Annotated in this window: 51 protein-coding genes (1 of these 51 running past the window's edge); 31 read left to right on the top strand and 20 right to left on the bottom strand. The window is 34.3% G+C overall.

Annotated elements, in window-relative coordinates:
- The 5 genes from A9Q93_RS04590 to A9Q93_RS04570 form a co-directional block, all read left to right on the top strand.
- Window positions 1-97: the end of a restriction endonuclease subunit M gene (locus A9Q93_RS04590; protein WP_303686198.1), read on the top strand. 914 nt of this gene lie to the left of the window's left edge; the window shows 97 of its 1,011 coding nt (coding positions 915-1,011); its start codon lies beyond the left edge, outside the window; its stop codon occupies window positions 95-97.
- Entirely contained in the window at window positions 87-4,034 is a 3,948-nt protein-coding gene (locus A9Q93_RS04585) for an Eco57I restriction-modification methylase domain-containing protein (protein ID WP_303686197.1), read from the top strand. The genes A9Q93_RS04590 and A9Q93_RS04585 overlap by 11 nt, the downstream gene beginning before the upstream one ends.
- A gap of 1,096 nt (window positions 4,035-5,130) precedes the next feature.
- Window positions 5,131-6,039 (top strand): hypothetical protein, encoded by a 909-nt coding sequence (locus A9Q93_RS04580; protein WP_303686196.1) that lies wholly within the window; start codon window positions 5,131-5,133, stop codon window positions 6,037-6,039.
- 151 nt (window positions 6,040-6,190) lie between these two features.
- Window positions 6,191-6,964, top strand: a complete 774-nt coding sequence (locus A9Q93_RS04575; RefSeq protein WP_303686195.1) for a hypothetical protein — start codon at window positions 6,191-6,193, stop codon at window positions 6,962-6,964.
- Window positions 6,965-7,697: 733 nt separating this feature from the next.
- Entirely contained in the window at window positions 7,698-8,939 is a 1,242-nt protein-coding gene (locus tag A9Q93_RS04570; protein ID WP_303686194.1) for a serine hydrolase, read from the top strand.
- An 836-nt stretch (window positions 8,940-9,775) separates the two neighbouring features.
- Here the strand turns inward: A9Q93_RS04570 and A9Q93_RS04565 are convergent.
- Window positions 9,776-10,744 carry an IS110 family transposase gene (locus A9Q93_RS04565; RefSeq protein ID WP_303686193.1) on the bottom strand — a complete coding sequence of 323 codons (969 nt, stop codon included), beginning with the start codon at window positions 10,742-10,744 and terminating at the stop codon, window positions 9,776-9,778.
- Between the two features lie 257 nt (window positions 10,745-11,001).
- Between A9Q93_RS04565 and A9Q93_RS04560 the strand changes: the two genes are divergently transcribed.
- Entirely contained in the window at window positions 11,002-11,916 is a 915-nt protein-coding gene (locus A9Q93_RS04560; RefSeq protein ID WP_303686192.1) for a serine hydrolase, read from the top strand.
- A 339-nt stretch (window positions 11,917-12,255) separates the two neighbouring features.
- On the opposite strand, the gene A9Q93_RS04555 is transcribed toward A9Q93_RS04560, so the two are convergent.
- Window positions 12,256-13,089 (bottom strand): DUF4349 domain-containing protein, encoded by an 834-nt coding sequence (locus A9Q93_RS04555; protein ID WP_303686191.1) that lies wholly within the window; start codon window positions 13,087-13,089, stop codon window positions 12,256-12,258.
- A gap of 117 nt (window positions 13,090-13,206) precedes the next feature.
- Here A9Q93_RS04555 and A9Q93_RS04550 point away from each other — a divergent pair, with 117 nt between their 5' ends.
- The 8 genes from A9Q93_RS04550 (at window position 13,207) to A9Q93_RS04515 (ending at window position 18,307) form a co-directional block, all read left to right on the top strand.
- A complete protein-coding gene (locus A9Q93_RS04550; protein ID WP_303686190.1) occupies window positions 13,207-14,181 on the top strand; it encodes a hypothetical protein in 975 nt (324 codons plus the stop codon).
- Window positions 14,178-14,642 carry a hypothetical protein gene (locus tag A9Q93_RS04545; RefSeq protein WP_303686189.1) on the top strand — a complete coding sequence of 155 codons (465 nt, stop codon included), beginning with the start codon at window positions 14,178-14,180 and terminating at the stop codon, window positions 14,640-14,642. Before A9Q93_RS04550 ends, A9Q93_RS04545 begins: the two co-directional genes overlap by 4 nt.
- A 157-nt stretch (window positions 14,643-14,799) precedes the next feature.
- Complete coding sequence (locus A9Q93_RS04540; RefSeq protein WP_303686188.1) at window positions 14,800-15,435, top strand: peroxiredoxin; 636 nt, start codon at window positions 14,800-14,802, stop codon at window positions 15,433-15,435.
- Between the two features lie 83 nt (window positions 15,436-15,518).
- Entirely contained in the window at window positions 15,519-15,830 is a 312-nt protein-coding gene (locus A9Q93_RS04535) for a thioredoxin family protein (RefSeq protein WP_303686187.1), read from the top strand.
- Window positions 15,811-16,059 carry a hypothetical protein gene (locus A9Q93_RS04530; RefSeq protein ID WP_303686186.1) on the top strand — a complete coding sequence of 83 codons (249 nt, stop codon included), beginning with the start codon at window positions 15,811-15,813 and terminating at the stop codon, window positions 16,057-16,059. The genes A9Q93_RS04535 and A9Q93_RS04530 overlap by 20 nt, the downstream gene beginning before the upstream one ends.
- A gap of 149 nt (window positions 16,060-16,208) precedes the next feature.
- Window positions 16,209-17,099: a DUF6268 family outer membrane beta-barrel protein gene (locus A9Q93_RS04525; RefSeq protein WP_303686185.1), complete on the top strand. Its 891-nt coding sequence runs from the start codon at window positions 16,209-16,211 to the stop codon at window positions 17,097-17,099.
- Window positions 17,100-17,223: 124 nt separating this feature from the next.
- A complete protein-coding gene (locus A9Q93_RS04520) occupies window positions 17,224-17,937 on the top strand; it encodes a DUF4197 domain-containing protein (protein ID WP_303686184.1) in 714 nt (237 codons plus the stop codon).
- 175 nt (window positions 17,938-18,112) lie between these two features.
- Window positions 18,113-18,307, top strand: coding sequence for a Lacal_2735 family protein (locus A9Q93_RS04515; RefSeq protein ID WP_303686183.1), 195 nt, complete (start codon window positions 18,113-18,115; stop codon window positions 18,305-18,307).
- A gap of 8 nt (window positions 18,308-18,315) precedes the next feature.
- Here A9Q93_RS04515 and A9Q93_RS04510 read toward each other — a convergent pair whose 3' ends face one another.
- Genes A9Q93_RS04510 through A9Q93_RS04480 form a run of 7 tightly spaced genes read right to left on the bottom strand, consistent with a single transcriptional unit; the run spans window position 18,316 to window position 25,157 of the window.
- Window positions 18,316-18,744 carry a hypothetical protein gene (locus A9Q93_RS04510; RefSeq protein WP_303686182.1) on the bottom strand — a complete coding sequence of 143 codons (429 nt, stop codon included), beginning with the start codon at window positions 18,742-18,744 and terminating at the stop codon, window positions 18,316-18,318.
- Entirely contained in the window at window positions 18,744-20,078 is a 1,335-nt protein-coding gene (locus tag A9Q93_RS04505) for a DUF58 domain-containing protein (RefSeq protein WP_303686181.1), read from the bottom strand. The genes A9Q93_RS04510 and A9Q93_RS04505 overlap by 1 nt, the downstream gene beginning before the upstream one ends.
- On the bottom strand, window positions 20,078-21,235 hold the full coding sequence (locus A9Q93_RS04500; RefSeq protein ID WP_303686180.1) for a MoxR family ATPase: 1,158 nt from the start codon (window positions 21,233-21,235) through the stop codon (window positions 20,078-20,080). The genes A9Q93_RS04505 and A9Q93_RS04500 overlap by 1 nt, the downstream gene beginning before the upstream one ends.
- 3 nt (window positions 21,236-21,238) lie before the next feature.
- On the bottom strand, window positions 21,239-22,519 hold the full coding sequence (locus tag A9Q93_RS04495; RefSeq protein ID WP_303686179.1) for a DUF4350 domain-containing protein: 1,281 nt from the start codon (window positions 22,517-22,519) through the stop codon (window positions 21,239-21,241).
- Window positions 22,519-23,289: a hypothetical protein gene (locus tag A9Q93_RS04490; RefSeq protein WP_303686178.1), complete on the bottom strand. Its 771-nt coding sequence runs from the start codon at window positions 23,287-23,289 to the stop codon at window positions 22,519-22,521. Before A9Q93_RS04490 ends, A9Q93_RS04495 begins: the two co-directional genes overlap by 1 nt.
- Complete coding sequence (locus tag A9Q93_RS04485) at window positions 23,279-24,208, bottom strand: hypothetical protein (RefSeq protein WP_303686177.1); 930 nt, start codon at window positions 24,206-24,208, stop codon at window positions 23,279-23,281. Before A9Q93_RS04485 ends, A9Q93_RS04490 begins: the two co-directional genes overlap by 11 nt.
- The gene (locus A9Q93_RS04480; RefSeq protein ID WP_303686176.1) at window positions 24,177-25,157 is read right to left on the bottom strand and encodes a stage II sporulation protein M; all 981 of its coding nucleotides are present in this window, start codon (window positions 25,155-25,157) and stop codon (window positions 24,177-24,179) included. Before A9Q93_RS04480 ends, A9Q93_RS04485 begins: the two co-directional genes overlap by 32 nt.
- 35 nt (window positions 25,158-25,192) lie before the next feature.
- On the opposite strand from A9Q93_RS04480, the gene A9Q93_RS04475 reads away from it, so the two are divergent.
- Both A9Q93_RS04475 and A9Q93_RS04470 read left to right on the top strand, forming a co-directional pair.
- On the top strand, window positions 25,193-25,915 hold the full coding sequence (locus tag A9Q93_RS04475; RefSeq protein WP_303686175.1) for an RDD family protein: 723 nt from the start codon (window positions 25,193-25,195) through the stop codon (window positions 25,913-25,915).
- Window positions 25,912-26,550 (top strand): trimeric intracellular cation channel family protein, encoded by a 639-nt coding sequence (locus A9Q93_RS04470; protein WP_303686174.1) that lies wholly within the window; start codon window positions 25,912-25,914, stop codon window positions 26,548-26,550. Before A9Q93_RS04475 ends, A9Q93_RS04470 begins: the two co-directional genes overlap by 4 nt.
- Before the next feature lie 68 nt (window positions 26,551-26,618).
- Here the strand turns inward: A9Q93_RS04470 and A9Q93_RS04465 are convergent, their stop codons facing one another.
- The 5 genes from A9Q93_RS04465 to A9Q93_RS04445 form a co-directional block, all read right to left on the bottom strand.
- Entirely contained in the window at window positions 26,619-27,491 is an 873-nt protein-coding gene (locus tag A9Q93_RS04465; protein WP_303686173.1) for a rhomboid family intramembrane serine protease, read from the bottom strand.
- A 2-nt stretch (window positions 27,492-27,493) separates the two neighbouring features.
- A complete protein-coding gene (locus A9Q93_RS04460) occupies window positions 27,494-28,132 on the bottom strand; it encodes a rhomboid family intramembrane serine protease (RefSeq protein WP_303686172.1) in 639 nt (212 codons plus the stop codon).
- A gap of 24 nt (window positions 28,133-28,156) precedes the next feature.
- Entirely contained in the window at window positions 28,157-29,989 is a 1,833-nt protein-coding gene (gene mutL, locus A9Q93_RS04455) for a DNA mismatch repair endonuclease MutL (protein ID WP_303686171.1), read from the bottom strand.
- 8 nt (window positions 29,990-29,997) lie between these two features.
- Window positions 29,998-30,279, bottom strand: a complete 282-nt coding sequence (locus tag A9Q93_RS04450; RefSeq protein ID WP_303686170.1) for a riboflavin synthase subunit beta — start codon at window positions 30,277-30,279, stop codon at window positions 29,998-30,000.
- Window positions 30,280-30,519: 240 nt separating this feature from the next.
- A complete protein-coding gene (locus A9Q93_RS04445) occupies window positions 30,520-32,139 on the bottom strand; it encodes an ABC-F family ATP-binding cassette domain-containing protein (RefSeq protein WP_303686169.1) in 1,620 nt (539 codons plus the stop codon).
- Between the two features lie 141 nt (window positions 32,140-32,280).
- Between A9Q93_RS04445 and A9Q93_RS04440 the strand changes: the two genes are divergently transcribed.
- Window positions 32,281-33,744: a redoxin domain-containing protein gene (locus tag A9Q93_RS04440; protein ID WP_303686168.1), complete on the top strand. Its 1,464-nt coding sequence runs from the start codon at window positions 32,281-32,283 to the stop codon at window positions 33,742-33,744.
- A gap of 83 nt (window positions 33,745-33,827) precedes the next feature.
- Here the strand turns inward: A9Q93_RS04440 and fsa are convergent, their stop codons facing one another.
- Complete coding sequence (fsa, locus tag A9Q93_RS04435; protein ID WP_303686167.1) at window positions 33,828-34,484, bottom strand: fructose-6-phosphate aldolase; 657 nt, start codon at window positions 34,482-34,484, stop codon at window positions 33,828-33,830.
- Window positions 34,485-34,592: 108 nt separating this feature from the next.
- Here fsa and A9Q93_RS04430 point away from each other — a divergent pair, with 108 nt between their 5' ends.
- The 7 genes from A9Q93_RS04430 (at window position 34,593) to A9Q93_RS04400 (ending at window position 42,995) form a co-directional block, all read left to right on the top strand.
- Window positions 34,593-35,429, top strand: a complete 837-nt coding sequence (locus tag A9Q93_RS04430; RefSeq protein WP_303686166.1) for an SUMF1/EgtB/PvdO family nonheme iron enzyme — start codon at window positions 34,593-34,595, stop codon at window positions 35,427-35,429.
- 524 nt (window positions 35,430-35,953) lie between these two features.
- Entirely contained in the window at window positions 35,954-36,640 is a 687-nt protein-coding gene (locus A9Q93_RS04425) for a DUF2490 domain-containing protein (RefSeq protein WP_303686165.1), read from the top strand.
- A 22-nt stretch (window positions 36,641-36,662) separates the two neighbouring features.
- Complete coding sequence (locus A9Q93_RS04420) at window positions 36,663-37,463, top strand: carbonic anhydrase family protein (protein WP_303686164.1); 801 nt, start codon at window positions 36,663-36,665, stop codon at window positions 37,461-37,463.
- A 148-nt stretch (window positions 37,464-37,611) separates the two neighbouring features.
- Window positions 37,612-38,562 carry a calcium/sodium antiporter gene (locus A9Q93_RS04415; protein ID WP_303686163.1) on the top strand — a complete coding sequence of 317 codons (951 nt, stop codon included), beginning with the start codon at window positions 37,612-37,614 and terminating at the stop codon, window positions 38,560-38,562.
- A gap of 120 nt (window positions 38,563-38,682) precedes the next feature.
- Window positions 38,683-40,869: a glutamine synthetase III gene (locus tag A9Q93_RS04410; RefSeq protein ID WP_303686162.1), complete on the top strand. Its 2,187-nt coding sequence runs from the start codon at window positions 38,683-38,685 to the stop codon at window positions 40,867-40,869.
- 115 nt (window positions 40,870-40,984) lie between these two features.
- Window positions 40,985-41,698 (top strand): hypothetical protein, encoded by a 714-nt coding sequence (locus A9Q93_RS04405; protein ID WP_303686161.1) that lies wholly within the window; start codon window positions 40,985-40,987, stop codon window positions 41,696-41,698.
- 118 nt (window positions 41,699-41,816) lie between these two features.
- Window positions 41,817-42,995: an AIR synthase related protein gene (locus tag A9Q93_RS04400; RefSeq protein ID WP_303686160.1), complete on the top strand. Its 1,179-nt coding sequence runs from the start codon at window positions 41,817-41,819 to the stop codon at window positions 42,993-42,995.
- A gap of 78 nt (window positions 42,996-43,073) precedes the next feature.
- Here the strand turns inward: A9Q93_RS04400 and A9Q93_RS04395 are convergent, their stop codons facing one another.
- The gene (locus tag A9Q93_RS04395) at window positions 43,074-43,553 is read right to left on the bottom strand and encodes a peptide-methionine (S)-S-oxide reductase (RefSeq protein ID WP_303686159.1); all 480 of its coding nucleotides are present in this window, start codon (window positions 43,551-43,553) and stop codon (window positions 43,074-43,076) included.
- 63 nt (window positions 43,554-43,616) lie between these two features.
- On the opposite strand from A9Q93_RS04395, the gene prfA reads away from it, so the two are divergent.
- Complete coding sequence (gene prfA / locus A9Q93_RS04390; RefSeq protein WP_303686158.1) at window positions 43,617-44,693, top strand: peptide chain release factor 1; 1,077 nt, start codon at window positions 43,617-43,619, stop codon at window positions 44,691-44,693.
- A 108-nt stretch (window positions 44,694-44,801) separates the two neighbouring features.
- A complete protein-coding gene (pyrF, locus tag A9Q93_RS04385) occupies window positions 44,802-45,611 on the top strand; it encodes an orotidine-5'-phosphate decarboxylase (protein WP_303686157.1) in 810 nt (269 codons plus the stop codon).
- Window positions 45,612-45,960: 349 nt separating this feature from the next.
- Here pyrF and A9Q93_RS04380 read toward each other — a convergent pair whose 3' ends face one another.
- Window positions 45,961-46,761, bottom strand: a complete 801-nt coding sequence (locus A9Q93_RS04380) for a class I SAM-dependent methyltransferase (RefSeq protein WP_303686156.1) — start codon at window positions 46,759-46,761, stop codon at window positions 45,961-45,963.
- 62 nt (window positions 46,762-46,823) lie between these two features.
- Here A9Q93_RS04380 and A9Q93_RS04375 point away from each other — a divergent pair, with 62 nt between their 5' ends.
- On the top strand, window positions 46,824-47,975 hold the full coding sequence (locus tag A9Q93_RS04375) for a class I SAM-dependent RNA methyltransferase (protein WP_303686155.1): 1,152 nt from the start codon (window positions 46,824-46,826) through the stop codon (window positions 47,973-47,975).
- A gap of 164 nt (window positions 47,976-48,139) precedes the next feature.
- Window positions 48,140-48,832, top strand: a complete 693-nt coding sequence (locus A9Q93_RS04370) for a ZIP family metal transporter (RefSeq protein ID WP_303686154.1) — start codon at window positions 48,140-48,142, stop codon at window positions 48,830-48,832.
- A gap of 11 nt (window positions 48,833-48,843) precedes the next feature.
- Here the strand turns inward: A9Q93_RS04370 and A9Q93_RS04365 are convergent, their stop codons facing one another.
- Together A9Q93_RS04365 and A9Q93_RS04360 are read right to left on the bottom strand one after the other, a co-directional pair.
- On the bottom strand, window positions 48,844-49,815 hold the full coding sequence (locus tag A9Q93_RS04365; RefSeq protein WP_303686153.1) for a type I phosphomannose isomerase catalytic subunit: 972 nt from the start codon (window positions 49,813-49,815) through the stop codon (window positions 48,844-48,846).
- 29 nt (window positions 49,816-49,844) lie between these two features.
- Window positions 49,845-50,660 carry a dolichyl-phosphate beta-glucosyltransferase gene (locus A9Q93_RS04360; protein WP_303686152.1) on the bottom strand — a complete coding sequence of 272 codons (816 nt, stop codon included), beginning with the start codon at window positions 50,658-50,660 and terminating at the stop codon, window positions 49,845-49,847.
- A gap of 182 nt (window positions 50,661-50,842) precedes the next feature.
- Between A9Q93_RS04360 and A9Q93_RS04355 the strand changes: the two genes are divergently transcribed.
- From A9Q93_RS04355 to A9Q93_RS04345, 3 genes are read left to right on the top strand one after another with little or no spacing between them, the layout of a single operon-like run.
- Complete coding sequence (locus A9Q93_RS04355; protein WP_303686151.1) at window positions 50,843-53,884, top strand: hypothetical protein; 3,042 nt, start codon at window positions 50,843-50,845, stop codon at window positions 53,882-53,884.
- A complete protein-coding gene (locus tag A9Q93_RS04350; RefSeq protein WP_303686150.1) occupies window positions 53,881-55,116 on the top strand; it encodes a hypothetical protein in 1,236 nt (411 codons plus the stop codon). The genes A9Q93_RS04355 and A9Q93_RS04350 overlap by 4 nt, the downstream gene beginning before the upstream one ends.
- A complete protein-coding gene (locus tag A9Q93_RS04345) occupies window positions 55,113-56,621 on the top strand; it encodes a glycoside hydrolase family 2 TIM barrel-domain containing protein (RefSeq protein WP_303686149.1) in 1,509 nt (502 codons plus the stop codon). Before A9Q93_RS04350 ends, A9Q93_RS04345 begins: the two co-directional genes overlap by 4 nt.
- Before the next feature lie 482 nt (window positions 56,622-57,103).
- On the opposite strand, the gene A9Q93_RS04340 is transcribed toward A9Q93_RS04345, so the two are convergent.
- The coding region (locus A9Q93_RS04340; protein ID WP_303686148.1) for a glycosyltransferase at window positions 57,104-57,671 on the bottom strand (568 nt) is incomplete at its 5' end.

Raw genomic sequence — 57,671 nt, 5'->3', positions numbered from 1 at the left:
TTTGATAATGGATTGGCCAAACACAGGATTAAAAGGAAAAAAAATAAGATATATAGACCTACTTCAAAATAAACATCAATCAATAAATGGCAAATAATAATCAGCTTGACATACAACTTTTAGAAAATTTAATTATTGGAAGAGTTGAGCCTCATATCTATGCTTTTACAACAGAAACAGTTCCTAATTATTTAAAAATTGGTGACACATATAGACCTATTGAGCAAAGACTTAATGAATGGAGAAAGCACTTTCCTGAACTTGAAAAGAAGTTTCAAAAGGTTGCAAAAGTTGATGAGGAGACATTTTTTAGAGATTTTGCAGTACACAAATTTTTAGAAACAGAAATCCATAAAACTAGGTTGCTACCAGATTCATTAGAATCAATCCCATATTACTCTAACGAATTCTTTAAAGACACTGAAGTAGATGAACTAGATGATGCAATTGCAGATATTCAAGAAACTTATGAGAATAATGACACAAAATATCAATTTTACAAGTTTGAAGATAGTCACATACCAATAGTTCACACATACAAAAGAACCGAAAGTTACGACCCAAGACCAAATCAAGATGAAACCATTGAGAGATTTAAAGAAGCAATAAAAAAAGGTAGAACAAACCTATTGATGTATGCAGTAATGCGATTTGGTAAATCGTTTACTTCAATGTGTTGTGCTGTTGCAATGGATGCAAAAATAGTTTTAATCGTTTCCGCTAAAGCTGATGTAAGAGAAGAATGGAAGAAAACGGTTGAAAGTCATATCAAATTTGATGGTTTTAGTTTTTTAGATAGTAACTCACTTTTAGAAAGCGAAACAATCATAAAAGATAAACTAGAAGCTAACGAAAAAATTACCCTATTCCTTACACTTCAAGACTTACAAGGCGATGACATAAAAACCAAACATAAAGAAGTATTTGAAAATCAAATAGACCTTTTACTTATAGACGAAACACATTTTGGTGCAAGAGCTTTAGAATATGGAAAGGTTTTAAAAGAGTTAAAGAGTAAAAAAGAACTAAAAAGCGAAACCAAACTTAATGATGAATCTTTAGACAACTTAGACGAAACAACTAAGACAATTAACTCGAAAATTCGAATCCATTTATCGGGCACACCATATCGTATCTTGATGAATAGTGAATTTACAACTGATGATATTATTGCCTTTTATCAATTCACTAATATAGCTGATGACCAACAAGAATGGGATAATGAATACTTAACAAAAGACGATACAAAAGAATGGGAAAACCCTTACTATGGTTTTCCTCAAATGATTCGATTTGCTTTCAACCCAAACGAGTCGTCAAGACAAAAAATGGAAGAACTGAAAAAATTGGGTGTTACTTATGCTTTTTCAGAGTTATTCAGACCAAAATCCATTCTAAAAGACACAGAAACCGAATTACATAAAAAGTTCGTTCACGAGCAAGAAATTGTTGACTTGCTCAATGTTATAGATGGCAAAAAAAATGACGACAATTTATTGAGCTTTCTAGATTATGACAAACTGAAAGAAGGTAAAATGTGTCGTCACATTGTTTGTGTACTTCCCTATCGTGCTTCTTGTGACGCATTTGAAAGCTTAATTAAATCTAATGAGTTTAAAAATCTTAGTTCGTATGAGGTAATTAATATTTCTGGAGTTGAAAATGAAAAGATTTTCAAAGACACTCAATCCGTAAAATCTAAAATTGAAAAATGCGAAAGTGAAAACAAGAAAACAATCACTTTGACGGTAAACAGAATGCTTACAGGTAGCACAGTTCCACAATGGGATACTATGCTATATTTAAAAGATACTGCCTCACCACAAGAATACGACCAAGCTATTTTTAGACTTCAAAGCCAATTTATAAAGACTTACAAAGAACCTGATGGAGATTCTGTTAAATACAATATGAAGCCTCAAACCTTGTTGGTTGACTTTAATCCAAACAGAATGTTCCAAATGCAGGAGCATAAATCACAGATTTACAATGTAAATGTAGAGTCAAATGGAAACTCAAGATTAGGCGAACGAATAGCAAAAGAACTACAAGTTTCACCAATTATAGTAATCAATAACAAAAAAATAGTTCAAGTTGAACCAACAGATATTTTAAATGCAGTTCGTCAATATTCAAGCGATAGAAGTGTATTGGATGAAGCCAATGCAATTGCAATAGATTTATCATTATTGGAGATTGAAGCAATTAAAGATGTAATTGAAAGACAAGAAAAATTAGGTTCAAAAGGAGGTTTGGTAATGAAACCTTCAAAAGACGAAGGAGATGACCTAGATACAGGCGAAAAGCCTGATGGTGATGATACACCTGGAAAAGAAGACAAAGAAACAGAAACTTCAAAAGATGATAATATAGACTACAAAGGGAAATTTGCAATGTACTATGCAAGGCTACTTTTCTTTTCATTCTTAACAGATTCAAAAGTTAAATCACTTGAAGAAATTATAAAAGCTATTAATGATAACAAAAATAACCTTAGAATAGCTACGCACTTAAATTTAGAGATAGAAGTGCTTGCCTTGTTTCAAGAACATATAAACCCTTTTGTTTTAAGTGAGTTAGATTACAAAATTCAAAACATCAATTCATTAGCAAACGACACCTTTATACCAGCAATAGAAAGAGCAAGCAATGCAATGAAAAAATTTAGTCGCTTGTCAGATTCAGAGGTTGTTACACCTGAAAAAGTTACTGATATGATGATTAGCTCATTGCCAGAAAATACTATCCAAGAGAACACTAAAATATTAGATATAGCATCCAAACAAGGAGAATTTGTGTATGCTATTTATAAAAAGTTTGGAAAAGAAGTAGCTAATAATTTTTATTCCATACCTACCTCAAAAATTGCTTATGAGTTTACTAGGAAAGTATACACTCTACTTGAATTAGACATTGAACACATAGAATCAGAATTCACCACTTATGATTTAATCTTAGAGAATGATTTAATCGAGAATGAAAAACTAAAATTTAACAACAACGATATGAAATTTGATGTAATTGTTGGAAATCCACCCTATCAAGATAGAAGAACAGGAACAAGCGATAACCCTATCTATCATCTATTTATGGATTTATCTTATAAATTAAGTGATAAAGTAGTACTTATTACACCTGGAAGATTTCTTTTTAATGCAGGTAAAACACCAAGTCAATGGAATAAAAAAATGCTGGCTGATGAACACTTAAAAGTTCAATACTATTACAATAAAAGTAGTGATGCATTTCCTGAAGTTCAACTTCCTGGAGGTATAGCAATAACATTAAGAGACAAACAACAAACATTTGATGCGATTGGAGTATTTACAAAATTTGATGAATTAAATTCTATACTTAAAAAGGTTATTGAATTATCAAGTTTTTCACCTATTGATGAGCATATTTACACTCAAAACAAATTTGATTTAAATAAACTTTATGAAGATTATCCAGATTATAAGGATATAATCGGTAGTAGTGGTAGAGAGAAAAGATTAACAACTTCAATTTTCACACAACTATCAATCTTTAGTGAAGAGAAAAATTCAGAAAACGATTGTTTAATTCTAGGTTTAGTTAATAACAGCAGAACATTTAAATATATTAATTCGAAATATCTGGAAAATCATAAAAACATAGGACTATATAAAGTGGTTCTTCCAAAAAGTAACGGTTCAGGTGCATTAGGTGAGGTTGTTCCAACACAACTAATAGGACAACCAGTAGTTTGTGAACCGAATACTGGGTATACACAATCATTTATAAGTATTGGAACTTACAGCACAGAATTAGAAGCTAAATCTTGCTACAACTACTTAAACACAAAATTTGCTAGAACTATGCTCGGTGTTTTAAAAGTCACTCAAGATAATAACAAAGCTGTATGGAACTTTGTTCCAAATCAGAATTTCACTTCTGACTCTGATATTGATTGGACTAAATCTATTGCAGAAATTGACCAACAGCTTTACAAAAAGTATAAATTGAGTAATAAGGAAATTGAATTTATTGAAAAAATGATAAAACCAATGTAAGCCAACGCTAAAAGCCATACACATTTGCAATTCGCTACAGCCAACACACAAGCCAAAAATTGCAAAAGAGTATGTCTTTGCCAACGCTAGCAAGTTTGCGGAAAGAAAAGCCAGTGTACAACAATGTATAAAAATAATAGCGGTTTAATCGCTAAAATGAAAGTAAGTAATTATAAAAAAGGTCTGTGTTTAACCGAAAAGTAAGTGTGTATAAATCAGCTACTATTCTTATACTAGACCGTTGGCATTCATTGAGGAAAATCGTGTAAGTCGAGATATTTGAGAAAAAAAAATAAATGAAAGTATTTATTTTAATATTATTGGAAATTTTAATTATTGTTGTTTGATTTGTTTGGCTACTATTTTTAAGTAGTTCCCATAATTTTCCGTCTAAAACTCATTTAACTTACGGCTTATTATTACTCGGACTTATAATTTGTTTTGTATTGCTATTAAAAAATAAACGAAATACTCAATCTAATGCTGAATAAAATTCATAACGGACTTTTTAAGCTCGTTAATGGAATCGGAAACTGAATTAAAAACCAAAAACCGAATTGTAAGCGGAATTTAGCAAGTTGCGGAATTACTCACTCAATCGGAATTAAATAATTAAGAAAAAATTTGAAAATAAAACTGATTTTAATAATTGTTGGAATTTTAATTATGGTTTTAGGACTTTTTTTATCATTATCAATTATATTGTATTCTGGAAAAGAACAAGATACTTCTGGTTATTATTATTTAGTAATTAGTTTACCAATTCTAATTTTTGGTATTTCTATTTTACGAAATGGAATTATTAGAAAACGAAAATTGACAGAATAATTAAAAATGAAAAAAACAACGAAATGCCAACACCGTGTATAATTAATGGCTAGTTTTAGCTTACTTACGAAAATCCTCGCGGATTTTCTATTCAGTTTTTATTTACTAAATTAGGTGCTTAAACACGCCACTAATCATACACAAAACCGTTGCCAGTAATTTAACAAATCTGCAATTTTACGTTTTCACTCAATCAAATAGAGTATTTACTCATTTCAACTTTTAATCATAAAACTGTTGAATTAAATTTGATAAAGACTTCTAAAAGATGAAAAAAATACTCTTTATCTACTTTTTGATTTTTAGTTCATTTTCATTTGGACAAAACCTAAAGAAAAAAATTGGAGACATTGAAATCCAATTAATCGGACATTATTATAAGCGAAATTCTGATTATGAAATAACTAAAAGAAAAACAAATAAGGCAAATCGACCATCAATAAAATTATTCTTTGATTCAAATGGAAATCTACTTAAGAAAATTAAATTTGGGACTAATCACAATTCAAGTTTAAAACTAATTGGAAGTATTGAAGTATTGAATTACTTAAAAGATAGTTTAATATCAAGTTTGGAGTACTATTCAGATTGCTACTGTGAAAAACAAATTGAACCTTATTACAATACGAATTATACATATAATAAAAAAGGTCAATTAATTGATGAATCAACATTTTACTTTAATACTGACTCACTCTTTTTCAAAACAACTTTTGAATATGATGAAAATTTAAATAATACAAAATCGATTTTTAATCCAACTTATTATTACCAAAGAGAATTTGATTCGCTGAACAGAATAACGTCACTAAAGCAGATTTACGACAATGATTTGAGATGGGAATGGAAATACAATTATTCGGACAATAAACGAATTGGAATATTCCAAACGTATTACAATGACGGAAAAGATTACTCAAAAAAAGAAATAAATACTTTTAATAAAAAAGGGCAATTAATTGAATCAGAGAAAAAATACATATCAAAGTTAGAAACTGGAGATAAAATCAAAATCTATTATTCGGAAAATGGTCTTCTAGAGAAAATAGAATATTATGAATTTAGTAGTTACAATAAGGAATATGAATTGAATTCATTCACATTTATTAAAGTAAAGTCAAATATAGATTTAGATTTTAAACTTTCAGAAATGATAAATGAACAAATTGAATTCTAAAATAAAAACTACTGGCAACAATGTGTATAATTCATTGCTAGTTATAGCCTACTTACGGATGTCCTCGCGGACTTTCTATCTGTGATTTATTTGCTAACTTTAGTGCTTAAACCACGCAACGAAATCATACACTAGACCGTTGCCCACAATTATGAAAAAAATTGACAAGAAGGAAATTATAGTAAGTACAGCAAAATCAATTTTTGGAGCAATCCCATTTGGTGGAACAGCATTAAATGAATTATTTTTTGAATATAATGGACAAATAAAACAAAAAAGATTAAACAAGTTTGTTGAAATATTGGCAGATAATTTTACTCAAGACTCTGAAATCAATCTTGAAAATATTAAAACAGAAAACTTCAATGATTTATTCGAATCTGTTTTAAGGCGTGTTGTGCAAACAAAATCTGAATTAAAATTATTGCGATTTAAAGATATCTTAATAAAAGAGTTATCACAACCTTCTGAACATTATGAACTTATTGACCATTATTTAGACCTAATAAGTAATTTAACCGAAGAAGAAATTACTATTCTATATAATCATAGACACTTCACAATTGAATTTGAAGAAGAAATTGATAAATTGAATTCTTTAAAAGACAAAATGAACTCATTGGAACAACAAATGAAAAAGGAAACGATTATTATAAATGAATCTAAATTCCGAAAACCATTTGACATCACTAAAGTTGAATTTCAAAAACAAAAAGAATATATTGATTCATTTTTAAAATATAAAAAAGCGGAATTTTACGGATTGACTGAAAATAATTTTATGTTCTACAAACAGAGATTATTCTCGAAAGGACTTTTAATCGACAACAGAATGAATCGAATAGGAAATTTACCTTTTGGTCATATGGGAATAACCGAATTTGGAATTGAATTTATTGAGTTTATAAAAAATAATGCGGAATAAAAACTGTGGGCAACACCGTATATAATTTATTGCTAGGTTCTAGCCTACTTACGAAAATCCTCGCGGATTTTCTATTCGGTTTTTATTTGCTAAATTAGGTGCTTAAACCACGCAACAAACCATATACAAACACGTTACCTCTCATAATGCTATTGCCAAAGCTGCGCCCCACGCTTTTTACTATTACGCGAATTTTTATAACTAACCATCATTTTAAATTGGTTAATAAAATCTGTCGCTTCCAAAAATTATGTTGACTAAACTGAGCTGCCGAAAAAACGTCATTGCGCCATTATCGATCCTGCCAATCTGGGTTCGGAAAAAAAAAGAAGATTGAGAAAGCCTAATAATTTTGCGACAGCGAAAAATACCTAGGAACTCGAAAAAAGTAGATCGAATAAGAAAATAAGTATCGAGAGTGCGAAATTTTTTAATGTTGTTAAAAGACATCGAGATCCTTTTAAAGCTCGGCCAATTTGACCACTCATGCGGAAATGGCGCAGCACCCATAAGATCTATTTAAAATCTGTGTGGGCGTTACGAGAGGTAACAATGGCTATAATTCATTGCGGGCGGAATTTTCTAGCGAAAATTCCTATCTTTCCGCAACGGTATGGTTACTACGCCGAAAATCCTAGCGGATTTTCACCGCAACGAAATCATAGCCGAGACCGTTGTACGCAAGCTTGAAAAAATCCGTAACACAAATAAAAATCCAACTTCAAATAAAATAATGAATAAGACATTACTATCACTTTTAGGAATTTTACTAATCATATCCTGCAAACAAAAACAAAATTCGGTAAAGGAAATTGCAGATAATCAACCGATAAAGGACAGCCTAACTTTAGAAATCAAAACGTTAAACAAAAACTATTTTAATGGATTGGGAGTCGCAATAGTTGATTCCACAGGTGTGTTATACGAAAATGGAATTGGATTTGCTGACGCAAAATCAAGTAAACCTTATACCGTAAATACAATTCAACCCATAGCTTCAGTCTCTAAAATATTTATAGGAATTGCGCTATTGAAGGCACAAGAAATGGGTCTTTTAAATTTGGATGACCCAATAAATAAACATCTTCCATTTAAAGTTTTGAACCCTAACTTCAAGAATGAACCAATAACTATCAGACAGCTATCCAATCATACTTCAACAATAATTGACACAGAAAATTATATGGGTAGAGCTTATGTATTAAAAGATAAATTAGATAGTACATCGATAAAAATTAAAAATATCCCTCAAAGTTTTAACCCAAATGACAATAAAATTCCATTATCAGAATTTTTAGAAAATTATTTATCTGAAAATGGAAAATGGTATGAAAAAGATGCTTTTACCAAAAACAAACCGGGAGAATTATTTGAATACACAAATGTAGGTGCATCTTTAGCCGCATTTATTATTGAAATTGTTTCCCATCAATCATATGCTGAATTTACAAATGAGTATATTCTTAAACCTTTAAAAATGGATAATTCAGGTTGGAGTTATGATGCTGTAAATTTTGATAAAGTTTCTATGCTTTATTCAAATCCAAAAATGGAAGTTCCCTACTATTCACTAATTACATATCCTGATGGTGGGTTTTTAACCAGCGTCAATGATTTAGCAAAATATTTAAACGAAATAATGAAAGGTTATTTAGGAAATGGAACGCTACTATCAAAAGAAGGCTATGAAGAACTTTTTACAAAACAACTAAACGCAGAAAATTTTACTGAAAGAGATGTAAACCATCCATATAAAGACGAATATAATATTGGAATATTCATCGGCTTTTCAGGAACAGGCAATATTGGACACACAGGTGGCGACCCAGGTGCATCATCTTTAATGTTTTTTAATCCAAAAGATAAAACAGGCGGAATTCTACTAGTAAATACGAATATTGAAAATCAAGAAGGAATTAACGCTTACTATGGTTTTTTCAATAAATTAGAAGAATTTGGAACAAAATTAAGATAAAGCCAGCGTACAACAATGTATAAAAATAATAGCGGCTTATCGCTAAAACGAAAGTAAGTAAATATAAAAAAGGTCTATGCTTAACCGAAAAGTTAGTGCGTGAAAATCCGCTACTATTCTTATACAAGACCGTTGTACTACATTATGAAAAAAACTTCAGTCATATTTATAATGCTTTTAATTTCTATAAAAGTCAATGCTTGTAGTTGTGAATATGGAGCGGGAATTTTTTACGAATCGCTAATAATTCGGAGCTGGTCATTAAAGGAAAGATTGTAGAACATATTTATCATACCGAAAACGGAAAACGATTTACGAATTATGATGAATATATCGCAGAAACCCTAAAGAATGAATTTGACCCATATTATGGAACTGGAGAGTCAATAAAAGTTGAAATTCTGGAAATAATAAGAGGAAAAGAAGAAAGAAAAATCATTGAAATTTTTGATACTGACGGAGCCGACTGTAGAGCAAGTATTCGTGATTTTGAAGCTGGAAGAATATATATATTTGCGACTTATAAGCCTGAACGAACTGGAACAAAACTGCCGAATGAAACTAAAAATGACTATGCAATCGGAGGTTGTTATGAAAGTACTTTAGAATACTTTCCCGAAAAAAATCAAGTTTCTGGAATGATTAAAGGAAAATCTTATAAACGCAAAAGCCGAAAATATAGTTACGAAAAATTAAAACGGAAAATAACGTAGTACAACAAAGAACTGAGGTAAAAAACAACACTTTTCTTCATTAATTTGAGACATTATTATTCTGGGCTCGTAGATTCATTGATTGAATTCTAGAGCCTTTTTTTTATTCTATTTTAATGTTAATTATCTAGGCAATATAGAAACGTAGGTTTCATCATAAGGCCTACCTGATTTTGCGATAGCAAAACATTGTTTTAGGAGCTTGTTTGCTACGGCGATTAATGCCAGTTTTTTACTCTTTCCTTTATTGACAATGCGCTCATAGAGTTCTCTGCATGCTTTATTGTATTTACAAGCATTAAATGAGCATAGAAATAAAAGGTTACGCAGCTTTCGGTTGCCTACTTTACTGATCCTCGCTCGTCCTCTTACGCTGCTGCCAGACTCTCGTATGGTAGGTGTGATGCCTACATAACTACATAATTGGGCTGCATTCTCAAACTTTGAAAAACCATCGGTTACCACTATTAAAAATAAGGCAGTCTTCTGTCCTATTCCTGGTATAGAGGTCAATAAGGTTAACTGGTGCTGTTGATCTTCTTTTACTAATGATAACAACTTTTCTTCAATACTTTTAATTTCTTTATCTAACTGCTTTTTATTCCTTCTAAGCGATCGATAAACAAATTTTGAAGGCAATCCTAATGCTTCTTCTCCATGCATCTTATTCTTGGTGGCTGTACGTTGTTTAAGATAAGTGTCTAATAATCTGAAGAGCTGTAAACACTCACTTTGAACATCTGTCAACGCATCATAAATAGGAACATCGTTTATTAAAGCATACTCACAAATTGCTTTTGAATCGCTCTTGTCCGTTTTAATTTTAGCTAATTTCATTTGTATAAAACGCTTAATAGACAATGGGTTTATTACCGATACTAGTACTCCATTTTTGTAAAGAAACTGTGCTAGTCGATAATGATAATATCCTGTGGCTTCCATGGCTACTATACAACTTTCAGGTAATGATTTTAATAACTGTTTGAATCCAGACTCATCATTTTTAAATTGATCATGACCAGATTTACTACCGTATACATCAAATACATCTTTACTGATGTCAACTCCAAAAGTTTCTTTATATTTATTCATAAGAAATGATTTAGGAAAGAACTAGCTACTTTGCTCACAACAACTTAAAAACGAGATCTAAAGTCTCACAGAACTGATCGTGATACAGTAGTTAAAGAGAGAGGATTATCAATGTTGTCGAAGTCTGAAGCTTCACCGTGTATACTAACCTTAATTCTCTCTTTTGTTCTTTCTGATTTATGCTATTAATTTAATATTTTAATAGAAATCAAACTTAAGCAGTTATTAATGGAGATACCTGAATAAGAATATGGTCTATGAGTAAGATAGTAACCATATCTACCGTACTTGATTTAATTGAATATGATATATTAAGTATGGACGATCCTGTAGCAAAATACATTCCTGAATTTAAAGACCTTAAAGTAGCTGTTAATGAAAATGGTAAAAGTTTAACAGACACACAATGGAATAAAAATAATACGGCCTGTCCTATTAAACTCGTTCCTAATAATGAGATCATGACTATCGCACATTTAATAAATCATGAGGCCGGTTTTTACTATGCTACTACCGGAATAAGCTGCTTAGATTCACTTATATCAAATCAAAATTTACCACAGTCAAAGGACTCTGAAGAGCTCATCAAAAAGATGGCTCAATTACCATTAATACAACACTCTGGAACAGATTATTTTTATGGCACTAACACTACAGTACTAGGATTAGTGGCTGAAAGAGCCACAGGAAAAAAGTTAAATGAACTGGTTAAAGAACGTGTTAGCACACCATTAAAAATAGATGGTTTACAATATAAGCTACCTGAAAACGTAAATTTATTGCCACGATTTACAGGGAGAGATTCTATTTTAAGAGTTGCTCAACCAGGTGAGTTAGACATTTATGGTCCAGAGGTTCCTGATTATGATGCGACTCATGACTTATACTTAGGAGGTGAAGGAATGATTGCAACCGCAAATGGTTATGCAGATTTTATAAGGATGTTGTTGAAACGAGGAGAATTAAATGGTCATCAATTCTTAAATAAAGAAACGGTAGAAGATATTTATGCACCACACACACAATTAGACAGCCCATATGGTTACAATGGTTATAATCTTTGGATAAGTGGTGATTCTATGAAATTAAAAAAAGAAGGAGAGGCAGGACTATGGATAGGCGGTGGATATGAATGCACCTATTTTGGGCAGATCCAGAACGTAATTTTGTAGGAATCATTATGTCTCAAAATAATGAGGTACGTGCTCCAAGATATGAATTAAATGATAAATTCCGAAGTGCCGTATACCGTCAGATTTGGGCTCAAGAAAATAAACTGAATTAAAATTTAAAACACGTACTTCAAAAGAATTGTGAATGCCGATGGAGTTAAGAGTTAGGAAAGTTAATAAATGGTTTTCTTCCTAGACTAATACCCAAAGAATATAGGAGTGAAATGATTTCAGGAATTAGCGTTGCTCTCAAAGGTTACCCAAGTCTAAATAGACTTTTACAAAGGGTAAAACACCTTTATTGAGCAAAACTTGAGGTTGCTTCTACTCTATCGCAATCTATTTTCTCCTAAACCATTTTATACTAAAATAAGCTACAGGAAATATGATAATTAATGGCCACAATGTTAATAATACCAATGCTGCTCCTTTTATAAAATCCCAGCCATAACCTACACTATTGATCGCTTGATCTTTGAAAGTGATGACATAACTTTCTGGCTCTTTTTTATAAGCAACTGTTTCGTAAAACTCAATCTCAATAGTACTTAAAGACACTTGATTTTGCATCATTTTCAAACGACCTTCTGCCGCTTCTATTTCTTCTTGTAGGACACGTAATTTCTCTTCGGTTTTGAGTACTTCTTCAACCGATTTTGCTTTGCTGCGCAAGATCTTATCATACTTTGCTTTCACCATTTTTTTGGTTCCTAGTCGTGTAGTAAGATCTACATAATTTGCGGTAATGTCTTGGCTGTTTATATTCTTATAATCAACAAACTCTGCTAGTTCTGTAAAATCGTTCAGTAAAGCATCAAAGTTTGTCGCAGGGACCTTAAATACCATTCTGTTTTCAAGCTGGTAATCATTTTGAGTGTAACGCATGTCTGCCACATAACCGTTCCATTTGTGGATCAACTCTTGTGCTTTGCTGGTACAACTGTCTAGATTTTTAACTTTAAACTTAGCGTCTGCAGTTTTAATAATTTTGAGATGATTGTAACTGGGTTTTTGAGCAGAAGTTTTGCTTTGATCGTTAGTTGACCGCACCTCTACAGTCGTAGGCGCGCTATCGTTTTGTACCTCTAGGCTCTCTTGATAAGCTCCTTCTTGATGACAACTGCATAGAAGCATTAAAGCTATAGTCGCGATAACTAGAATTGTGTTTTTCATAATATTTATTTTATAAATGAATCACAAACCTATTACCGGTAGTAAAAATCTCTTTGTAAAGCTCTTGTAAAAGCTTTGTAAACTGTTTTACAAAAGTTATTTTAGCCGTCCTACCTTATGGAACCACATGATGACATCGCTATTTTTAAAGCGCTACTGCGATCAGTAGGAAATCAGTTTTGGAAAAATGGTAACACTGCTTCTACGATAGAAATGAATGGCTGGAAAGGACACGAAATCACAAATTTTCAGGATGATTTAAGGTCTAATACTGGCAGTACCGTAAGTGAAAAGTGGTTCTACACCTACGTTAAAAATAATCCTGAAAAATTGCCACGCATCGACATACTAAATTTGCTGGCGCAATATATAGGTGAGGATAATTGGTACGCTTTCGCGAAAGCGGAAAAAAACAGAATTATTGATTTTAATAATACTGATAAAAAAGTTGAAACTTTAAAAACAAAGCAAAACGACAAAGAACCGATGCAATCCAAATCTAAAAAGACCTATTGGATAGCTATGATATCGCTGACTGTTTCAGTAATATTTATGATATATTCTTTCATGAATAAAGAAACCAAATATGAATTTTGCTTTGTGGATAATTATTCTAAAATACCTATAGAAAATATTGCTCTTGATATACATGTACTTCATAAAAATGAAAGTCCACAATATTTTAAAACGGACTCTTTAGGATGTTTTAAAGGAACTACATCTGGAAGTTTAATTAAGTTTGTAGTATCTTCTCCTTATTATAAAAATGATACCATCACCAGAGTTTTAAATGGAGAACAATTTGAGCAGTTACCACTACGCACAGACGACTACGCACTCATGCTCGATTACTATTCTAATGGTAAGGTAGAAGAATTTAAAAAGCGTAAAGCGCAATTAAATCAGCTTATCGCTAGAGATGCCATCATCATGGAAGTTTTACCTCATTCTATAGGTGTTACCTTGTATGAAAAAGCAGATTTTATCAATAAACTAACAACGCCCACATCTACCTTAAAACGTCTTGAAATTATCGAAACGACCTATGGGAATGAGCAAATAACCAAGTTAAAATTTAGAATTCAAAGATGAAGAAGTATGTAATCTTACTATTTGTTTTGATAATCGCCGGTTGTAAAAATGCCGCCGATGAAATGAGCTATGAAGTGACAGAAGATGCTAACGAGCTTGCGGTAGAAGAGGATTTTGATAAAGTGGCTTTTTATGAAGAGTATTTAATAGATAATTTTAAGGAAATATTAGAATCAAATCGCTTGCGCAGTAATAACGAAGAACTTACTTCAGATGTTAAAAATGAATTACCTATAACTATTCCTAACGATAGTCTGGTGCAGATTCTTGTTACACCAATTAGTGAAAATCGAGCGGTTTCAAGTAACATGGATCAAGTCGGAAATTCTTATACTTATGAACTTACTTTCTGGAATAAAACAGATGAAAAAGAATACAATTATTTTGGCATCTGGTCTATTCACGAGGATTTCAAGGTAATCGATGGAGATTCTATCCCAACAGTTACGATTATATGGTAAACCTTAATCATCAATTAACCCTATTCTTAAACTTATTATAAATAGGTAAAAACTATTATAACATTTGTTAACTAGATAGAAATTATTCCGCTTTCGCGAAAGCGAACATTACTTTTGCAGCCTGAAAACAAAAACTAATTTTTTAAAAAAAATAACAATGGCTATAGTAGGAAAACAATTCCCAAATCTAGATGTAGATGCAATGAATGAAATGGGAGATACATTTAAATTAAATGTACTTGATGAAGCAAAAAATAAAGGAAAGAAAGTTCTTTTATTTTGGTACCCAAAAGATTTCACTTTTGTATGCCCAACTGAGTTACACGCATTTCAAGAGGCTCTAGGAGAATTTGAAAAAAGAAATACTATCGTAATCGGTGCTTCTTGTGATACTCCAGAGGTACACTTTGCATGGTTAAATACTCCTAAGGACAATGGAGGAATAGAAGGTGTGACTTATAACATCCTTGCAGACTCTAACCGTAATCTAGCAGGTACACTAGACATTCTAGATGTAGAAGTAGAATTTAGCGATGATCTAGATGACCACATTCTTGTAGGTGACAATGTTACTTACAGAGCAACATACCTTATTGATGAAGAAGGAACTGTATTTCATGAAGGTGTGAACCACATGCCAGTAGGAAGAAATGTAAATGAGTTCCTAAGAATGATTGATGCATATACTCACGTACAGAAAAACGGTGAAGTATGTCCTGCAAACTGGGAAGAAGGTAAAGAAGCAATGGGTGCAAACCGCAATGCTACTGCAGAGTATCTTTCTAAAAACTAATTAGAATATTCTATCAAATTGACAAGGAAAGTAGAGAGATATTTCTTTCCTACTTTCCTTGTCTTTTTTAAAAAACTATCAAAATGCAAACATTAGATCAAGATAATTTACAACAAATAGTTTCAGAAAACGAAACTGTTGTAGTACAGTATATGGCTTCATGGTGCGGTAACTGCCGTGTAATGAAACCAAAATTTAAAAAGTTAGATCAAGAAAACGAAAACGCCGTTTTTGTACTTGCTGATGCTGAAAAGTTTCCTGAGTCGCGCCAGTTAGCAACAGTGGATAACTTACCTACATTTGCGACATTTAAGAATGGAGCTTTTGTTAATCAAGTACAAACTAACAAATTTGAAAATCTAAAAGACCTCGTACATGAAGTTACCAGTAATTAGACATTTACAGAAAAACGCTACACCAGAAGCTCTAAATGCAACTCTTGAAGTGCTAGAAAGTTTCACAGAGCACAGATCGGTTACTGATGAAGAAATGGATGTAGTAGGTGAACTTATAACTAATATTTGTGGTGCTCTAGAAGTACACAATAATATCGCCCAAGGTATGAGCGGCGTAGAAGCTGCTAATGCTTTTGCACAAAAAGTAATGGGATCTATAGACTCCTAAGTATAATTTACATTTAAAAAAAGCCTTTGATTATGATAATCAAAGGCTTTTTTGATTCTATATGATGAATAAATGAATAAAAAAACTAAGTTTTTGATTATTTAATAGATCGCGTTGCATATTTTTACGAATCAAATAAACAAACCCTTATGAAATATAGAATTACTTTAATGGCTCTAGTTTTAAGTTTTGGAGTTGCTAGTGCTCAAAATTATTTAGACATCGCTCGATTAAATGTAGGTAGTACTACTTTAGAAGACGTAGATGGACAAAATGAAACAGATGTTTCTAACGTTAACTTTGAATTCCTATATCCTACACCTGTTAATGACAAAACAATTTTAATTACTGGTCTAACTGTAGAAAATACAAATCTTAACTTAAGGTCTGATTTAAATAGTGAAGGACTTACGATGACTAGATTAAATCTAGGTGCAAAAGTTTATCACTCTAGAAAATGGACGGGAACTTATTTATTACTTCCTAAGCTAGCTTCTAATTTTAACGACGTAGGATCTAACGATTTTCAATTTGGTGCCATTGCGTTATTAGAATACCGTCATAAAAATAGATTTAGAACTAAATACGGTCTATACAGTTCTTCTGAAGAATTTGGTACGATAATTACTCCACTTTTAGGAGTTTACTACAGAACACCTAATAATAAATTCTACATCGATGCCGCATTCCCTATACGTATGGAAGCTAACTATAGCATTACTAAGAAATTTAGCCTTGGAGCAGATTTACGTACGTCTATTAAATCGTACAATGTAGGTGGTGATTTAGACGGCTATGTTCAAGAAGAGTCTATAAGATTTGGCTTTTATGCAGGTTATTCTTTTCTCAAAGATCAGTTGATTTTAAGAGCTAAAGCTGGGCTAGATACTACAGATTATGGATTATATAGAACAAATGATACCGTAGGTGCTCAGATCTTAACTTTTCAAGTTGAAGGAGACGATAGACTAAGGTTAAACAAAGAGTTTGCTAGTAGTGTTTTCTTAGGATTAGATGTTATTTACAGATTAGATCTATAACCAACTACTTCAATAAAAAAGCTCTTAGGTAAAAATTATCTAAGAGCTTTTTTTTGTTATTGAAATTATGTGGGTTCACAGTATATATACCTATTTACTATATCTTTGGAAAAAACTTAAAGTCATGAGAAAAATTGCAATCGTCTTATTAACTATGCTTACGTTAAGCAGCTGTGGGAGTTTACAAGAAATTGTCAATAATTTACCTCAAGGTGGCGGCGCTCTATCTCAAATAGACATAGGAAATGGTCTTAGACAAGCGCTAGACCAAGGTATCGATAAAGAAGTAAGTAAATTGATGGGTAAAGATGGGTTTTACAAGAATGAGCTTGTGAAAATATTATTACCTCAAGAACTTCAAAAAGTAGATGATGGACTAAGAAAAATAGGTCTGAGCAGCGTTGCAGATGAAGGTTTAAAGCTATTGAACAGAGCTGCAGAAGATGCTACTAAAGAAGCGCTACCTATTTTTGTAGACGCGGTAAAAGACATCACCTTTGATGATGCCAAGAATATTTTACTAGGTGATCAAAGAGCGGCCACCACATATCTTGAAAATAGAACTCAGCAAGCGCTTTATGCAAAATTTGCTCCAGTAATAGAGAGTAATCTTAGTAAAGTAGGTGCTACAGAGTTATGGGGAAGTGCTATAAACAAATATAATACTCTTCCTTTCACATCTTCAGTAAATCCTGATTTAACTGATTATGTTACTCAGCAAGCCTTAGAAGGTGTTTTTAAAATGATCTCTCAAGAAGAAATAGAAATACGTAACAAAGTAAGTGCCAGAAGTACCGATCTTTTACAACGAGTATTTGCTTTGCAAGACAATCGATAAGCACTACTTTTTAGTCAACGATATACTAGAAAAGCTATGATATAATTTCATAGCTTTTTTTAATTAATAATTATTTAACCGAATCTGAATCAATCTTAACAAACCTCTAAGTCCGCATATGGCTGTCTAATTTTAGTTTTGCAATTTGAAACTAGGATAGATAGTAATGCTTACCATGCAAAAAGAAATAGAGAGTTACAATGTAGAAAAGATGCAGCTAGAGCGTTTAGAAAAACGCTACTGCTCCTTGATGAAACAATCTTTTGAAATAGCAATTAAGAATCGTGATCGTAGTGATATTCTCAGTAATAAAGCTTTAGAAATAAAAAAAGATATAGATCACCTTAGATTAAAAATATATTCAGACTAAATTATTATTTAATTACTAACGTTAGATTGTTGTAGCTTTATAAGATGCAACATTTTTTTTATGTCTTTATCTGAAAAATGATCTACTGGAAATTTATCTAAACGATTGATTCTTATTATGTGCAACTCATCGTCTTCTACGTAGAAATCAGATAAAAATGTAGCATCTACCTCTAATTTTTTACCTTTAATTTCAATTTTGAATTCGGTTTCTCTTACCCAAGTAAAGGCATTGTTTCTAGTGTTTTTAAATATAGAATAACCTATAATCACTAGATATATCGCAGCAACAAGATAAGCTGGCCATTTGTATACGGTAGTTTTAAAAACGACTTCAGCAAGAAGAACACCTAAACCTACACTTAAACTCGTCGATACCCATTTAGGTACATCCTTAAGTCTGTCATTGAAAAAGTATAGTTTCGATTGTTTCTCCATTATAAGAGTCCGCGAGCTTTGATTTCTAGGTATTTGTTGATGGTGTTAACCGTTAAGTTTTGAGGTTCTGTAAGAATGGTTTGAATACCATATTTGTTCAGTTCGTTCACGATCAATTTCTTTTCATAAACAAATTTCTCGGCAATGGTTTTTTGATAGATTTCTTGAGTAGAATTGGCAGGCGATTTGACCAGTTCCTTTAACTCTGTATTTTCAAAAAAGATCACTACTAGTAAATGACTCTTGGCAATGGCTTGCAGGTATGGTAACTGTCTGTGAAGCGCGTCCATGGTCTCAAAGTTAGTGTATAGTAATAGTAAACTACGCTGCGTTATCGTCCTTTTTATATCCACGTATAATCTGGCAAAATCACTTTCTTTAAAATCAGTATCTAGATTATAAAGCGTCTCTAGAATCAAGTTCATTTGAGAAGCTCTTTTTTGCGCCATCACTTGATTAGAAACCTTATTTGAAAAACTAAACATTCCTGCTTTATCACCTTTTTTTAATGCGATATTAGAAATTACCAATGTAGCATTGATAGCATAATCAACTAATTTCAATTCTTCAAAAGGCATTTTCATCACTCGGCCTTTATCGATGACAGAATAAACCGGCTGCGATTTTTCATCTTGAAATTGATTAATCATCAACTGGTTGCGTTTTGCACTGGCTTTCCAGTTGATTTTGCGCACATCATCTCCTTGAACGTAATCTTTTATCTGTTCAAATTCCATGGTATGCCCTATCCTTCTTATCTTTTTAAGTCCGTAATCTTTCAGTTTGTTTGTAAAAGCCATAAGCTCGTACTTGCGCATTTGCAAGAACGAAGGATAATTAGGCACTATAGCGGCCTGATCAAAAGAAAAGCGGCGTTGAGCAAGACCTAAAAAAGAACCCACAAAAACTTGTAATGCACCATAATGGTATTCTCCACGTTCTGTAGGTCTTATGGAATAGGAAAATGTTTTAGAGTCTTTTGCTTTAAGCTGGTATTTGATTTCAAAATTGCGTTCTTGAAACTGTGTAGGTAATTCATCAATTATTTTAACCTCTACAGTAGTATTGTACTGATTAGAGACTAGTAATTCAATAGGATTACTATCTCCATTAGATAATTTAGTAGGTAAATTACGACTTGCCTTAATCCCTTCTTTCATTCTATAAAGCAATAGAACGTCTATAAATAGCAAAGCCATGACAACGAAGAAACCTATTTTCATATAGTCTTCTAGTCGCTCAAAGAAGAACGCAAAAACAAATAACACCACTAGAATACCTAGTGTGATAAAAAATCGTTTTTGTAAATAAAGGCTTTTAAAAAATTTCTTCACTATCTAGGAATCTCTATGTTTTCTAAAATTTGAGCAACCGCACGATCTGCGGTTAGACCTTCCATTTCTCTTTCTGGTGTGAGAATAATTCTATGACGCATTACAGCCGTAGCAATGTATTTGATATCGTCTGGAGTAACAAAATCACGTCCCATAATCGCAGCGTAAGCCTTTGACCCATTCATTATTGCAATAGACGCACGTGGTGAAGCTCCTAAGTAAAGATTAGGGTTATTACGTGTGTCAAGAATGATCTTTGCAATGTATTTGATAAGATTGTCCTCAATAACAATCTCTTTAACTGTGCTTTGATATTTTTTAATCTCTTCGGCAGTCAGGACACCACTTACCATTGCCTCAGCATCTTTATTTTTACGAGCATGGTGATCGCTCAAAATCTGGATTTCTTCTTCTAGATTAGGGTAACCCACATTTATTTTAAAGAGAAAACGGTCCAGTTGCGCTTCAGGTAACCTGTAAGTTCCTTCTTGCTCTACAGGATTTTGCGTCGCAAAGACTAAAAATGGAGCATTTAAATCATATTCTTTACCGTCTATGGTTACTTGACGCTCTGCCATGGCTTCAAAAAGAGCCGCTTGTGTTTTTGCAGGTGCACGATTGATCTCATCAATCAAAATGATATTTGAAAAAATAGGTCCAGCCTTAAATTCAAACTCGTTATTTTTCATAGAGAATACCGAGGTTCCTAAAATATCAGATGGCATCAAATCTGGTGTAAACTGGATACGAGAGAAATCTACCTGCATGGTTTTGGCAAGTAATTTTGCCGTGACCGTTTTTGCAACTCCTGGAACACCTTCTATTAAAGAGTGCCCATTTGCTAGGATAGAAACGATTAATAAATCGATCATTTCCTCCTGCCCTACGATTACTTTGCGCAATTCGGTTTTAATTTTATAAACTGCCGCGCTCAGGTGATTTAAGTCCAGCCTGTTTTGAAATTGTAACGAGGCATCTCCTTCCTCCTTCTGTACTTGTTCTGATGGTTGTGGTTGTTCCGCTTTCGCGAAAGCGTTATCATTACCATTTTCTTCACTTTGATGAACATATTGCTCTTGTGCAGGCTCCTGTGGTGGCTGGCTAGATGAATGATCTTGCGAAGAGTCTAAGTTATTATTATGAGTCGTGTCTTCCATGTGCTAATCTTTAAAAAAGTCCTGTATCTTTTTATTGAGTTGTTTTAGTTCATAATCACTATGTACGGGCTTAGCTCGCAAGTGATTGATATAATCGATGATATCTTTAGTCTGTTTTTCTGAAACACCTGTTTTTACAGACAATCGCTTTATGAACACCTCGTCCATTTTTTCTGTATGGACAAAGTATTTAGATCTCAATTTTTCAAGGAAAAAATTTATTTTTTTGTTGATGATTCCAGTAACGTCACCACTTTGAAAATATAAATTACCTATGGTTTTAGTAAACTCTACAGTGCTATTTTCCAACGGTTTTATTACTGGAACAGCTCTTTGTTCTCTCTTGCTTTTAAATAGGAAATAAATAAACACTGTAAATAAGGTCAGGTACCATGCCCATTTTAATGCTGTATTTGATAAAATAAAACGAAGTGGTGAGGCTACTACTCGCCTACCGGATTTACCATAATCATCAAAATAGACTGGCCCATCGTTGAGATAAGAAAGCACCTCTGCGACGTATTGCTCTTTACCTTCTTCAAGCATGTAATAATTTGTAAATGCAATAGGATTTAAATGGTAGTAAATAGCTCCATCACCTACTTTTACTTCTACAAAATTTGCTTGTGGCACTTGTCTAGATTTTGACTTCTCAATGGCGCTTTCAATCAAAGAATTAGTAGAATCTTTCTTTTCACCAAGGAACTTTTTTAAATAACCTTTTACAGGTTCAAATGGTAATACTTCACCTAGTACGGTGGTTCTTGTAGTATCATAATTTACAAAATGACGGTAGGCGCTACCACGTTTATAAATATAACTGCGATTTTGAAACTGCGGATTATTCAAACGCACTCGTACCGTATCCTGCTCATAATACTGGTAAAATCGATTAGATTCTAATTTTAAAGAATCTCCTAGAGCACCAGTAATGCTTCTGGTAGAAACAAACACTTTATTACCTCGCTCTGCAAACTTCATGAGGTAATCTACTTCAGTTTGATCAAATCCTAGGTAGTTATTTATAAAAATATAGTTGGCATTTTCTTCCTCGTCTTTATTTTTAAGAAAGCTGACAGGATCCACCTTTACTGTAGAAACTTTATTATCCTCAAAGAGCTCATCTAGTTGATCATATAAAACGTAAGCACCAAAAGGAATCTTATCACCACTGGTGTAACTTTCTTCCCAGCTCAACGGTGGCGGCGTTAAAAGCTCTGCAATAAATAATAGCGCGACTAATCCGAAGAATATGTATAAGTATATTTTTGATTTCTTATCCATCAGGCAGCGCGATTTTTAAGAGTTTTAAACTCATTTACGGCTTCTTTGTAAGAGTTCTCGTCGATGGCAAACTCACCATACCAAACATGATCATACAAATAAGATAATTTTTTAAATTGTTCTTTATCTAGTAGGTTTTTGAGTTCTCGATAGTAATCCGTGTTGGTTTTTTGAAAATCCCAAGAGATCATTTGTTTTGCACTTAAGTTTTTCAACAATGATAAATACTGATAACGTATGGCATTTCTGTAATTACCTTCTCGCTCACTATCCTGTATCATTTGTGTGAAGTCTATTTCTTCAATGTGCGTATCTTCTATAGTAACTACAGTTCCTTTATCCTTAGATTTACCGAGTAATTTTGAAGCGCTTTCATTACTTACCAGTTTTACGATCATATAAATTACTAGCACACCTATAATAAAATAGAACAAGTATGTAAAGATTTTGACTGTTAATGGTGACAGTGTAAATCCAAATGTATCTTGTAATCCTTGAATCGCCCAGCTTATAAATCTTGCAAAGATGTTCTCGCTACTACCTTGAACTCGCTCATAATTATACTCACCACCAGAGTATTCTTCTCTCAAGTTTTTGTCAATTTTTCTAACGGTTAGTTGTCGTGTATCATAAGTACGATTTAAGGTATCTACTATCTCTACCGGTTGATCTTCAATATCTTTTATGAGGTTCTCAATTATTTGAGCGCTGGATAAGAAAGAGCTCAACCAAAAGATAATGAAGATAAAAATGCTAAGTTTATTCTTCATCTCTTGCCCCTAATTTTGCTATACGATTCTTAAGAAAGACGTTATACTTAGACTCATGTAAATTGAAATATAAGTAGCCTATCATAAACATAATTAAGAAGTAAACTAACATACCTGAAACACTATTGAGCGCATAGAATATAAACTTCACAATGCGTAATAAGACATTTTCTTCTAGCTCTACGTTATCGCCACTACTGTTGTAACTTATGAACCATATTAAACCAGTAGGCACTAATTGAAATAATGCCGACATGATATAAAGTAGGATACTTACAACAAATGATACGCCTATGGCTTTCCAAAATTTTGAAAAAAGAAGGTTCCATCCTACTCCTAAAGCGGCAACAGCATCTAGATTCTCATCATATGCATAAGAAAACATACTTAAACCTAACCAAGTGAAGTAAGCTAGAAATATTACAGGTAGGGCTATAATCCCAACAATTGTAATCGCACAAATAACCATAACTATCCACACAGGAATAAAGGCAATACCACCTATCAACACAATTAAAAACATTCCTGCTAACTTCTTTTTGGCGTAGTGAAATACTTCTTTTACATTAGGGTTAGTAGAACGATCTCTTTCATAAACTCTTAAATAGCTTCCTGCAAGGCACGCATTTACTAGTGTAACTAGTAAATTAATAACTAGCGCAATGGCACTTGCGGCAAAACTAGTTTCCAGAGAATTATCAAGTGCTTGATCCATGTAAGTGCCTGACGACAATGCGATTAATGTTGAAACTCCAGTATCAGCAATATAATTAGTAAGAAACAATAATAGTATGAACACAAAATTGTAAGTAATAAATACCTTAAAGAGATTCTTGTGATCACCTTTTAAAAAGTCTACATAGGCATTAATAACACCTCCAAAATCTCTACGCAGCCTGGGCTCTATATACTTGCTCATATTTATTTTTAACTATTCTAGGATAAATTCCATAATACCATATTATTAATGCAGCGCTTGCGATAACGATCAACCAATTCAAAATAGCAGGCATAAACGCATATCTGGTGATAAAACCTTCTATAAAACCTGCAATAATAAATAAAGGTATGGTACTCACCATTACTTTTAAACCTGCTTTAGCACTATTTATAAAAGAGTATTTACGCTCATAGGTTTCTGGAAATAAAATTCCATTTCCTAAAATAATGCCGGCTGCTCCACAAACAACTATAATAGAAAGCTCAATTGTACCATGTAACATGATCACACGCCATGCATCAAAGGTGACACCTTCATTGTAAAACATGGTAAAAAATGCACCTACCATAATACCGTTATTTAAAATGATGTAAAGAGAACCTAAAGACGTAAGGAGACCAAAAGCAAAACACAACATTCCTACTCGTATGTTGTTGATCGTGATGCCTAGAAACATTCCACCTTGACCAGCCTCTTGATAAATCGCAGTAGGATTTCCTTTTGCAATATTTTCTAGAGTCCTATTAACATAACCATCGCCTAAAATGAGTCTGACAAAACTGTCATCATAAATAGTACTAAGGCTTCCTATAAAAATGGCAACAAAAAACGCAATAATCGCGTAAACAAATTCTTTTTGATAATCCGAAAAAAATAAGGGGAAATCAGTCTTAAAGAAATCTACAATAGTATTTTTGCTTTCTTTCTTATTGATATAGATTTTTTGATGCGCCTGACTTGCTAACGAATTTAAATATTTTAATGTATTTGAATTCTGATAATAAGTCTGTGCAAAAGCAAGATCATTAGTAAGATGAATGTACAAGTCTGATAAATGATCAGGATTAATTTTTACATTAGCATCTAATGCTCTTTCAAAGGCGATCCATTTTTCTTTATTTTGCTTTACAAAAGCGGCTTCACGCATGAGCTTTTTTTTTAAAGATATAAACTTACAACTGTATGTCTAATACTGCAATTAACACGGCACAAAATGTAAACATTGAGTATGAATATTCTGGTATAGGAAAACGCATACTTGCATTATTACTAGATTTTGTTGTGTTTTTCATTTACATAATTGTTCTATCCTTCACAGTATATAGAGCCGTAGGTTTATTTGATTCTAACAATACCTTAGGAATTACCGAGCTTTCTTTAATTCCATTATTTTGCTATTCTCTATTAATGCACATTATATTTAATGGTCGTACTGTAGGTAAGTTTGTAATGGGAATAAAGGTGGTGAAAGAAGATGGATCACCAGCTCAATGGTCAGACTATCTAGTACGATGGATTTTTAGACTTGTAGATCTTTGGTTGTTTGGATTTATAGTAGGAACTGTAAGTATTTTATTCTCAGAGCGCAAACAACGGTTAGGTGATCTAGGTGCAAAAACAGTCGTTATCAACACTAATAAGAGTACTAAAATCTCTCATACAATATTAGAAGATCTGGATCCCAACTACCAGCCACAATTTCAAAACGCTTATATTCTTTCTGATAAGGATGTGAATGAAATTAAAGACATATACCGTCTCGCTGGAGAAAGCCGCGACTATATGACACTTAGAGCTTTACGCATTAAAGTAGAATCACTACTTAATACGCAGTCAGATTTGAGAGATGGCGTTTACATACGTACTGTGCTTAAGGATTACACCTACTTAACTCAAGGTCAATGAATTTTATCGAAATAATTGATCTATTAGGTACCATCGCCTTTGCTATATCTGGTGCTCTTGCAGCTTTTTCAAAAAAATTAGATCCTTTTGGAATTGTTATAATTGCTTTTGTAACTGCAGCTGGTGGAGGAACACTACGCGATATACTCATAGGTGTTGAGCCAGTCTCCTGGATGCGTAACATGAACCTAGTCTACACCATCCTCATTTGTGTCCTTATCACTTTTTTCTTCAGAAAACGATTGCTCAAACTGCGCAAGACTTTATTCCTTTTTGATGCGATAGGAATAGGTCTTTACACCGTGGTAGGTTTAGAAATGGGTCTCATTGCAGGTTTACATCCACTAATATGTGTTACATTAGGATGTATCACGGCCTGTTTTGGCGGTGTTTTGAGAGATATTTTAATAAATGAAATCCCTGTAATCTTTAGAAAGAACATATACGCAACAGCATGTATTCTAGGTGGTGGCGTTTATTTCATATTAGTAAAGCTTAAAGTACCTAGTGAGATTGTATTTCCAGTGGCTGCGATTACGGTAATAGCTACTCGTGTGTTGGCAGTAGTTTTTAAACTTAAACTGCCTTCGCCATATTCTAAAGAAGAACTCGAGAAAACTACTATAGAAAAGTAGGTTGAGGATCTCGCTTTCGCGAAAGCGGAACAATAATCATTAGTAGAACTAATAAATAAATTTGTAGTTTACTTATCGTTTCCAGCCTTAAAAAGATAATCTTTCTCAGCCTTAGACAGTGATTCATAACCACTAGAAGAAATCTTATCCAAAATCGCATCAATCTTTGCCTGATCTGTAGCGGCAACTTTTGATGCCTTTGATTGAGAAGTTTTTCCTTTATAAACCGTTTTCATTTTAGCTTTACGCTGTTTAGGTTTTTTAGGAGTAGACTTAAACAAATTCACGATATAATCTCCCATTTTAGAAAAGCCTTCTAGCACGTCTATCCCATTTCTCATACGAGTAGCCGCATAATAACCTACTGCAGCACCAGCAAGGTGAGCAAGACTACCGCCAGTATTAACCTGCAAGGCAACCATTACAATATTAGAAGCTAAAAAGAAGTACGCGATATATTTTAATTTAACGTTTACAAAAATCAAACGAATCTCGGATTCTGGAAAATAAGAACACGCAAAGAAAATCAATGCAAAAACACCTGCACTGGCACCTAATAATAGATTACCACTAAAAAAACCAGGAAACAATCCAGTGGCTACCACAAAAGACATAGCACCTGCTATAACTCCCAAAAAGAACAATGTTAAGAACTGCCTACCTTTAAAAAGATTTAAGATATATCGTCCTGCGATATGAATACCAAAAGCATTGCCTATAAAATGAAACAAACCGTCATGAAGAAAACCATAGCTTATCCAGCTCCATGGTTGTAGTAAAGCAGGTAAAAAACCATTAGGAAGAACCATTTGTAAATAAGCCGGAGCATAAGCATAACTTAATATCCAACCCAGCAGTGTGGTCGCAAATATTACAGTAATGAGTTTACCACTTGTATCAAAAGTGGCATACTTTGCTTTAAACTGATCCCAAACATTCATATTTAATTTATTCTATATCGGTCCATATCATTTCTTTTCCAGTACCAGATCATTATAAAACCAAACAAGGCACCACCTATATGAGCAAGGTGCGCGACATTTGCACTGCTTTCTATGATGTGAAAGGTAGCAAGTAATTCTTTGATCATATAAAACCCTATCAAATATTTAACTTTTATAGGAATAGGGATAGGGAACAATACCATGGTACGATTAGGGAACAAATACATGAACGCCGCCATAATTCCATAGATTGCTCCACTAGCACCTACAGAAGGTCTATAATAACCATCTTGCATGAATGCGGCAGTATCAAATAAGAAACTATAGTAATCTACAGCTGTAACTGTTAGAAAAGCTCCTATACCACACATTAAATAGAAAAACAGAAAACGCTGTGAACCCATCCACTGTTCAATTGCTGGAGCTAGAAAGACCAGAAATAGCATATTATACAGTATATGAGAAAAGTCAGATAAACTGTGCATAAACATATGCGTGAGTGGTTGCCACACCTGAAAGTTAGGGTTATCAATAAACCATAAGGCAAATGTTTCAAAGAAAAAAAGTTCTAGGTCTCGCGCTAGAAAAGCCATTCCTACATAAATAACTACATTAAGAATCAGTAGATTCTTAACCATAGGTGATAATTTTATATTGAACATTTAATTGAATTTTGAGTTAAGACTATCTCCCGATAGATTGATAAAAATCTTCTTGCCAGATGCAGTAACTTCTGGCTCTTTACATGCAAATAGCTCATCTACTAGATTTTCCATTGCTTCTTTAGTTAAGGTCTCGCCAGTTTTAATAGACATAGAAACTGCCATAGTTTGTGCAAGACCATCTGCCGGAGAATAGCTATGTTCTGGGATACCTTCCTGCTCTTTTGCAATGACAGCTTCAAGTACAGAAGGAACGTCTTTTTCTTTCAACTCCAGTGGCAATCCTTCAACCTCAACTACATTATCACGTAAGCTTTTAAATAAAAAGCCGGTATGTTCCAGCTCATCTTGAAGCTGCAGCAGTATAGATACTTCCTCTGCAGGTAAGTTTAATTTGATAGGAAATAATAATTGCTGGCTCACCCCATTTTGAACGGTAAGTTGTCGCAACAATTTTTCATATAGAACACGTTCATGAGCGCGCTGCTGGTTTACTACTAAAAGTCCACTGCTCAAAGTGCTTATAACAAATTTGCGTTGCAACTGAAAAATATTGCGCTGCTCTACCTCATGGTTTTCAAACATAGAAGAAGTCACTTGATCCTTACTCGATTCGTCTATGAGCTTAGAATCTTCTTCTAATCCAGCATACAAGGATTCCCAAGGCGCAGCAGTAGGTTTCTGGAACGTTTGCTGGTTTGTAGAACTCGAAGGGCTTCTTTCCTGTTGGAAAGGATTAAAATCTGGATTAACTTCTATCCTAGGAGAGCTAGAACTTTTATTTTTTGCAACTTCGTAAGGAACTTCATATTGCTTTTCCTGATGAAAGTCTATGGAATTAATAGTAAATTGACCTAAGGCATGTTTTACACTTGCTCTTAAAATAGCATATAGGCTATGTTCATCATCAAATTTAACTTCCGTTTTTGTAGGATGAATATTGATATCTACACTATCGCGAGGAACAGTCAAATACAGAAAATAAGCTGGATTTGCTTTTTCTTTTAATAAGCCATCAAATGCACTTAGAACTGCGTGATTTAAAAAGTTATGTTTTATAAATCTTCCATTCACAAAGAAGTACTGCAATCCTCTAGTCTTTCTTGCAAATTCAGGTTTACCTATATAACCTTTGATAGACATTAACTCTGTTTCTTCTTCTACTGGAACGAGTTTTTCATTAGTCTTGCCACCCATTATGCCTACTATACGCTGCCGATGTGTGCTTTTAACTAAGTTAAATAAAGAGTTGTCATTATGTGTAAAACTCATCGCCACTTCTGGATGCACCATAGCTACTCTATGAAATTCATCAGTAATATTGCGCAGCTCTACTTGGTCTGATTTTAAAAATTTTCTCCTCGCGGGAACATTGTAAAATAAATTACGTACGCTTATCATGGTTCCTTGTGAAGTAACAACAGGCTCTTGCTTTGTAACTTTACTACCTTCTATTTCTAGGAGTGTGCCGAGATCGTCTTCTTCACGTTTAGACTTCACAGAAACTTGAGAAACTGCTGCAACAGATGCCAATGCTTCACCTCTAAAACCTTTTGTATGTAGATTAAAAAGATCATCTGCATTTGAAATTTTTGAAGTGGCATGTCGTTCAAAAGCCATGCGAGCATCTGTCATGCTCATTCCTTTACCGTTGTCTATGACTTGAACCAGTGTTTTACCAGCATTCTTTACGATAAGCTGCACATTTGTTGCTCCAGCATCAATGGCATTTTCTAGCAATTCTTTTACTACGCTCGCAGGTCGTTGAACCACCTCACCAGCGGCAATTTGATTTGCAACGTGATCTGGTAATAATTTTATAATATCTGACATGAAGTCAATTAGAATCTAAAAATGGATAAATCAAAATCAATAATCCAGAGAAAAATGAGTACAAGAATAGAAATGATAATGAGCAACCTTCTTTTTACAACAGCATCTGCACCAAGCTTTAAATCTTGCATGGCATTTCCAAATTTACCTTTTAAACCCACGTTTTGAACAGTAGTACGCTGGTCATCAAATTTATGTTTGATTTCAAAAGGTTTACTACCAGTAGTATTCTTGTAATATCGTGGCTCGTAATCGTATTTCTTATTTTTTCTGCGACCTATTATTCCCATAATCTCTGGTGTTTTACAAATTTAATCATTCCTTTCATGATTAAAGCAAAGACTGTTCCTAATATATAGTGAAAATAAAATAGCTGCTAGTAGCTTTATTAACCTAGCAAACATTTCCTCAATTGTATTTTCCAGCAGACTTTTCAGAAAAAGATAAAATGGATCGAGAAATTCAAGAATTTTCAATAGCGCAGCACGCAAAGTATCCTGCCTGCTGCGACTGAAAACTTAAACGGTAAACTAGACCGTATACATTTTATTCCTGAGCTCTCTTACAGTTTTATCGTCCATGTACTCTTCAAACGTGGTATAACGATCTATAGCACCATTAGGAGTAAGTTCTATAACTCTATTACCTACAGATTGAGCAAATTCATGATCATGTGTGGTTAATAAAACTGTTCCTTTAAAGTTCTTCAAACTGTTATTAAATGCTTGAATAGATTCTAGATCTAAGTGGTTTGTAGGCTCATCTACCATCAATACATTAGCTCTTTTCATCATCATACGAGAAAGCATACAACGCACTTTTTCTCCTCCAGATAGTACTCTTGCACTTTTTAAAGCCTCTTCACCAGAAAATATCATTTTTCCTAAAAAACCTCTCAAGAAAACTTCTTCTCTTTCTTCCTCAGTTTGTGCGTACTGGCGCAACCAGTCTACCAGGTTCATATCTACATCAAAGAACTCTGAATTATCTACCGGCAAGTAGCTTTGAGTTGTAGTAACACCCCAACTAAATTTACCAGAATCTGCTGTGGCGCGATCATTTAAAATATCATAAAACAAAGAGGTAGCACGACTATCCCTCGAGAATAAGATGACTTTATCACCTTTTGCAAGATTAATATCTATATCTTTAAAAAGCACTTCACCATCTATGGAGCCAGTAAGTTTCTCCACATTTAAAATCTGGTCACCTGCTTCTCTATCGCGATCAAATATGATGGCTGGATAACGTCTAGAAGAAGGCTTGATCTCAGAAATATCGAGCTTATCAATCATTTTCTTACGAGAAGTAGCTTGTTTAGACTTTGCCACGTTTGCACTAAATCTGGCAATAAATTCTTGCAGCTCTTTCTTCTTTTCTTCAGCCTTTTTGTTGGCTTGCTGGCGCTGTCTTGCAGCCAGTTGAGAAGATTCATACCAGAAGGTATAATTACCAGAATATTGATTGATCTTACCGAAATCTATATCGGCGATATGAGTACATACTGCATCTAGAAAGTGCCTATCGTGAGAAACTACAATAACCGTATTTTCATAATTAGCAAGGAAATTTTCTAACCAGGTGATCGTTTCATAATCCAGATCGTTAGTAGGTTCATCCATTACTAGAACATCAGGATTACCAAAAAGTGCCTGCGCTAGAAGCACACGTACTTTTAATTTATTATCCATATCACCCATGAGCGTGTAATGGTACTCTTCTCCTATCCCAAGGTTTGAAAGTAATGATGCTGCGCTACTGTCTGCATTCCAGCCGTCCATTTCTTCAAACTTTACTTGAAGCTCTCCTATTTTTTCGGCGTTCTCATCAGTATAATCTGCGTACAGAGCGTCTATATCTGTCTTTAGTTTATGTAAGGGCTTATTACCTTTGAGTACCGTTTCAAGCACTGTATCTTCATCATGCGCATTGTGATCCTGCTCTAGTACAGACAGCCTTTTCCCTGCTTCAAGATGCACGTGACCACTAGTAGGATCCATTTTCCCAGTGAGCATCTTTAAAAATGTAGATTTTCCTGCACCGTTAGCACCTATGATACCATAGCAATTGCTACCACCAAATTTTGCATTTACCTCGTCAAATAATACTCGCTTACCGAATTGTACCGATAAATTAGAAACCGTTAACATAAATTCATTTTTGAATTTGCAAAAATACTGATTCTTTATAGTTTTAAAAGAACACTTTGCTATCAATTTAACAATGCCTTAACTTGCCAATTAAAGCATTAAGCCTTTTTTTGTTAGAATCTGAAATTTGTATCGTTTTTTATGTTTGATATTATATCGCTTTCGCGAAAGCGTAACCAGTACATTCTCCATGCTACTTTACTTATAGGTTGTTTATTATTTCTCACCAGTTGTGAAAAAAAAGTGACAGATAACACCGCTACTATCACCATCACAGGAAAAATAATTAATCCTATTAATGATTATGTGGTGATAAGAAATTACATGGATGTTCTAGATACATTAGAACTAAATAAAAAAGGTGTTTTTGAGAAGAAGTATGAAAATATCGCTACTGGATTTTACACCTTTGTGCATGGCAATGAATATCAATCCTTTTATGTTGCTCCAGGAAAATCCATACGCTGGAGATTAAATACTAAAGCCTTTGATGAGTCTCTTGCCTTTACCGGTGCAGCGGCTAAGGAAAATAATTATCTTATTAAATTATTTTTAGAAACTGAAGTCAACAATAGAAAGATATTAAGTGAATACCAGCGTGAGCCTATAGATTTTAAAAAAATGATCGATAGTCTTACAAAACGCAGAATTAAAGATCTTGATAATCAAGGGAGAAATGATGATTTCTCAGCAGAGTTTATGGAAGGTGCTGCAAGAATTATCGAGTTCAATTCATGGACTAGATTAGAACGATATGCTTATACTCATTTTGGTAAAAATGAAATCTTAAAAAGCGATTTTTTACCTTCAAACTTTTATGCTCACCGCCATAAATTAAAAATAAACAATACAAAATTGCTTAACAAGTATACCTTTAGGCCTTATGTAAGCTCTTTAGTTTCTAATATTGCGCTCTACAATTGCGCGCTTAAACATGGTAGTGGTAAGCAAGTTGATCGCAATGGTTATGAGTACAAAAGTGAAAAACTTAGGGTGATAGACAGTCTATTTGATAATGAAACACTTAAAAGTTTGTTTGCTGCTACGGAAACAAAAAACTTTATAAGAAGTAGTAAAAAGATAGCTGAGATAAATAAAATCGTAGATCAATTTGTAGATCTTTCTCAAGACGAGAAGTTGAAAAATGAAATTACAAAAATGGCTGCTACCTATATCAGTCTAGATCCAGGAAACAAACTGCCAGATTTTGAATTGTATCAATACGACCAGAGCACGACTAAATTATCTGACCAGGTAAAAGGTATGAGCGTTTTATTTTACTGGTCTAACAAGAATGAGGCCTATGCGCTACGCATTCATAAAACGGTTAATGAATTAAGAGCTAAGTATCCAGAAATTAATTTTATAGGCATTAATTTAGATGATCCAGAAAGCAAAACATGGCGGGAGACCAGTTCTAAATTTGGTTTCAATAAAGCTTCAGAATTCCAGCTAGTTGATAAACAATCTATAAGCAAGCAACTGGCTTTAAAAAATGAAAATAGAAGTATGCTTATAGGATCTAAATTGATTATTCTAGATCCCAATATTAACTTATTTCATTATAAAATAGAGACTACACTGCTGGGTTATTTGAGCAGGTAATCATTTAGTAAAATTAAAATGTAAAAAAGAGCTTTTTCAGATTGAAAAAGCTCTTTTTTTAAGTAATGTTTTTATACTATTTGTTATGAGTTTCCTTTCTCATAATCTGCTAGGAATTTTGCAAGCCCTATGTCGGTAAGAGGATGTTTTAATAACCCTTCAATAGAAGAAAGTGGACCTGTCATCACATCTGCTCCTAATTTTGCACAGTCTATAACATGCATGGTATGTCTTACAGATGCTGCTAGAATTTCAGTTTCAAAACCATAATTATCGTAAATCATTCTAATTTCTGCAATGAGATTAAGTCCATCAGTACTGATGTCATCAAGTCTACCTATAAAAGGAGAAACGTAAGTCGCACCTGCTTTTGCAGCTAGTAAAGCCTGTCCAGGACTAAAAACTAGAGTTACGTTAGTTTTAATTCCTTTATCTGTAAAGTATTTACAAGCCTTTACACCATCTTTAATCATCGGTAATTTCACGACGATTTGATCATTAAGAGCTGCTAGCGCCTCTCCTTCTTTAACCATACCTTCAAAGTCGGTAGAAATAACTTCGGCACTTACATCACCATCTACCAGGTCACATATCTTTTTGTAGTGGTTGATAATATTTTCTTGACCAGTAATTCCTTCTTTAGCCATCAATGATGGATTAGTAGTAACTCCATCAAGGATTCCCATGTCTTGAGCATCGGCAATTTGATCTAAATTTGCGGTATCTATAAAAAACTTCATCGGTATATATTTACTGTTCAACTATTTTGTACAAAAATGAAGATTACAATTGTTAATTATTTACTTTTGATTGTTTTTTTTGCCTTTAGTTTTTAACATACTAACATCATGATCAAAATTACAAAGTACTCAGTTGTAATCATCTTGCTTTTTTTACTTACTACAAGTTGTGGATTATTTAGATCTATAGATTCTAACGATCCGTATCAAATAGACCCTACAACTCCACCGGGAACTATAAAACTTACCGAAAACCTATACATAGATCGCGTACCAGTTACTAATCTTATGTATAAAGAGTTCTTGAGTAATGTAGAAAATTACTGGTCACTGGAGAAACATGAAAAACTAAAGTCTTTTCCTAGATACGACCTTGATAAGGATAGCGTGTTCATTCCTTGGACAGGAAATACTAGATTGTTAATGGAAGTTACACATCAAGATCCACGTAAGATGCTAACGACTAAGTTGAGTATGGGTAATTACAGCAGCAGCCCATTTTTTCAATGGCATCCCGTGGTTGATATTTCAAAAAAACAAGCAGAACTCTACTGCTTATGGAGAACTGATCTAGCTAACTCTGTTTATGCAATAAAAAGTAAAAATAAATCTCAACGCGCTCGATTCCCATATAAAGTAAAGTACAGGCTACCTACACAAAAAGAAGTTGTAGCGGCACAAAACAAACTAGAAAGAGAATTTAAATTAACAAAGTACCAAGATCAAATTTATGCCTATACGGGCGATTTCAGCTTATTCAGAAGGATGCAAGATGATAAAAGTCAAATGACTATTATGGAAATAAAAGAGATAGCAAAAGATGGCATATATAATTCACTATTAGATCGCAGGTTAGAATATTATGATCAGGAAGAGTTAAAAACTGGTTTTAGATGTATTTGTGAAATTCTAGATGAAGATGATGACGTCGTACTTGATGATTAGCCAGTTTTCTTCTAACAACATAAACTGATCAATTTATATACTTTTCCATTGGCGTTTCAAAAGCTCAACACTTATATGGTTGTGTCTTCAATAGAAGTCACATGAAGTGAATAACACCTAATCATTTAACTGTTTTACCTGCTTTGCTTGATTAGCCTATATAATCATACTTTAGTTTAAAAAAGTCTTTTGCGTCATTATTTATTACAAGCAATTCCTTTTATAACATGTTCGCTTTTGCAAAGTATTCAATGACATCCCATTTCAATTTGTTACTCCATAAAGTTGGTTTTTGATCTCACTTTCGCGAAAGCGAGAACCTAAATTCTTTTCCTTCACAAGAAAAACCTGGAATACATATCAAGATATAGAATATAAAAAAACGGTTCACTAAACTGTTTATTATCCGTTTGAATATTCTGTACGAGCTATTTAAAATTATAACAATTATTTATGATAGTAATACTATTATAAAAGTGAGTATTACTTTAAATTTGCGCTATCGAATTTTAAAAAACATCAAATTGAAAAAACTAATTCTTATTATAATTATTTTTTCCAGTAGCATCAGTATTGCGCAAGTTGAAAGTTCTCAAACGGGCGCTTGGTATATGTATTTTTACAATACTAAGTTTAATAATTCGAATTGGGGAATTCAAGGAGATTTTCAATACCGAGACTGGCAAGGTCTAGGAGATATGGAGCAACTACTTTTGAGATCAGGTATTACTTACAGTCCTGATAATTCAAATATTACATTCACAGCAGGATATGCTAATATTACCACAGGGGAATTTGGCGAGTCAGACAATACAAGTAGTGAAAACAGAATCTATCAAGAAGCCTTATTACCTCAAAAATTAGGAGAACGTTTTTACATCACACACCGATTCAGGTACGAGCAGCGTTTTGTAGAAGACCAAGATTTTAGAACGAGATATCGTTATAATCTATTTTTCAACATTCCTATAAATCAAAAAGATTTATCTAAAAATGCCATCTATATCGCGTTATACAATGAGATTTTTATAAATGGTCAAACTGAAATAGGTGAAGGCAGAGAAGTAGAACTATTTGATAGAAATCGTACTTATTTAGGTGCAGGTTATGCGCTCACTAACAAATTGAGATTACAATTGGGCTGGATGAATCAAAAAACAGTAAACTGGGGCAAAGGCCAGCTGCAGTTCAGTTTACATCATACATTTTAACAACTAACTTTAAATTAAAAAAATGAAGAAAACGTTTCAATTATTTGTAACTGCATTAATCATGACTGGATTAGTCGCTTGTAATAAAAACACGGAAAAAGAAGTAACAACAGAAGAGATTCCTACTGTTGCTGTTCAAGAATTAGAAAAACCTGTTAAAAGCATTTTAACAGCCGAGGATCAAGCTGACATGTCTCCAGCAGAAATAATTGGCAGATTGAAAAAAGGAAATGAAAACTTTGTAAATAATAATCTAACCAGAAGAGATCATTCTGCGCAACGTGTAGAAGCGATGTTAGGACAGTACCCTAAAGCCATAGTTTTATCATGTGTAGATAGCCGCGTACCAGTTGAGGATGTTTTTGATTTAGGTATAGGTGATATATTTGTAGCGCGTGTTGCAGGAAATATTGAGAATGAAGATATGGTAGGATCGATGGAATTTGCAACGGCTGTTGCTGGTTCTAAGGTTGTGATAGTTATGGGGCATACCTCTTGTGGCGCCGTTAAATCTACTATTGACAAAGTGGATGCAACATCTCTTAATATGAATTCTTTAGCCGCACTACTTGAAAAGATTGAGCCTTCAATACAAGGTGTTGAAACTGATGGAGAGCGTAAATCATCTAACGTTAAATTTACAAACGATGTTATTGAAAAGAATGCCATACGAACTGTACAAGATATAAGAGACACGTCTCCAGTCATGGCACAAATGGAAGATAAAGGTGAAATAATCATAGTTTCAGCAGTTTATGACATGGAAACTGGAAAAGTTACATTTCATGATCATCACGATCATAATGGTAATCACTCTCATTAAAATTTTCACTTTATAAAATTTAAAACGCCCAAATTTGGGGTTTTTTCTTTGACTCTAAGTGGTAAAATAGTTTAGAAAGAATTAATATTATCCAGAATGCAGAATATTTATTATTGATACTTTTACAATCTTAAAACAGTCGAGATTCATGAGTCTTTTTTATCTAATTATAGGATTAGTGCTTTTAGTTATAGGCGGAGAGTTTTTAGTACGATCTTCAGTAGGATTATCATTGAAACTAAACTTATCTAAAATGATCATCGGTCTTACTGTAGTATCATTTGCAACCAGTGCACCAGAACTTATAGTAAGCATACAGTCTGCTTTAGATGGCTTATCAGGCCTTGCTTTAGGAAATGTTATAGGTTCAAACATCGCAAACATAGCTTTAGTATTAGGAGCTACGGCACTTATTGCACCACTCGCTATTGATAAAGATTTCTTCAAATTTAATTGGCCATGGATGATGGCTTTCAGTGTTTTATTATATGTTTTATTAATTTCAGGAAACAACTTAGTACGCTGGGAAGGAGCGGTTTTACTAGGTTTTTTAATACTGTTTATCATTCTATTATTGAGAAGAGCTCGTAAGAAACCAGAAGCTATAAATATAGAAGAAGAACTACAAGAAGCCGTATGGTGGAAAATTATTGTTTTTCTAATTCTAGGTGGTCTTGCGCTATGGCAAGGTAGTGAGTTACTGGTAAAAGGAGCTGTAGATATTGCAGCAAGTTTAGGCATTCCAGAAAGCATTATCGCCGTTTCTATGGTAGCCGTAGGAACCTCTGTTCCTGAACTTGCAGCATCGATCATAGCAGCTTTAAAAAAAGAGAAAGCTATTTCACTAGGTAATTTAATAGGTTCTAACATCTTTAATATAGGTTCTGTATTAGGTATCACAGCGATCATTCAACCTATTCAAATTGAAGAAAAAGGAATGGGCCTGCTTAACAATGATATATTCTGGATGCTAGGTATCGCTTTTCTATTGCTTCCTATGGCATTTTTACCTAAGTCCTATAAAATATCTAGGTACAAGGGCATCATTTTTTTAGGCGCATACCTTCTATTTATTTATTTAGCATTTTCCACCCTGTAAAAAACAGGGTTTGTTCATTAAATTATTATTAATTATTCATTACAACCTATATTTTTTTAGGGTACTAATAAATTAATACATTACTTTTGCAGCATCTTATAATAATAAACCATAATAAAGATGTCTACATTACGATTTCAAGCCTTAAAAGAAACCTTAGACCGCAAAGAAATAGCGGTAAATGAACCTGCTAGAAGAAGTGATATTTTCGGTAAGCACGTTTTTGATAAGGATTCCATGCGTCAGCACCTTAACAAAGAAGCTTATAAAAGTGTTCAAGATGCTATCGTAAACGGTAGTAAAATTGATCGCAGTGTAGCAGATCATGTTTCTACAGGAATGAAGGAATGGGCTATTCAAAATGGCGCTACACACTACACACACTGGTTCCAGCCGTTAACAGGTGCCACTGCCGAAAAGCATGATGCATTCTTTGAACTTGAAATGGATGGTACTGTACTAGAAAAATTTGGTGGTGGACAACTAGTTCAACAAGAACCAGATGCCTCTTCATTTCCTAATGGCGGAATAAGAAACACTTTTGAAGCTCGTGGATACACTGCTTGGGATCCTACATCTCCTGCATTTATTATGGGAACAACACTTTGTATTCCTACAGTATTTGTAGCCTATACTGGTGAAGCACTTGATTATAAAACACCGCTTTTGAGATCTTTGCAAGCTATCGATAGTGCTGCAACAGATGTATGTAAATATTTTGACAAAAACGTTACTAAGACTGTAGCTACTTTAGGTTGGGAACAAGAATACTTCCTTATCGATAGCGCGCTGGCAGACTCTCGTCCAGATTTACAACTGGCTGGTCGTACATTATTAGGCCACTCTTCTGCAAAAGGACAGCAACTTGACGATCATTATTTTGGTGCTATCCCTACTCGTGTATTAAATTTTATGCGCGATATGGAGACAGAATGTATGCTTTTAGGTATACCTGTTAAAACACGTCATAATGAAGTAGCTCCTAATCAGTTTGAGCTAGCTCCTATCTTTGAAGAAGCAAACCTTGCAGTAGATCACAACTCCTTATTAATGGATGTGATGAGAAAAGTTGCGTCAAGACATTTCTTTAAAGTATTGTTCCATGAAAAGCCATTTGCTGGTGTAAATGGTTCTGGAAAACACAACAACTGGTCACTAGCGACAAATACAGGTGTGAACTTACTTTCTCCAGGAAGTACACCTATGAAAAATTTACAGTTCTTAACCTTCTTTGTGAACACTATAAAAGCAGTTCACGATAATGAAGAACTGATAAGAGCTACCATTGCTAGTGCATCAAACGATCACAGACTAGGAGCAAATGAAGCGCCACCTGCAATTATATCTGTTTTCATCGGTTCTCAACTGACTAACGTATTAGACGAGCTAGAAAAAGTAACTGATGGTAAACTTTCTCCAGAAGAAAAAACAGATCTTAAATTAAATGTAGTAGGTAAAATTCCAGAAGTAATTCTAGATAATACAGACCGTAACCGTACATCACCATTTGCCTTTACAGGTAATAAATTTGAATTACGTGCCGTAGGTTCTACTGCAAACTGTGCTAATCCAATGACCGTACTTAATGCCATTGTTGCACAACAATTAATTGAGTTTAAGGCAGAAGTTGATGCACTTATTAAAGACAAAAAGCTTAAGAAAGACGAGGCGATTTTCAACGTATTACGTGAATACATCAAGCAGTCTAAGAAAATCCGTTTTGAAGGAGATGGATATGGAGAAGCTTGGGAAAAGGAAGCTAAAAAACGTGGCTTAAGCAATAATAAAACTACTCCTGACGCTCTTAAAGCTAAGGTTTCTAAAAAGTCGATTAAGCTTTTTGAAGACCTAAACATTATGAGCAAGATCGAGTCTGAGGCTCGTTATGAAATTGAGGTAGAAGAATATGCAATGCGCATACAGATCGAGGGACGTATCTTAGGAGACGTTGCACGCAATCATGTAATTCCTACCGCTGTTAAATACCAAAATAGATTAATTGAGAACGTAGTAGGCTTAAAAGAAATCTATGGTAAAGATTTCAAGAAAATGGCCAAAGAGCAAATGATTCTTATTGAAGAAATCTCTGAACACATCGAGAAAATCAACAAAGGAATTACTGAAATGACTGATGCTCGTAAGAAAGCAAACAATGCAAAAGATGCCGAAGAAACAGCAGCGCTTTATTGTGATGAAGTAAAGCCATTCTTTGACGAGATCCGTTACCACTGCGATAAGTTAGAATTATTAGTAGACGACGAAATGTGGCCACTAACTAAATATCGTGAGTTACTTTTCACTAGATAATTCACTTTTATTTTATAAATTACAAAGCCTTAGAAAATTAATTTCTAGGGCTTTTTTAATAATTCCGCTTTCGCGAAAGCGGAATAAAAAACTTACTATGCTATACAAACTGCTAGTGACTGTTTCTATCTTTTTGATTGCTATTACATCCTCAGCTCAAGAAACTGATAACGTAGAAACAACCTATTATTTTGACACTTTGTTAGAATATGATGAATATCACAAAAAGAATAAAAAACACTATAAACGATTTATTCTTTTAAACTCTAAAGATACTATTAGAGAAAGGAGTGTTGTTGTTTATGATCAGAAAGGTGTTTACAATCTAGAGTTTAATAATTATGGATTTATGATGAAAACCATAGTTACAGAAGGATTTATAGCAAAAAAAGATTCACTAGTAATTAAAAAGGAAACAAATACTGCTTTCGCTGATTCTGTAATCAGAACCAAAAACAAACCTCTTTTATCTACTGAAATCAAATCACGCTATAATATAAAAAAGAAAATTAGTAAAGTAAAAGCAAGTACAAATCTCACTCATAAAGAAAAAGATTTTACTATAAATAAAACACGACTTGTTTTTGATCATAACTATGAAATGTTTTCAACCGCATCATTCACTAATTATTACAAAGAAATTATTGAACAAAATAACAATTTAACGAACGGTATTCTAATCGAAAAAGAATACTTCGACTATTATGTTCAATCAAAAGTAAAATTGAAATTCATTTCATTGCAATCTGTCGATATTAAAATCACATTAAAAGAGAATTCAAAAAGGTTATTACAGTCAATACCTTTTAATGAATTGAAGGTTCAATAATGATATCTAACTGCTTTCTATTTTTGAAATTTTATCTCTTAACAACCTCTTCATACTTTTTCCTAAATTATAACTACGATATACTAACTACTACCTACTAACTCAGTAAATTTGCAACATGAGCCAAGACATTTCTAAAAGATATGCACAGCGTGGTGTGAGCGCTGGCAAAGAAGACGTACATAATGCGATTAAGAACGTAGATAAAGGATTATTTCCACAAGCCTTTTGTAAAATCGTTCCAGATTCTCTTACAGGATCAGAAGATCATTGTTTAATCATGCATGCAGATGGTGCTGGGACTAAATCCAGTCTCGCTTATATGTACTGGAAAGAAACTGGCGATATCTCTGTCTGGAAAGGCATTGCTCAAGATGCGTTAATCATGAATGTGGACGATTTACTTTGTGTAGGTGCGACAGATAACATTCTTCTTTCTAGCACCATAGGAAGAAACAAAAATTTGATTCCTGGCGAAGTAATTTCAGCCATCATCAATGGTACCGAAGAACTTATAGCAGATCTTAAATCTCACGGCGTAGAAATCATTTCCACCGGTGGAGAAACGGCAGATGTTGGTGATCTTGTGAGAACTATCATCGTAGATTCTACCGTAACCGCTCGTATGAAACGCAGTGATGTGGTAGATAATGCAAATATAAAAGCTGGCGATGTGATTGTTGGGCTTTCGAGCTCAGGACAAGCCACTTACGAAACTGAATACAATGGCGGAATGGGTTCCAACGGGCTTACCAGCGCTAGACACGACGTATTCAATAAAAGTTTAAAAGAAAAGTATCCAGCGAGTTATGACGCAGCCGTTCCAGAAGATTTGGTATATTCTGGTTCAAAAAACTTGACTGATGCCGTAGAAGGAAGCGTTCTCGATGCTGGTAAATTAGTCCTGTCTCCTACTCGTACTTACGCACCTATCATCAAGAAAATATTGAGCGATGTGAACCGTGAAGATTTGCACGGTATGGTACATTGTTCTGGTGGCGCTCAAACTAAAATTCTACATTTCGTAAAAGACTTGCATATTATAAAAGATAATATGTTTGAATTGCCACCGCTATTTAAAATGATTCAGGAAGAATCTGGTACCGACTGGAAAGAAATGTACCAGGTATTTAATATGGGACATCGCATGGAACTCTATGTGAATGAATCTATTGCTCAAGAAATCATTGATATTTCCCACTCATTTAACGTAGATGCAAAAATCATAGGCCACGTTGAAGCTGCAGATTCTAAAAAGCTTACTATCGATAGTGAATTTGGGGTTTTTGAATATTAGAAATTAAAATGTTTATCACGCTGAGCTTGTGAAAGTGCTTTCTAGATAAGCTACTCATCTGTGACAAACTAAGTAGGGCTAATCGTTTTTAAGTATTTCTTTGACCTTTTTCAATTTTGGCTCAATATAACGTGTACAAAACGGAGCCTCAGGTCTCGTTTTGTAATAGTTCTGTATAGATGCTCTAGAAGGCTTGAAGGCGTGAAAAGGTAATATTTGAGTAATGAAATTTTTATTTCGCTTTCGCGAAAGCGAGATCATAACAGCCTCTACGCTACTTTTCATCTCTGGATCAAAATAGTAAATCGCGCTGCGGTAATCCTTTCTACGACTATGTTGTTGAGTGGACGCATGCGTTTGTAAATGAATGTCAATTAAGTTTTCCAGATCAACATCATTAGAAAAATGCACAAGGACAGCTTCACTCATAGTATTATATGGCGCCTGGCTAGAAATATAGCCTTGCTCTACAAGGCTTACACCGGTGACAGCCTGAAAAACAGCCTCAGTACACCAGTGACAGCCACCACCTAATCCTATCTTATACCTGTTTTTCATTAAATGTATTATAGTACAAAATTACGAGCAAATTCCGTATTTTCGCAGCACTTGAAATAGACCATGATAGATAAATTAAATATTGTAAAAAATCGTTTTGACGAGGTAAATGACTTGATCATACAACCTGATATAATTGCAGATCAAAAACGATACGTACAACTTACTAAAGAATATAAAGATCTTAAAAACCTAATGGATAAGCGTGAAGAGTACATAACTCTTACTGCAAATCTAGAAGAAGCACAAGAAATTATTGCAGACGGTAGCGATGCCGATATGGTAGAAATGGCTCAAATGCAATATGATGAGGCTAAAGAAGCTATTCCTGCACTGGAAGAAGAAATAAGAATGATGCTTGTCCCTAAAGATCCAGAAGATGCAAAAAATGCCGTTATGGAAATACGTGCTGGTGCTGGTGGAGATGAGGCAAGTATTTTTGCTGGTGATCTTTTTAGAATGTATGAAAAGTATTGTTCTTCAAAAGGATGGTCTACTAGTATCGTAGACACAAGTCATGGAACTAGTGGCGGTTACAAAGAAATCATCATGGAAGTAAACGGTGAGGACGTTTATGGAACCTTAAAGTTTGAAGCTGGAGTACACCGTGTACAACGTGTTCCTCAAACCGAAACTCAAGGTCGTGTGCATACAAGTGCAGCAACAGTAATGGTACTTCCAGAGGCTGAAGAATTTGACGTAGAACTGGACATGACAGAAGTCCGCATCGAGCGCACCACTTCTACCGGACCTGGTGGACAGTCTGTAAATACAACCTACTCTGCGATTAAATTACACCACGAGCCTACAGGAATGATCGTAAGCTGTCAAGACCAGAAATCTTCTCACAAGAACTTAGAGAAAGCTTTAAAGGTATTACGTTCTCGTTTATATGAAATGGAGCTTGCAAAAAAGATGGAAGCCGACTCAGAGAAACGTAAAAATATGGTGAGCTCTGGTGACCGAAGTGCCAAAATTAGAACCTACAACTATCCACAGGGACGTGTTACAGACCATAGAATCAACCTGACATTATACGATCTTGATAACATTATCAACGGTGATATTCAAAAAATCATTGACGAGCTACAACTGGTCGATAATACTGAAAAATTAAAAATGAGTGAGGAAGGACTGTAACCTTACAAAAAGCTAATCACTTTATAAGCAACTAAAATATATCAATTGGTCAATTGTCAAACTGAGCTTGTCGAGGTTGGCTTTGCAACTCAATAACCAAACAACCTAATGACCTTATCTAACCTCACCACCCAAATCAAAAATAAAAATTCCTTCCTATGCGTAGGACTAGACGTTGATCTTGATAAAATACCTGCTCATTTATTAAAAGAGGAAGATCCTATTTTCGCTTTCGCGAAAGCAATAATAGACGCCACTCATGATCTTTGTGTTGCTTATAAACCTAATACGGCTTTCTTTGAAGCTTACGGTGTTAAAGGCTGGCAGGCATTAGAAAAGACCATAAACTACCTCAACGAGAACTATCCTAACCATTTTACTATTGCAGATGCTAAACGTGGTGATATAGGAAACACTTCGACACGGTATGCCAAAGCTTTTTTTGAAGATTTAAATTTTGATAGTGTCACGATCGCTCCTTACATGGGGAAAGATTCGGTAGAGCCGTTTCTTGAATTTGAGGATAAATTTGCCATTTTATTAGCATTAACCTCTAATCAAGGTGCTTTTGATTTCCAGACTAAAACTGTTGATGGTAAACCTCTCTATCAAGAAGTTTTAAAAACAGCTTCACAATACAAAAATAGTGACCGCTTGATGTACGTAGTAGGCGCTACAAAAGCTGAGTACCTTAAAGAAATACGTGAGATCGTTCCTAATTCATTCCTGCTTGTTCCAGGTGTAGGAGCGCAAGGTGGTAGTCTAGAAGAAGTGGTGAAATACGGTAAAAACGATCAAATAGGTTTACTAATCAATTCTTCTCGCGGTATTATCTATGCTTCAAACGGAACTGATTTTGCTAAAGCAGCAAGAAGTAAAGCATTAGCATTGCAACAACAAATGGCTGAGTTGATTTAGAATCATTTAAGAATCACTTTATTTATTATCCCAGCGTCTCGGCCCCATTTTCCCGCGGACATTTCCTTAAAGGGGAAACCTATTTAAGACTCCTTTCCTTAGAAAATGAAAGGTGGGCAAAGTGCGCGGCAGCGAGTTTTGGTCGGAAAGGTTGAAAGATGCTAGAAATTGTTCTACTTAACTTTTATAAAGCGATAAACTAGTATTTCTGCGCTTTAGGGTCTAGAAATGAAACGCTGTATTAAAATCGAGAAAGATCATAGCAGATCCTGAATAAATTTTGGAACTAATTTTCTTATTTTAATTCTAAATTATTACAACCAAAATTTTTCAGGATGATAGTGAATACTTAATTCCTAAAGACCATAATCAAACGATCTGATGTTTTTTCATCATAGTCTTCAAGATGATAGTTGCCGTAAACATCTATTAAATCTAGACCAGCTTCTTTAAAATAGCTTTGAAAATCTTCTAAAGTGAGCGCACTTACTCTTTCAGTAAAATGATAATCGTGGTCGTTGTCACTAAATTTGATGTCTTTGTAAATAAAACCATCTTCAAAACGTCTAGAATTGTAAAATGTAATTCCTTCTTCAGTTTTGGAGTTTTGAGCTACCAGATTTTTGATCACATAATTTGAGTTCATAAAATCTATAACTCCATATCCGCCAGGTTTTAAATTTTCCTTTATCGCCTTTATCGTCTTTAAATTGTCTGCTGCATCATCAAAATACCCAAAACTGGTAAATAGATTAAAAACCGCATCAAATGTTTGATCATAAGGAACGGTCATGTTATGAACGTGAAACTCGATGCGAGAAGCATCGATAGGACTTAGAATGTCATTTGTAGCATTATTGGATCCTTGAGATGAAGATTTTCTTAATTCCGCTTTCGCGAAAGCGATACTACTTTCAGACAAATCTACTCCAGTTACACGATATCCCAGCTGGTTTAAATACATGCTATGACGACCACGACCACAAGCTAAATCCATGATATGAGCATTATTATGTAATCGTATACGTTGTGTCAACCGCTGCATAAAAGCACCAGCTTCTTTATAATCACGGTCGCGATAAAGAATGTGATAATATGGTGTGTCAAACCAATTTGCGTACCACTGATCTGATGTGTTTGCATTGCTCATAGACCGCAAAAATACCTTAATTTTGCCGTTCAAATCTCATGATGATGTCCCAAAATTTTAAGATGATTGCCAAAACGCTTTTTGGCCTAGAAGAAGTGCTAGAAAAAGAGTTGCGACAACTAGGTGCAATGAATATAAAGCGTGGTGTACGCATGGTAGAGTTTACTGGTGACCAAGGTTTTATGTACAAAGCAAATATGATGTTGCGTACAGCGATAAGGATTCTGAAACCTATTTATAGCTTTAGAGCACGCACCGAAGTAGATTTGTATGATGGGATTTATCAGTACGACTGGTCCAAGCACTTGACTCATCATGATTCTCTCGCGGTTCATGGTACGATTGCATCACAATATTTTAATCACAGTCAGTATGTGGCGTTAAAGACTAAAGATGCGATTGTAGATCAAATACGTAATAAAACAGGACAACGACCAGATGTAGATACAAAACATCCTGATTTAAGAATTTCTGTGCATATTAATGATCAAAATGTAGATGTATCACTAGATACAAGTGGCGATCCATTATACAAACGTGGTTATAGAGATAAAACTAATGTCGCTCCTATTAATGAGGTGCTTGCAGCTGGAATTATACTGTTGAGTAACTGGGACCAGCGTTCTACTTTTATAGATCCTATGTGTGGTAGTGGAACGATAGCCATAGAAGCGGCCATGATAGGTGCTAATATTGCTCCAAATATTAATAGACCTGAATTTGGCTTTGAGAAATGGCCCGATTATAACAATGAATTATTTGAAAATATTCAAGCAAGTTGTTTGAAGAAAATGCGCGAATTTGACGGTAAAATTATCGCTCGAGATGCAGATGGATACACGATTGAGAAAGCAAAGGAAAATGTAAAAAATGCTAATCTCGAAGATTTTATCGAGTTGGAAAAAGGTGATTTCTTCAGAGACCATCAAAGTGCTAGTGCATTCTTGATGTTTAATCCGCCGTATGATGAGCGTATTTCTGTAGATGTGGAAGAATTTTATAAGTCTATAGGTGATACTTTAAAACAACGTTATGCTGGTTCTACTGCATGGATGATTACTGGAAACCTAGGAGCGCTAAAGTTTGTAGGATTGCGTCCATCGCGTAAGATCCAACTATACAATGGTAAAATAGAAGCTAAACTTGTAAAATACGAGATGTACAAGGGAACAAAGAAGTTACATAAAGTACGTGATCGTGATGAGATAAAGTAGTCTCTGTGTATTTGAGTTGCTGAGCTGTGAATTTCACTCTCGCACAAACTTCATTTTAACTAAATTTGCGATAAAACCAGCAGATCCCTGTTAAATTTGGAATTGGCTTTTTAATTTAATTATTCATCTCGAGCCAAATTTTCTGGGATGACTCATAACTGATAATGAATTTACTTTTACCTTTTCTTGCTGTTCTATTGGGATTTGTTGCGGCTATAGTTATCAAGCCTCAGTCTGCAAATCGTATGAAATTGTTGCTGGCTTTTTCTGGTGCTTTTTTATTGAGCGCGGTTGCAAGTGAGTTTTTACCAGAGATCTATGGAACTGGAGAAAGTACTTATGCTGCCTATCTTATGGGTGGAGTTTTTTTACAAATTATTCTAGAGTTCTTTTCAAAAGGTGCAGAGCATGGACATTTGCATGTGAATAAAAATGTGAGCGTTTTTCCTTATTTGCTTTTTGGTAGTTTGTGCTTGCATGCCTTTCTAGAAGGAATGCCACTGCAGGAAAATCATGGGCACGATCATAATCATGGAATGGGAATGCTTTATGGAATAGCCGTTCATAAAATCCCAATTGCTTTTATACTAACCTCATTTTTACTGAAAAGTAACTTTGCTAAATATAGAACCGTTTTAATTATACTATTTTTTGCAGCTATGTCGCCGCTAGGAAGTCTCGCTGCTGGAAATATTGGATTTATTCAAGAGGTGATGTTACCTATTAAAGCTCTAGTCGCTGGTATTGTACTGCATGTTTCTACAACGCTGATTCTAGAAGCTAGTGAGAATCATAAATTTAATCTAGCAAAGATTTTAGTAATGGTAATAGGTGCTGTGTTGGGATTTGTGTTGTAGAATTAAATTCCCTACTCTACGTAAACCTCAATAACTTTAGCAGCTTGAGTATCTAAAAATACTTTTTGTGCATTTGCTGGAATAAGAACCGTTTCTCCTTTATTTACTTTTTCTATACTACCGTTGATATGTATTTCAAAAGAGCCTTCTACACACATATAAATCACAAAAGAATCTTTAGAACTATAATCTACAGATGTAGGTTGATTTAAATCCATAACTGTGGATGTAAAATAAGGACAACTGGCTAGAACTTTAGACTTGCTACAAGAACTGTTTTCTGTTGATGGGTTTGCTGCTGCTTCATCTCTTTTTACTGCTTTAATTGATTGCTCTAAATGCAACTCTCTTCCTTGTCCTGAGGTATCTACTCTATCCCAATCATAAACTCTGTAAGTAATGTCAGATGTTTGCTGAATCTCTGCTGCGAGAACGCCTGCTCTTATCGCATGGACTTTACCTGCTGGAATAAAAAAGGCATCTCCTTTGTTCACTTTTTGTTTGTTTAAGATTTGATCTACGTTGTCTTTTGTAATCGCTCTCAAAGAGTTGGTAGTTACTTTCTCGTTTTTAAAACCATTGATAATGGTAGCATCTTCTTCTCGATCCATGATGTACCACATCTCTGTTTTACCAAAAGAATTGTGCTCTGCTTGAGCCATTTCATCATCTGGATGCACTTGTACAGAAAGATCTGTGTTGGCATCGAGGTATTTAATCAACAATGGAAATTCGTTTCCAAACTGTCTATAGTTCTTACTTCCTACAAAGTTTTGTTTGTGATTTTTTATTAAATCTGTGATGCTGCAACCTTTATAAACTCCATTATTCACTACAGATATATGACCTTCTACTCCTGATATTTCCCAGCTTTCTCCGATGGAGTCGCTAGTTGATTTTTTATTAAGAAGTGACTTTAATTTTGTTCCACCCCAAATTTTTTCTTGTAAAATAGGTTCGAATTTTATAGGATAAGTAGTCATGATCTAATGTTTTAATGATTAGTAAAAGTTTATGCGGCAATAGAAAATTCAGTTGATGTTGGGTTCAAATCAAAAGGACCTCCGTAAATGTTATGAATTGTATCTGCTTTTCTCATCACATTGTAGCTAAGCCAGATTTGTGTCAGTTTTGCAGGGATGATTAAAGCGTCTTTTGTTCCTAATTTAGAATCGTCTACATGAACCCATCTCATTAATGGTTGCTCGGTAATTCTTTTCATCACATTCTCTGATCCTAAATGTCTTTTGAGTCTCAAGAAAATTTCTACATCAAATAACCACTTGCTTAAAAAAGCATCTTTATAGATCACAGGTACTATATCTTTTCTAAAAACCTTTGCACCGCATTGCGTGTCTCTAATAGACATGCCTAGAATAAGAAGGATGAATTGTTTGATGAATTTTGATAGAACGTTCCTCATAAAGTCACGTTCTATCTTACTGCTTCCTCCAGAATTTCTTGAACCAAAAACCATAATTTTGTTCTCTTTCTCTAAAGTTTTTACTAGATCTTTGAAATCTTTAAAGTCGGTAGAAAGGTCTGCATCAATAAAGCCTATGTTAGATATGTAAGGCTGACTATATAAAAAACGTGCTCCAGCTCTAACAGCCGTTGCTTTACCAGAGTTCTTTTTTACATCAATGACACTTATAGACTGCGGCGCCTGATCTTTCATAGCATAAAGCACATTTAAAGTATCATCTTTACTACCGTCATTTACAAAGCATAAATGATAGTCTTCATTTTCTTTAATAAAAGAAACAAATGCTTCTTGATCCAGTCGTTTCTCTTCGTTGTAGCAAGGGATTATAATTCCAGTTTTCATGTGATATATTTTTAAGTTGTTATCAATTACACTGCAAACATATCTCGCTAACGCACCTCAAAACGGCGATTTTCGATGGATGAACAAGAACTATAGACAGAAACCACTCGTCGATAGATGTACCATTTATCGAAAGATTTATCTTTACATCGTCCAAAGATTCAGTACTTTTCAAGACCTTAATGAAGACGTCAAAAACAAATAAATACCTCATCACTGCCGTACTGCTAGGAATTATATTCCATGGTACCTCTATGTTCTTTACAGTGGAGCGTACTTATGATGCCTTGATACATTTGTTTTTTGCAAATCATTATGCTACCAGCTGGTTTGAGCCGTGGAGTTATAGCTGGTATACTGGATTTACCGTTATGGGATATCCGCCGCTGGTACATCAAACTATCGGAGTGCTTTCTTTAATCGGTGGTCTTAAATTTGGGATGTTTACCGTTGCTTTATTAGGCGTTGTCTTGTTTATAACAGGAGTCTATCGATTTACCAAAGTCTTGATTCCGAATGAAAAAGTTGCCGGATATGCAGCTATCATGGCGGTATTTTCTTCCTGTTTTGTAGAAACCTTGCATATTTTTGGACAGCTGCCTAGTATTATTGGAATTTCCATTCTCATGCATGCCTTGCCCGAAATCTATAAATGGCTCAAAACGGGAAAGAAAATCGCACTTTTCAAAGCTCTAGCCTTACTAGCTGTTACGGTGACTTCTCATCACGTCACTCCTATTTTTGGAATGGTGTTTTTTATTTTCCCTTTGATAGGTACGGTGATCATGGATGCGGCACGAGAGCAAGTACATAGCAATAAGGAAATTACTTTTTCCGCTTTCGCGAAAGCACTCTGGAACAAACTGAGACGTATCATCACATTTGGTGCCTGTTCATTAATCCTTATTATAGGTTGTATCCTACCTTACTGGATCAATACCAAAAACAACCCTATTACTCAAGTACCTATACCTCACGGTTCTAGAGATAATTTTCTAGAAGTGACCTCTTCTGGACTTGTGTTTTTTGTTATTCCATGGGGAATTTTAATGGTGTTTCTACCCTACTTTTTATATAGATTTTATAGTAAGCGACTTCTGTTTTTCGGTTTTTCATTCAGCTTGTTATTTATTTTAGGAACTGGAGGAACGACTCCTATACCGCTCAAGTTATTAGGGGAAAATGCTTTTAACATCCTCACTTTAGACCGTTTTACCTTATGGGCATCGATCATGGCGTTGCCGTTATTTGGTGAATTTTGTTATCGTTTCACAGATGGCGATTATAAAGAAATCTTGCAAAGAAAATGGGGCGCCATTGTGCATCGAGCCACTGGCGGATTTCTTGCCGTTGCCTTTATTTTTATGGCTGTCTTTACCATCACACTAGGTAAATTTAGACCTAGCCAGCCCGACGAGATCAACATGCAACCTATAGTGAACTTCTTAAATGAAGATGACCATGATAAATGGCGTTATTTACCTTTGGGATTCGGTGATCAAATGGCATGGCTATCTGCACAGACTAATGCGACTACGGTGGACGGTAATTACCACTCGGCAAGAAGATTGCCAGAGCTTACTTCTAGAGCTGTAGAACGACTAGAAAACTCCAAATACCGAGGTATTGAAGGGTTAGGTTCTTTGCAACAATTTCTTACCGTACCAGAAAAATTTCATTTGAAATATGTTTTTTCTAATGATAAATTTTATGATCCACTACTCTACTTCACCGGTTGGCACCGATTAAGCTTATTAGAAAATGGAATTACCGTCTGGGAAAAAGCAGGAATCTCGCCATTACCAAGTATTTTACCTAAAGATGATGTTCCCTTATTTCAAAAATTAATGTGGGGAATTATACCATTTTCTACAGTTGTGATTTCTATATTCTTGTATTTAGGAAGTATGCTGTTCTATTCTTACAGGAAGAAAGAAAAGAAGCGTCTCTATATATATGAAAACGGACCTGAAACACAGAAAGGTCAAGGATGGTTATACGGGATCTCCATATTCTGGTTAGGTGTTATGATTGTACTAGCTAGTATTATGGTGTATGGAATTTACGTTGAGAAGTCAGTACAATTGACTCCAGAAAGTGTAGTAACCGCATATTATGATGCGATAGATTTTAAAGAATTTGAAAGAGCCCATTCTTACATCTATCCTGCAAGTGAAAAAGATATCTCGCAGTTCATGCTAGAAGTATCTGTTACTGATGGTTTACTGAGCTCTTATGCAAAAATGGACAGTATCGCGGTAACCGTTGTCGACCAAAATGAATCCACCGTAAAAGCCATTGCAAAAATCAAATGGATTACACCTCTTAAAGAAATCCAGACCACAGATACACTTTCTATAACAAAGAATAAAGGAGATTGGTTTATCGTTCCCGAAGAAGTAGATCCTGACATCCCACCAGATCAATTGATGTTTGAAAGCGGAACGCGATTTTTTAATCATGGAAAACGTAAAATCACTTCAGAACAAACCTTTCATGAAGATGTGTTGAAACAACCTGTTGTAGAAGTTACTACGGCCAAAATGATACAGCGCGATTCTACTTTCTATATTGTGGGATCTATTCAAAATGTAGATAATATTCCAGCAGATATTGCCGTAACTGGAGCTTTGTATGACCGCGACAATAAAGAAATAGCGCGATATAATTCACAAGATATCGTGAAACATAAATTACTACCCAAGGAAACAACTCCTTTCCTGATTCAATTTGACATTACTTATGATGAGGAAAAGTTATACCAAGTGCCTTCTAATTTTGAAGTGCAAGTAAAAGCAAATGTCGCTACTACAGATTTGTATCAAACCGTTGCTCCTTCACAGATTGACATTAATGAATCGCAATTAAATGGATTTTTATTTAACCCTAGTATTGAAGCAGCGACTATACCACAACTACTCATCAGCTATTATAATGAGAACAAGGAATTGATCTGGACTGAGGCAGTTTATATAGATGAAAGTGTGCGCCCACAACGCAAAAGACCGTTTTCTATATTATTAGAAGATCTAGAACTGCCTATCGTGCTTGCATCTCATCTCGATAATGTATCTATCAACGGATTGCCTAATCAAAGTATTTCTGATAAAGTGCATCCTAATAGAAATAAGTCTGGTGAGAAGGAGTTTCTACTACCTGTTGATAATAAACCTTATTCCTTTATCTCGATAACTACTAACGCCTATATAGGGAATCCGCGATGAGAAAGTTAGTTAGCAACATAACGTTTTGGGCTCTTATCGTGATGACAGCGATCATCTATTCTTGTTCAGAAAAGCAAAAAATAGAAAAAACCGCCATCGCCGCCGACGCTTTTAAAATAGTCACACCTATTGATCAAGTGGTGACTAAAAACGGAATTAAAATTAAATTTCAGTCCTATAATAATGATGACTTTGAACTACTAGAGTTTGTCGTATCAGGAACCTACGGAACTACAGTTTTAAAACCTCAGCTCCATCAAGATCAGTTAGCTATTCACATTCCAGAAGTTATTTCTCAACACTCCGGAATTATAGAATGGAAACTTATTGCGGGAGAAACAACCTTAGAACGAGGTTCTTTTAAGTTATTACCTAATATCAAACAACTTAAAACCGTAGAGAATTATGTCGGGCCGCGCAGTATTATTGCAAATGAGCGCGATTACACCATGTTGGTGAGCATTCCTGTAGACAGCCTAGATAACATGTTACCAGATCAAACAGTTGTTCAAATGAGCAAGCAGTTCAAAGGCGATATTACTACTACTACAAAGAAAATTCAATCTGGATTTGCCTGGCAGCGCATTCCAGCGCCGTTGACCACTGGTAGATTAATCACTGGAAGTACGTTGCAACAAATTTCTTCTAAAGAACTGGTCGTGGACATTTTTCCAGACATCGCTGTTCCGTTTAAAATTACTAAATCCAGTAACCATAACTATGCTGACGGTAATGAAATTATAATTTTACAAACCGATCAAATAAAAGATTCACATGGTAATATTATGACCGATGGGACTTTAGTTACTTTTTTCATTAAAGATGACCATGACAACAGCTGGCAAACTACGGCAAGTACCGTTAATGGTTACGCTTTCGCGAAAGCGTTACATCCACAAGCACCATCTACCTGGACGGTAAAAGGAGTGATCAATGGAATGGTAGAAAGTCCAGAATTAAACATCACATTTAAATCCATCATTGATGAAATACCTTTTTCTTTTTCAGAAAATAAAATAGTTACTATAGGACCGTTAACCAGTTATTTAGGACAACTCGTTCCAGATGGAATTCCGGTACAATTAAAAATTGATGGCAGCGAAATCATTTTAAAAACACATAATGGTATATCGACGTACACCTTTGACACAAAAATAATTGAGCCAAATACCTATGATATCCAGATCAAAACTTTAGGAATAACGACCACCAAATCTATAGAGCTGAAGTGAAAAAAAACAAACTTCTATATCGATCATTTATCATTATTGCTTTTCTAGCGGTTAATGCTGTAATTATATACGGAATCAGTCAGGTGATCGCATATCTCAATACTGGTGCAGATACCTCAAAAATGTTGCACTTAGATCTTGCTCGTACAGACTATTACTTGCCTGAGGTAGCCTGGGAAAACATTGACAATCCAGGAAGACCTTTGGAACCTGCAAATCAGCTAAAAATAGAACAAGATTATCTAGACGCGTGGTACGTTAAAAATCTAGCTTTAGAGAACAACAACAATGATGGAGTTTATGATCATTATACGGAAAGTGCTCGAGAAAAAGTAAATGCATTAATTGAGTACAATGCCGCTCAAGAACTTCAAATTAAATCCACAACTTTAAGCCATAACATTTCTCTAGAATTTTATAGCGCCGATGGAACCATCGCTGTGTTAACTGATAGAAATGTAACTGGAATTGAGAAAATTTACCACAACAACCAGTTTATAAATGAGCGAGAGTTTAATGAAGACTATAGAATTATTCTACTTCTAGAAGATGGATTCTGGCGTGTGCGTCATTTTGAAAAGCTAGCTATAAATGAAGTGGAGACTTATAATCATACGATTCCGCTGGAGATAGAAATGATCAAAGGTGTTAATTATTATCCGCAGGCGCATCCTTGGGACACGTTTAATGAAGCTGTTGATTCTACGCTGCTGGCTGATGATTTTAAAATCATAAAAGAATTGAACTTAAATACGATACGTGTTTTTGTAGGTTATGAAGATTTTGGTAAAGCAAATGTGGATCTAGAAAAGCTGAGAAGATTAAAAATACTTCTCGATCAGGCTCATAAAGCCGACTTAAAAGTGATGATCACGCTTTTTGATTTCTATGGTGATTATGAAATGAAAAACTGGACACTGACAAATAAACATTTAAGAGCTATTGTAAATGAGGTTAGAGATCATCCAGCAATTCTAGCATGGGACATTAAAAACGAACCCAACCTAGATTTTGAAAATCGTGGAGAAGAAATTGTACTTTCTTGGTTATCGCAAACCATAAAAGCCGTTAAGAAAATAGATTCCATTCACTCAGTAACTATAGGTTGGTCCAATACTAAATCTGCGTTGCATTTAGAAAATGAAGTTGATTTTATTTCTTATCATTATTATGAAGATATCGATGACTTAAGCGCTTCTCACAAAGCCATAGAAAATCAAACTTCAAAACCTGTTGTATTACAAGAAATAGGATTGCCTAGTTATAATGGTTTCTGGACACTTGATGGAAATAATGTTTATGATCAAGCCGAATTTTACGGTAAACTTCTTGAAACGCAAAAAAGAGATAGCGTGAACTATCTCTTTTGGACACTTTATGATTTTGACCATATCCCTACAGATGTGGCTGGTTCTTTACCATGGCGTAAGAATAAACAGGCGCATTTTGGGATTTTAAATTCTGATGGTATCAAGCCAGCTTATTTGTTGATTCAAAAAGATTGATTCATTTCTTAATTTAAGTAGCATAACTATTACTACCACTATTTATAAATAAAGATTTAAAAACAAAATGTCTTAATTGAATTAGTCTTTTCTGTTCTAGCTTCTTTCATTTTTTGCTTGATCAAAAAACGAAACAAAAAAATCAAGACTTAAGAACCTAGCACTAAAAATATCGCTTGCTGCGGCGCAAAAAAAAGGTTTATAGATATTTATATATTCAGTAGTTTAAAATTAAGTGATGGACTATTATGACTATTGAGATAGAAAGATTTTTGCTTCACCCTACGCTTCACTTCATTTTTTACGTTCTATGTTCTTAGGCCAGTAGTCATTTGAATAAGTATCTCAATATCAAACTATTGATATTCTACATACCAACTATTCGTGTTGGCATTGTCTGGATCTAATCGAGATGTTTATCTATACAAAAAAACATGCCAAGAGAAATACTTGGCATGTTAGATAGTAAATATTCCAAATCTTTACGCTGCAACAGCCATTTGAGTTGCAGTTGTTGACTGATTATTAAAAACGTTCAAATACATTTTTGTAATTACCGACATAGGTAATGCAGTCGCGGCTTGGTAATTAGTTTTTGCTATTTCATTTCTGTAGGCTTTATCAACCACTAGTTTTTCAATGGCAGCTGCAAGACTTTCTACACTTTCTGGTTCAAAGAACTCGCCCTTGTAACCTTCTTCTTTTACTAAGATGCTTAAATCTCCTAAATCCGGCATCACTACAGCTTTTCCATAACTACCAGCTTGATGTAATACGCCAGAGCTACCTGTCGTAGATGTATAAGGGAAAACCACCATTGCACTTTCTGAGAAGATTACCGGTACGTCTTCTTCTGCTACGTAGCCAGTAAAGGTAATATTAGAAACATGATTGTATTGCTTTTGAACATTTTCTAAGTAGCCTAAAGTATTAGGATTATCGGTTCCTGCGATCACAATTTCTAGATCTTGTCTCGTATTTGTTCTTACCAGTTCTACCGCTTCAATGAGTTTTTCTACTTTTTTATAAGTCCCAAACTTACCAAAAGTC

Source organism: Nonlabens dokdonensis (genome assembly GCF_002162835.1).
In the GTDB taxonomy this organism is placed as follows: Bacteria; Bacteroidota; Bacteroidia; order Flavobacteriales; family Flavobacteriaceae; genus Nonlabens; species Nonlabens dokdonensis_B.
This window is presented reverse-complemented; position numbering and strand designations above follow the sequence as displayed.

Coding starts and splice junctions, on each gene's coding strand:
- A9Q93_RS04350 (WP_303686150.1), top strand. CDS start 53,881: ATGAGAAAGTTAGTTAGCAACATAACGTTTTGGGCTCTTATCGTGATG.
- A9Q93_RS04565 (WP_303686193.1), bottom strand. CDS start 10,744: ATGAATAAATATAAAGAAACTTTTGGAGTTGACATCAGTAAAGATGTA.
- A9Q93_RS04575 (WP_303686195.1), top strand. CDS start 6,191: ATGAAAAAAATTGACAAGAAGGAAATTATAGTAAGTACAGCAAAATCA.
- A9Q93_RS04415 (WP_303686163.1), top strand. CDS start 37,612: ATGAGTCTTTTTTATCTAATTATAGGATTAGTGCTTTTAGTTATAGGC.
- A9Q93_RS04430 (WP_303686166.1), top strand. CDS start 34,593: ATGATCAAAATTACAAAGTACTCAGTTGTAATCATCTTGCTTTTTTTA.
- prfA (WP_303686158.1), top strand. CDS start 43,617: ATGATAGATAAATTAAATATTGTAAAAAATCGTTTTGACGAGGTAAAT.
- A9Q93_RS04400 (WP_303686160.1), top strand. CDS start 41,817: ATGAGCCAAGACATTTCTAAAAGATATGCACAGCGTGGTGTGAGCGCT.
- A9Q93_RS04530 (WP_303686186.1), top strand. CDS start 15,811: ATGAAGTTACCAGTAATTAGACATTTACAGAAAAACGCTACACCAGAA.
- A9Q93_RS04490 (WP_303686178.1), bottom strand. CDS start 23,289: ATGAAGAATAAACTTAGCATTTTTATCTTCATTATCTTTTGGTTGAGC.
- A9Q93_RS04515 (WP_303686183.1), top strand. CDS start 18,113: ATGCAAAAAGAAATAGAGAGTTACAATGTAGAAAAGATGCAGCTAGAG.
- A9Q93_RS04550 (WP_303686190.1), top strand. CDS start 13,207: ATGGAACCACATGATGACATCGCTATTTTTAAAGCGCTACTGCGATCA.
- A9Q93_RS04555 (WP_303686191.1), bottom strand. CDS start 13,089: ATGAAAAACACAATTCTAGTTATCGCGACTATAGCTTTAATGCTTCTA.
- A9Q93_RS04510 (WP_303686182.1), bottom strand. CDS start 18,744: ATGGAGAAACAATCGAAACTATACTTTTTCAATGACAGACTTAAGGAT.
- A9Q93_RS04480 (WP_303686176.1), bottom strand. CDS start 25,157: ATGCGTGAAGCCGCTTTTGTAAAGCAAAATAAAGAAAAATGGATCGCC.
- pyrF (WP_303686157.1), top strand. CDS start 44,802: ATGACCTTATCTAACCTCACCACCCAAATCAAAAATAAAAATTCCTTC.
- A9Q93_RS04495 (WP_303686179.1), bottom strand. CDS start 22,519: ATGGATAAGAAATCAAAAATATACTTATACATATTCTTCGGATTAGTC.
- A9Q93_RS04355 (WP_303686151.1), top strand. CDS start 50,843: ATGAAGACGTCAAAAACAAATAAATACCTCATCACTGCCGTACTGCTA.
- A9Q93_RS04500 (WP_303686180.1), bottom strand. CDS start 21,235: ATGGAAGACACGACTCATAATAATAACTTAGACTCTTCGCAAGATCAT.
- A9Q93_RS04545 (WP_303686189.1), top strand. CDS start 14,178: ATGAAGAAGTATGTAATCTTACTATTTGTTTTGATAATCGCCGGTTGT.
- A9Q93_RS04450 (WP_303686170.1), bottom strand. CDS start 30,279: ATGGGAATAATAGGTCGCAGAAAAAATAAGAAATACGATTACGAGCCA.
- A9Q93_RS04570 (WP_303686194.1), top strand. CDS start 7,698: ATGAATAAGACATTACTATCACTTTTAGGAATTTTACTAATCATATCC.
- A9Q93_RS04485 (WP_303686177.1), bottom strand. CDS start 24,208: ATGAGCAAGTATATAGAGCCCAGGCTGCGTAGAGATTTTGGAGGTGTT.
- A9Q93_RS04465 (WP_303686173.1), bottom strand. CDS start 27,491: ATGAATGTTTGGGATCAGTTTAAAGCAAAGTATGCCACTTTTGATACA.
- A9Q93_RS04540 (WP_303686188.1), top strand. CDS start 14,800: ATGGCTATAGTAGGAAAACAATTCCCAAATCTAGATGTAGATGCAATG.
- A9Q93_RS04445 (WP_303686169.1), bottom strand. CDS start 32,139: ATGTTAACGGTTTCTAATTTATCGGTACAATTCGGTAAGCGAGTATTA.
- A9Q93_RS04370 (WP_303686154.1), top strand. CDS start 48,140: ATGAATTTACTTTTACCTTTTCTTGCTGTTCTATTGGGATTTGTTGCG.
- A9Q93_RS04360 (WP_303686152.1), bottom strand. CDS start 50,660: ATGAAAACTGGAATTATAATCCCTTGCTACAACGAAGAGAAACGACTG.
- A9Q93_RS04535 (WP_303686187.1), top strand. CDS start 15,519: ATGCAAACATTAGATCAAGATAATTTACAACAAATAGTTTCAGAAAAC.
- A9Q93_RS04420 (WP_303686164.1), top strand. CDS start 36,663: ATGAAGAAAACGTTTCAATTATTTGTAACTGCATTAATCATGACTGGA.
- A9Q93_RS04460 (WP_303686172.1), bottom strand. CDS start 28,132: ATGGTTAAGAATCTACTGATTCTTAATGTAGTTATTTATGTAGGAATG.
- A9Q93_RS04380 (WP_303686156.1), bottom strand. CDS start 46,761: ATGAGCAATGCAAACACATCAGATCAGTGGTACGCAAATTGGTTTGAC.
- A9Q93_RS04440 (WP_303686168.1), top strand. CDS start 32,281: ATGTTTGATATTATATCGCTTTCGCGAAAGCGTAACCAGTACATTCTC.
- A9Q93_RS04470 (WP_303686174.1), top strand. CDS start 25,912: ATGAATTTTATCGAAATAATTGATCTATTAGGTACCATCGCCTTTGCT.
- A9Q93_RS04580 (WP_303686196.1), top strand. CDS start 5,131: ATGAAAAAAATACTCTTTATCTACTTTTTGATTTTTAGTTCATTTTCA.
- A9Q93_RS04560 (WP_303686192.1), top strand. CDS start 11,002: ATGAGTAAGATAGTAACCATATCTACCGTACTTGATTTAATTGAATAT.
- fsa (WP_303686167.1), bottom strand. CDS start 34,484: ATGAAGTTTTTTATAGATACCGCAAATTTAGATCAAATTGCCGATGCT.
- mutL (WP_303686171.1), bottom strand. CDS start 29,989: ATGTCAGATATTATAAAATTATTACCAGATCACGTTGCAAATCAAATT.
- A9Q93_RS04410 (WP_303686162.1), top strand. CDS start 38,683: ATGTCTACATTACGATTTCAAGCCTTAAAAGAAACCTTAGACCGCAAA.
- A9Q93_RS04520 (WP_303686184.1), top strand. CDS start 17,224: ATGAGAAAAATTGCAATCGTCTTATTAACTATGCTTACGTTAAGCAGC.
- A9Q93_RS04395 (WP_303686159.1), bottom strand. CDS start 43,553: ATGAAAAACAGGTATAAGATAGGATTAGGTGGTGGCTGTCACTGGTGT.
- A9Q93_RS04475 (WP_303686175.1), top strand. CDS start 25,193: ATGTCTAATACTGCAATTAACACGGCACAAAATGTAAACATTGAGTAT.
- A9Q93_RS04375 (WP_303686155.1), top strand. CDS start 46,824: ATGATTGCCAAAACGCTTTTTGGCCTAGAAGAAGTGCTAGAAAAAGAG.
- A9Q93_RS04365 (WP_303686153.1), bottom strand. CDS start 49,815: ATGACTACTTATCCTATAAAATTCGAACCTATTTTACAAGAAAAAATT.
- A9Q93_RS04585 (WP_303686197.1), top strand. CDS start 87: ATGGCAAATAATAATCAGCTTGACATACAACTTTTAGAAAATTTAATT.
- A9Q93_RS04525 (WP_303686185.1), top strand. CDS start 16,209: ATGAAATATAGAATTACTTTAATGGCTCTAGTTTTAAGTTTTGGAGTT.